The sequence below is a fragment of the Pseudonocardia sp. CA-142604 genome (genome assembly GCF_050948475.1).
In the GTDB taxonomy this organism is placed as follows: Bacteria; Actinomycetota; Actinomycetes; order Mycobacteriales; family Pseudonocardiaceae; genus Pseudonocardia; species Pseudonocardia alaniniphila.
This window is the reverse complement of record NZ_CP192045.1, coordinates 8,745,992-8,801,478: the sequence shown is the minus strand read 5'-3', so window position 1 is coordinate 8,801,478 and position 55,487 is coordinate 8,745,992. Positions and strand designations below refer to the sequence as shown.

Below are 55,487 nucleotides of genomic sequence, written 5' to 3'. Positions count from 1 at the left end.
CGCGACGTCACCGGCACGGTCGAGTCGATCCCGCTCATCGCCAGCTCGATCATGAGCAAGAAGATCGCCGAGGGCACCGGCGGCCTGGTGCTCGACGTCAAGGTCGGGTCCGGGGCGTTCATGAAGACGGAAGCGCGGGCCCGTGAGCTCGCCGCGACGATGGTGCGGATCGGCGAAGCGCACGGGCTGCCGACCACCGCGCTGCTCACCGACATGTCGGTGCCGCTCGGCCGGGCCGTCGGCAACGCGCTCGAGGTCGCCGAGTCGGTGGAGGTGCTGCGTGGAGGTGGCCCGGCCGATGTCGTCGAGCTGACGGTGGCGCTCGCCCGGGAGATGCTGGCCCTGGCCGGGATCACCGACGTGGACCCGGCGCAGGTGCTCGCGTCCGGCGCCGCGTACCCGGTGTGGGAACGGATGATCGCTGCCCAGGGCGGCGACCCGGGCGCGGCTCTGCCGGTGGCGAAGCACGTGGAGGTACACGTCGCCGAGCGCTCGGGTGTGCTGACCCGGCTCGACGCCATGGCCGTCGGGGTGGCGGCTTGGCGGCTGGGCGCCGGCCGTGCTCGCAAGGAGGACGCCGTGCAGGCTGCGGCCGGGGTGCGGCTTCTGGTCGGGCTCGGCGAGGAGGTCGCCTCCGGTCAGCCGCTACTGGAACTGCACACGGACACCCCCGACGCGGTGGCGGGCGCCCGCGCGGCCCTGGAGGGTGGCGTGGAGGTCGCCGACGAGCCGTCCGGCCGCGGCCCGTTGCTGCTGGACACGATCAAGGCCGGCTAGTGCGCCGGGGTGCCTGGTGTCACGCCTGACGGATGGCCTCACGGACCGCCGGCACGACCTCGCGCGCCCACCGCGCGAGCGCGATCTCCGACGGCTCGCCGTCGTCAACGGGGAAGTACACGAATCCCCTCGCGTCGTGTTCCAGCACGGCCGTCGACAGTTCTTCGACCCACTGCCGGACCGAGCCGCCCACCCACCGTCCGGAGTCGTCACGTGTGGCGGCCAGTGGTGAGGCCGTGATGCGGCTGCGCACGTTGTAGATGGTCGCGATCTCCGACGGATCCCGGCCCGCACCAGCCGCCGCCTCGTCGATGATCGGCCTCGACGTGGTGAAGCGTGAGCTCCGCCAGTCGGCCGCGTGGCCGGGGATCCAGCCGTCGGCGACTCTTCCGGTGACCGCGAGCGATTTCGCGCCGACCGATCCCGTCCAGATGGGCGGGGCCGGGGCCTGGGCCGGAACGAGGTCCGAGATCCGGTAGAACTCTCCGTCGAAGGTCACCGGGTCGCCGCCGCCGCAGAGCGCCTTCACCACGATGATCGCCTCTTCCATCGCCCGGACGGCTTGAGCAGGCGACAGCGGGCGAACGCCGAGTTTGGCGATGTCCTGCCACAGCCCGCCCGCACCGATTCCCAGCACGACGCGCCCGCCGGACAGCGCGGACAGTGCGGTGATCGTTCGCGCCAGCATCGGTGCGGGGCGGCTGGGGAGGTTGGTCACATTGACCGCACCGGTGACGGCCGTCGTGCTGCCGAGGACGACACCGAGCGCCGCATAGGCATCCAGCCTGTCGGCGAAGTACGGATGGTCGGAGAGGGTGACGAGATCGAGACCGTCGCGATCCGCCTGCCCTGCGTGGGCGAGCAGCGCATCGACCTCGCCGACCCCGGTCTCGAGACCGAGCCCGAACCACACCCTCGGGGTTCTCATTCTCGTCGTTCCTCCGCTTGTCAGGCCCAACCCACCGCTGCTGCCGCGCCGAGCGGTTCACGGTACATATCGATGTTGAGGCTGCTCGTGATGTCCGTGGTCGTGCCGGCGCCGAGGACGTTTGGGCTGACAACAACGGCCCGGACGCCACGAGGCGTCCGGGCCGTTGCCGGGTTCGGGTGTCTCAGTCGTCCGGGTCGTCGGCAACGGTGTCGCCGATCGCCGCCCCGTTGGGGGACTTCACCGTGATCTTGCGAGCCCGGCGCTGAGCCGGGCGCGGGGGCGGCGGCGGGGACTGGCCGGCGGGACCCCGTCCGAGGATCAGCTCCGCGAACGTGGCCATGGCCTCGTCGAGCTGACCGGCGTTACGCCGCTCGGACTCCTCGTTGGCCTGCTCCACGAGCGTGCGCAGCGAGGTGGAGTCGGGCCGCTGCACCAGCGCCGCGTCGAGCTTCTCGAGCTTCAGGTCGATCTCGCCGCTGAGCGAGCCGAGGCGCCCGGACACACCCTCCTCGAGCGCGTTGAGGCGCTCGCTGACGGCCTCCAGCCGGGTGGACAGCGACTCCAGCCGCTGCGCCAGGCCGTCGAGCGGTTCCGTCGGGTCGACCGCGGGGCGGGATGCCAGGTCCTCGAGCCGCCGGTGCAGCCCGATGCTGGTGTCGCCGAGCAGGTTGCGCATGCCCTCGTCGGACTCGTCCATGGAACGGACGGCCGTCTCGAGCTGCTCGCGGACCGCGCGCTCGATCCCGTCGATCCGCTCCTTGATCGGCGTGCCCACCGAGGACGGCATCGCGTCGAGCCGCATCTCGTGCCGGTCGAGGCGGTTGTCGAGGTCGTCGAGACGCTTGTGGAGGCCGAGGAGCCGGTCGTCGAGCCCGTCCATCCGGCCGGACACGCCCTCCAGCCGCCCGGCCATCCCGTCGAGCCGCCCGTCGAGCTGGGCGATCGGCTTGGCGATCTTGTCGGGCAGCCCCTCGACGGCCCGCATGACGGCGGCGATGGCGGTGTCCTGGGCGTCGAGCTTGGCCACCGTCTCGTCCAGCCGCTCGGCCAGCACGCTGACCTCGGTGCGGTCGGGAAGCTCGGTCAGCCGCTTGCGGACCGTGCCCAGCGCGTCGAGCGCGGCGAGCCGGGCGTGGATCTCGTCGAGCGAGTCGAAGATCTGCTGCTGCTCGCTGTCGCGGATCTCTGCCGCGCGCATGAGCATGCCGCGCATGCGGTCGAACGACAGTGTGGAGTCATTGCTCATGGCGGGCGGGGAGCTTCCTCTTTGCCGGACAACGGGGAGTGCCGTGCGCACTGAGGGTAGCGAGGCGCGTGGATGGCCCCTTCGCGACTCCCCGTTCGGGAGCCTTTACCCCGTTCAGAGTAGTTTGTCACTCTCGTGCGTCACGGTCTGCGCCGGATGGCAGCACTTTCAGGACCGGAGGTACGACGCCCCGTTCACGTCGACGATCGCGCCGATGGCGTACTCGGTGCCCGGCGAGGCCAGGAAGACGATGACGCGGGCGATCTCCTCCGGGGTGGCCGCCCTTCGGAGCGGGCTCTGCGCCCGGACCGCCGCACCGTCCGCTCCGTCGAGGTAGGGCGCCGCCATGTCGGTCTCGACGAACCCCGGTGCGACCGCCGTGACGTAGATGCCGTGCGGTGCGAGCGCCTGAGCCAGCGACTGGCTCAGGCTGTTCAGCCCGGCCTTGCTCGCCCCGTACGCCGGGTGCTCCGGTTCCCCGCGGAAGGCCCCGCGCGAGGTGACGTTCACGATCCGGCCGCGGCCTGCCGCGATCATGTGCGGCACCACGCGGTGCACGAGGTTCGCCGGCCCGATCAGGTTGGTGTCGATCGTCCGCCGCCACGCTTCCTGCCATTCCGCGTAGTCCGTGGTCGGGACGGGGTGACGCTCGTAGACGCCGGCGTTGTTCACGAGGACGCCGATGCCCCCGAGGCGCTCGACCACCGTCTGCACGAGGTTCTGCACCTGTCCGGGGTCGGCAACGTCGGCCTGGAGTGCGATGTGTGCACCGGGTCCGAGCTCGGAGAGCACCTTCTCGGCCGCCTGGCGGTCCTTCCGGTACTGGACGACGACGGTGGCGCCCGCCGCGGCGAACTCACGCGCCGCCGCCCGGCCGATTCCGCGTGAACCGCCCGTGACCAGCACGACGTCACCCTCGAAGATCATTGGCTCAGCATGTCAGCCAGGGGTGGCAGGTGGCCGTCGGGGATCAGGGGTGGAGATCGGCGATCAGGGGTGGATCCCTGCCCCGACGGGTGACGTGAGAGGTGCCCCCCGGGTGCCCTCACCCACGGCGGCCAGGGGTGTTCTAGCGTGATGTGGTGCCCGTCTCGCTGAACGTCGACACCGTCCGGGACGCACCGAAGGTGCTGCTCCACGACCATCTCGACGGCGGGCTGCGGCCCGCCACCGTCCTCGAGCTCGCCGATGCGGCCGGCTATCAGGGCCTCCCGAGCACCGACGCGCAGGAGCTGGGCGAGTGGTTCCTCGCCGCCTCCCACTCGGGCTCGCTGGAGCTGTACCTGGAGACGTTCGGCCACACCGTCGGGGTGATGCAGAGCGCTGATGCCCTGGTACGCGTCGCCGCGGAGTGCGCAGAGGACCTGGCCACCGACGGCGTGGTCTACGCCGAGGTGCGGTTCGCCCCGGAGTTGCACGTGGAGCAGGGCCTCGAACTCGACGCCGTGGTGGAAGCCGTGCTCGAAGGCTTCCGGGTCGGCTCGGCCCGGGCGGCGGAGCGGGGCAGGCGGATCCGCGTCGGCTGCCTGCTCACCGCGATGCGCCACGCCGCCCGCTCGCGCGAGATCGCGGAGCTGTCGGTGCGCTACCGGAACCTCGGCGTGGTGGGCTTCGACATCGCCGGCGCCGAGGCCGGTTTCCCGCCCACCCGCCACCTGGACGCGTTCGAGTACCTGCGTCAGCAGAACGCGCACTTCACGATCCACGCCGGCGAGGCCTTCGGGCTGCCCTCGATCTGGGAGGCGCTGCAGTGGTGCGGCACCGACCGGCTCGGCCACGGCGTACGGATCGTCGACGACATCACACTCGGCGCCGACGGCACGCCACGGCTGGGCCTGCTCGCCGCGTACGTGCGGGACAAGCGCATCCCGCTCGAGATGTGCCCGACGTCCAACGTGCACACCGGCGCGGCCAAGTCGCTCGCCGACCACCCGATCGGGCTGCTCACCGAGCTGCGCTTCCGCGTCACGGTCAACACCGACAACCGGCTCATGTCCGACGTGTCGATGACCAGCGAGATGACCGCCCTCGCCGACACCTTCGGGTACGGCTGGGCCGACCTGCAGTGGTTCACGGTCAACGCGATGAAGTCGTCGTTCCTGGGCTTCGACGAGCGGCTCGCCATGATCAACGAGGTGATCAAGCCCGGGTACGCGGCTCTGCTGGCCTGACGGCCCCAGGTCAGTGCACCGTGAGCCGGCGCGTGAGGTTCTCGACCAGCTCCCGGAACCGGGCCGCCTCGGCGTCGAACGGCGGGCTGGGTGCGAGCCGGGTGGGGTCGGGTTTGATCACGAACGAGACGAGCCAGCCGAGGGCCTGCGATTCGGCGAGCGCCTCGCGGGCGTCGTCCTTGCCCGCCCACTCGTCGACGTCCAGCAGCAGCTCGACGGCCAGCTCCAGCTGCGAGGGGTCGACGGAGAGCGTGCCCTCGGCGATGTCGTCGGCGAGGCCGGTGAGGGTGTAGGCGTTCAGCTCGTCGACCTCCACCTCCAGCTCACCCACAGCGGCCCGCTCGACCACCTCCGACCACGTCGACGCGGCGACGAGGTCGTGGCCGTCGGCGCCGTCCTCGCCGACCCACCGGGCGAGCGCACGCTCCGAGGTGAAGACGTCGATCTTGCCGTTCGAGCCCAGGAAGACCGCGGCGTCGTCGAGGTAGCAGCGCAAGGTGACGAACTCGCCGTCGCGGGTGGTGATGCGGACGGGGTCGATGCCGACCTCCTCCCAGAAGCCGGCGGGCTCGTCCTCGTCGGCCTGCTCGCCGTCCTCGTCGAGAGTGGTGGCGCCGGCCTCGTCGGCGTCCTCGGCGACGACGATCTCCTTCTCCGCCGCGGCCAGGGCCGCGGAGTCGACCTCCGGGGTGGCCACCAGGTCGTCGAGGGTGTCGATGACGTCGTCCCAGCGGTCGGCGATCGTCTCGACCATCTGCGACCACAGCCGTGCGCCCTCGCGACCTGCGAACGGGAGGGTGCCCTGGCGCAGCAGGCCGAACGCGGGCGCGGAGTCGAGCACCTCGGTGACGACGTCCAGCTCGCAGACGTCGGCGATCGAGCGCACCATCTCGGTGATCTCGGCCAGCTCGGCGACCGTCCACGTGTCGGGGTCCTCGGCTGCCAGCTCCGGCACGCCGACGATGTCGAAGCGCCGTGTCTCCTCCGGCGTCAGCTCGGCGACCGTCAGGTCCGGGACCACCGACCAGGCCGGGTGGTCCAATAGGTCGTGCTCACCGGCCGTGCGCACGAACGCGGCGAGCTTGGCGACCTCCGGGAACGCGAAGAGCGCATCGTCGTCGCCGAGGAACGCCTCCCACTCCTCGCCGTCCTCGCGCCACCGCGGGGCCCAGAGCGTGACGAGGTCTCCCTCCGTGAGGGAGAGCTGGATCGGGACGATGTCGCTGGCCACGACGGAAGCCTAGGACGTTCGCAGGTCAGCGCCCGACCGGGTGCCAGACAGTCTTGATCTCGGTGAAGGCGCGCAGCCGCGCGATCCCGGCCGGTCGCATCGGATCGGCCTCCGTGGCGGGCCGGGGAAGCACCCGTTTGACGGTCTCGGCCGCGGCACGTTCCAGGTCGGCGCTCAGCTCCTCCGGCGCACCGGCAAGGTCGAGCGCCTGTACCTCGGCGTGGCCGGCGAGCCACGGTCCCAGCTCGGCGGCACGTCCCGTGAGCAGGTTGGCGACGCCGCCCGGCACGTCGGAGGTGGCGAGCACCTCGGCGAGCTCGATCGCGGGCAACGGCCTGCGCTCGGACGCGACGACGACGGCGGTGCATCCGGTGGCGAGCACCGGGGCGAGCACGTCGACGAGGCCGAGCAGGGCCGACGACTGCGGTGCGAGCACGCCGACGACGCCGGTGGGCTCGGGGGTGGACCAGTTCAGCAACGGGCCTGCCACCGGGTTGACCGAGCCGAGCACGGTCGCGATCTTGTCGGTCCACCCGGCGTACCAGACCCAGCGGTCGATCGCGGCGTCCACCAGCGTCGATGCTTGCTCACGCGGCACGCCCTCGGCCGCGACGACGTGGTCGGCGAACCGGTCACGGCGGCCCTGCATCATCTCGGCGACGCGGTAGAGCACCTGACCGCGGTTGTACGCGGTGGCGCCCGACCAGCCGCCGAACGCGGAGCGGGCGGCGCTCACGGCGTCGCGGACGTCTTTGCGCGAGGCGAGCGCGGCGTGCGCGAGGAGCGTGCCCGTGGCGTCGTGCACGGGGTAGCTGCGACCGGACTCCGACCGCGGAAACGCCCCGCCGACGTACAGCTTGTAGGTCTTGGCGACGCCGACGCGACCGTCGACGGGCGCGGACTGGGTCATGCTGCCGAGCCTAGGGGTCGGCAGCCGAATCCGGACCCGGCGACAGGGACCCACGAGCCGCCGACGCCTGGGCGCGAATGAGCGTCCGGAGGTTGCTGTCTACCGCAACCGGCTTTCGATTTTTTCGAATAGCTGTAGGCTGGGTGTCGGCGGAAGGGGAAGCGCCATGACACAGAAACTTCACGACCGGACCGTCTTGCCACCCGAGGAGACCGGCCCGCTGACCAAGATGGTTGCGGCGTTCCGCGACCAGGGCCAGGCCGCCCTCGTCGGACCGGACGGCGTCCCATGGGATCTACCCGTGGAGGCGTATCGAGTGTTGAGGGAGGTGCTGGAGGCGATGGCGAACGGCTTGGCGATCACCGTCATGCCGCGGCACACCATGCTTACCACCCAGGAAGCCGCCGACATGCTCGGGATCTCGCGGCCGACGCTGGTCAAGCTGTTGGCAGATGGCGAACTTCCCTATGAGCAGCGTGGACGGCACCGGCGGCTGCTACTGACCGATCTGCTGGAGTACCAGCAGCGCGCCCGCAACGAGCGCAACCGGCAGCTCGACGCACTGGTCAACGAGGCCGGAGAGCACAACCTGTACCGCGACACCACGACACCGCGACCGACCCGATAGGACAACAACCCGGTGGCGTTCCCGGCCTTCCTCGACACGTGCGTGCTCTTCCCGCAGTACCTGAACGACACTCTGCTCACGCAAGCCGCTGCGGGGACGTTCCGCCCTCTGTGGTCGAGAGACGTGCTCGCCGAGTTGGGCCGGGCGCTCGACCGTGAGACCGAGATGACGCCCCAGCAGATCGAGCACCGCCTCGACCGCATGCGCCGGGCGTTTCCCGATGCCGAGGTTGATGGGTACGAGCACCTCGTCGACGGCATGACCAACGATGAGAAGGACCGCCACGTCCTTGCCGCTGCGGTGCGCGGCAACGTGGAAGTGCTGGTCACCGCCAACGTCAAGGATTTTCCGGAGTCGGCGCTCAAGCCGTTCGACATCAGCGCGGTTACTCCGGACGACTTCCTGCTGGACCAACTCGACCTCTACCCGGCTGTTGTACTGGATTGTCTGCACAAGCAGGTCAACCGGTACGCCAACGTCAACGGGCCGTTGGAGGTACTCGAGTTGCTTCGTCCGCTGGAGAAGGCGGGCGCGCCACGGTTCGCTGACGAGGTACGGCGACACCTGCTCTAGCTGAGTCGGTGGGCCTGGTGATCAGATCCAGCGGCTTTCGGAGCGGCTGGCCGGGCACCGCGCGGGATGAGGCCTGCCTCGTGGGCCAGGATGGCTGCCTCGACCCGGTTGCGGACCCCCAGCTGCCGGAAGATCCCGCTCACGTAGACCTTGACGGTGCCTTCGACCACGTGAATGTGTTCGGCGATCTCGCCGTTGGACATCCCGGAGCCGAGGAGCCCGAGCACCTCTCGTTCGCGGTTGGTCAGCCCGTCGAGTTGCTGGGCGGCGCCGAGGCGTGACCCGGTGGCCGCGAGGTGGTCGATCACCCGCCGGGCGACGGAGGGCGAGAGGTAGGCCGCGCCGGAGGCGACGGCGCGCACGCCCGCGATGATCTCGGTGGGGTCGCCCGTCTTGAGCACGAAGCCTCCCGCGCCCTCCCCGAGCGCCCGGGAGATGTAGGCGTCCTCGGCGAAGGTGGTCAGCACCAGCACCGCGGTGCCGACGGACAGCCTGCGGATCTCCGCCGCGGCCTCGAGCCCGTTGAGCCGGGGCATCCGGATGTCCAGCACGGCGAGGTCCGGACGGTGCGCCAGCACCAGGTCGACCGCCTCGCGCCCGTCCTGTGCCTCGGCGACGACCTCGACCTCCGGCGCGGCGGCGAGCACGGCCCGCACCCCGACGCGCACGACGGCCTCGTCGTCGGCGAGCACGACGCGGATCGCGCCACGGTCCTGGCCGGTCACCGTTCGCCCCCGACGAGCTCGTCGCCGCTCACGAGCCGCGCGCCCCGGACGAGCAGGTCCTTGCTCACGAGGTGCCCGTCCCGGAAGCAGAGCCGGTACAAGTCGCTCCCGCGTTCGTCGAACGGGTTGGGGTGGGTGCTGTAGTGGCTACAGGCCGAGCCGGCTGGTGGCGGCGGCACGCCGTCGGGCAGGTCGACCCGCGTCTCGGCGGGCAGCAGCGGCGTGACGGAGGACTGGTCCTGCCCGACCGTGAGCCGCGCATAGTCGGCGGGGTCGAGCACCGAGGTGACCGCGTCGACGACCATGTAGGCCACTACGCAGGCGACGACCCCGGCCGACACCGCGGCGGTGACCAGGACCGTCCGGCGTCCGCTGCGCCGCACCTGCAACTCGGCCTGCCTACGGTGCAGGTGCGTGGTCGTGGCCGGTCCCGCGGGTGCCGAGGGCCGATGCGGGACGTGCGCCGTGACCTCGTATCCGCCGTCGGTGCTGCGGCCGGCATCGAACCGGCCTCCGACGAGCCGCACCCGTTCGGCGAGCCCGAGCAGGCCGTGCCCGCCGATGACCCCGGGTTCGGGCGGCTCGGCCGCCGCCGCGTTGGCCACCCGCACGACGCTGCCCTCGTCGGTCTCCTCGATCCGGACGGTCACCGGGGCGCCGGGGGCGTGCTTGATGGCGTTGGTGAGGGCTTCGGCGACCACGCGGTGGATCGTCCGTGCGATGAGGGGGTCGTGGTCGCGAGGGGGGTCCGCGACGAGCTCGACGTCGAGCCCGGATGCCCGGGTCCGGGCCACGAGCTCGGCCATCGACTCGGCGGAACTGTCGATCCCGCTCTGGTCCGCGCGCAGCACGCGTACCGCGTCGGCCAGCCGTTCGGCTGCCGTGGTCACGGCCGCGCGGGCACCCCCGGCCGCCGATCGATGCCGCTGGTCGAGCCCGGCGTCCACCTCGAGGGCACCGATGCGCAGCGCGGCGTGCGCAAGTTCGTGGCCGATCAGGTCGTGCATCTCACCGGCCAGCCGGGCCCGTTCGCGGGTCCTGGCCCTGTCCTCGGCCAGCTCGAGCTCGCGTTCCACGCGTTCCGCGTGCTCCCAGCCGGCGCGGACCATCCGGGTGTACTGGCGGCGGTACCGACCGATCGTCCAGGGCACGACGGCGAGCACCGCCACCGCAGCGACCGTGCCGAGAGCGGTGTCGCCCCCGCCGCCGAGGGCCGCCGCAGCCACCGCACCGGTGGCGGTGCCCGCCAGCAGGACCACCGCACCCGCCGTGCCCGTGGATGCGTTCCGGCCTGCCACGAAGCTGACCGCGAGCAGGCCTCCCGCGAACGCGAGCACTCCGAGCGTGCTGTCCAGCGGGGCCCGCGACAGGAACGTGATCTGCCACGCCGCCACCACCAGCACGAGTGCCACGACCGGACGACGCTCCACGACGGCCGCGGCGACTCCGAGAACGGCCAGCCCGGCGAGGGACTCTCCGATCGAGAGCCGGCCGGTCCACGGTCCGACCGTGGCCGCGAGCACCGGCACTGCCGTGATCGTCCAGAGGGCGAGTGCGCGCACGCCCATCAGTTTCGCGGATGCCGTCTCAGGCTCGCGGGCGGTGAAGACGAACCGTCGGCGCATCGCCCGGCTCCGTTGCCGGACGACCGACCAGCCATGCCGCACGGGGTCGCGTCCGTGCCTCGGCAACCACCGGCGCCAGCAGACGTGCCGGCACCGGAAGGACGAGGGCCACCATCGCGCCCAGGACCAGGCCGGCGATCACATCGTGCGGATAGTGCACGCCCACGACAACACGTGAGGCAGCGGCGAACAATGCCACCCCGACGGCGAAGAATCCGAGGCGCGCACCCGTCCAGGCAAGAGCTACGGCCGCCGCTCCTGCGACTGTTGCGTGATTGCTGGGAAAGGACCAGTCGCCGTACTCGGGGCACACCGCAATCGTGGCCAGCTCGCCGAGCGTTCGGCACGGACGCTCCTCCTGCCACAGCTCCTTCGCCGTCTCGCTGAGCAGGTACGCCGCCACTGTTGCCACCGGGACCAGCAGAGCCCGCGCCACCAGCAGCGGCGGGCCGGTCCGCACGCGCCACCATGCCGCCACGAACATCGCGGCGAGCAGGACGGCAACCGCATCGGTGGCGATATCGACCAGTACGCGAACGGCGTCCGGGCTCTCCGCTGCCGATTCGACGATCCACCGATACCAATCCGCGCTTACATCGGGCACATCCGGAATTCCGGTGCCATCCGGAATCGGCTCCACGAGCGCATTCATCACGAAGAGAACGCTATTCATCGGCGCCGGGCGATCGCCTTCGTCGAAAGCGCTGTGCTGCCCCTGTCCTTCGTCAGGGTCGCGCACCTGACGATCGACAGGGTCAGGCGGGCAGGTCGAGACGGACGAGCTGCCCGCGGGAGGTGACGCCGAGCTTCGGGAACGCCTTGTACAGGTGGTAGCCCACGGTGCGCGGGCTGAGGAAGAGCTGGGCGCCGATGTCCCGGTTGCTGAGCCCGACCGCGGCGAGCCGGACGACCTGCAGTTCCTGAGGGGTGAGCTCGGCGAGCAGGTCGGGGCCGGGCTGCGCGTCGGTCCGGCTCTCGCCGGTGGCCCGCAGCTCGGCCCGCGCGCGCTCGGCCCAGGGACGGGCGCCGAGCTCCTCGAACGTCTCCAGCGCCGATCGCAGCGGCGACCGGGCCTGTGTCCGGCGCCGTTCCCGGCGCAGCGACTCCCCCTGGAGCAGTTCGGTGCGGGCGCGCTCGAAGGGGCGTGTCCCGTCGAGCCGGTGGTGCGCCACGGCCTCGGCGAAGAGTCGTTCTGCCCGGTCACCGCCGTCGACGAGCGCCCGGCAGCGCAGCGCGACCGCCCGTGCCCAGGCCTGCCCGACGTGGCCCGCCCAGCGCTCGAAGCGCGCGGCCGCGTCGCGGGCGAGCTCCGTGCGACCCGCGCGTGTCGCCGCCTCCACCAGGTCGGGCAGGGATTGAGAGCGGCTCGGGTGCGTCATGAGCTCGGCCAGCCGGTCGGCGGCGCTCTCGACGCGGCCGAGTCCCAGGTCCAGGAGGCTGCGCGCCGCCGCGGCGGCCTCGGGGAAGTCCAGCGGCATCCGGCGTCCGTCGAATTCGGCGAGGACGGCAGCCAGGCGCACCTCGTCGCCCTCGACGGCCGCCAGATGTGCCACCACCGCCGCGAGTTCGCCGAGTGCCTGCCCGTGTCCCGTGTCCCGGGCGAGCTGCAGCCCCTCGGCCGCAGCGACCGCGGCGTCGTGGCGCCTGCCCAGGTGCCACCGTCCGGCGGCCAGTACGGCCAGCACCCTCGGCAGCACACCGTGCGCCCCATGGGTGCGGGAGTCGCGCTCGGCGCAGGCGGCGAGCGCGTGGGCCGTGATGTGGTCGCCGAGGGCGAGGTGCCAGGAGGCGAGGGTGGCACCGACGCGCGGTGATCCCGAGCCGTGGCAGATCGCCATCTCGCGCAGGCCCGCGATCGCTCTCGGCAGCGCGGCGTCGCCTGCGCCGGGGAGTTGGGCGAGTGCCACCGCAGACAGCGCCCGGACGTACCGCGCGTCGCCGAGCCCCTCGGCAGCGACCACCACCCGCTCGATCATGCCGCGCTCACGCGCCGACCACCCGGCCTCCACCGCCCACATGAACATCTCGCCTGCCAACTCGGGGGCGACGGCTGCGATCGGCATCGCCGCCTCCATCAGCAGCCGGTGCGTCTCCTCCGGCCGGTTGACCTCGTCGGCGAGGCGGGCGTGGATGAGTGCGAGCCGCGCATGCTGCACCTGATCGGCCACGGGCCGTGCGGCGTCGACCGCCAGGGAGGACGCCCATCCACGGTGCCCGGCGTCCGCCGCTGCCTCGGCCGCGGCGGTGAGCCGGCGTGTACGCCGTGCGGGGTCGGGGCTGAGCGAGCCCGCCCGTTCGTACGCGGCGGCCGCTGCCTCGTTGCTGCCCCGGTTCGTGGCTGCGCGTGCGCTCTCCTCGAGCGCGACGGCGACGTCCTCGTCAGGGCCGATGCTGGCGGCGGCGCGGTGCCAGTTGCGCCGGTCGACGTCGGGCCGCCCGTCGAGGACGTCGGCGAGCGCTCGGTGGGCCTCCTGTTTGCGCACGACGGTGGCGCTGCCGTAGGCGGCCGTGCGGATCAGCGGATGCTGAAAGCCGAGGCACCCCTCGGAGAACATGAGCAGCCTCGCGCGCTCCGCCGCCTCCAGGTCGGCCACGGAACAGCCGAGCCGTTGCGCGGCCGCGAGCACCACGCCCGTGTCGCAGGTGTTGTCCGCCGCCGCCACGAGCACCACGGTGCGGACCCGCTCCGGCAACGCCTCGATCCGGGCGGCGAACTCGCGCTCCACCGGGCTGTGTGTCGGTGCCGACCCACCGCGCCCGGCCTCCGGCGGACCGAGCGGGTACACCGGCGCCCGCCCCGCGCGGTGCGCCGCAGGCAGCTCCTGCAGGGCGAGCGGGTTGCCTGCCGCCTCGCGCAGCAGCTGTTCCCGGATGTGGCGAGGGAGGTCACCCGCCCCGGAGGCCAGGACGTGACGCGCGGTCGACTCGTCCAGCCGGGGGAGAACGAGCTCCGCCAGCCCAGGGGCCGGAAACGCGGGGGCGTGCCCGGTGCGCGCCGCGAAGAGCATCACGACGGCCTCCGCGTCGAGCCGGCGCGCGACGAACAGCAGCACCTCGGCCGAGGCACGGTCGAACCAGTGCGCGTCGTCGAGCAGGCACAGCACCGGCCGCTGCGCCGCCAGCTCGCCGAGCAGCGTCAGCACGGCGAGTCCGACCAGGAACCGGTCGGGGGCACGTTCCGCGCTCGCCAGCCCGAGTGCGGCGCGCAACGCGCGTGCCTGCGCATCGGGCAGCTCGTCGACGCCCGCCATGTTGTCCTTCACCAGCAGGTGCAGGGCGGCGAACGGCAGTTCCGTCTCGGTCTCGACGCCGGTCCTGGTCAGCACCAGCATGTCCGGCGCGGCCGTGGCGGCGTGCCAGAGCAGGGTCGACTTCCCGATCCCCGCCTCCCCACGGACGACCAGCGCACCACTGCGGCCCGCACGGGCGGTGTCGAGCAGGCGCTGCACGTTCGCGGTCTCGGCGGCGCGGCCGGGGAGAGCGGGGCGGACCGGCGCCCCGGCCGTGTTCATCGGGCTCCCTCCGGCGCGGGCCTGGCGGCCGCCGGGACCAGCAGCACCAGGAGGCCGAGGCCCACCGCCGCGGTCACCACCACGACCCCGGTGCGGAAGCCCGGTGCGCCGCCCCCGGCCATGGTCCAGGCCAGCGCAGTCACCGCGGGGGCCACCGTCATCGCGATCGTCCGCACCGTCATCCCGACGCCACCGGCCACCCCTTCCGACCCGGCGGGGGTACCGACGAGCAGCGCGGTGTTGATCGCCGGGTTGAACAGCCCGGATCCCACACCCAGCAGGACCAGCCGCCAGGCCAGGTCGGCCAGCCCGGAGCCGGCGTCCAGGGTGAGCATGGAGAGCATCGCGAGCACGGTCACCGCGCTCCCGACGATCGCCACGGCCCTCGTCCCGTAGCGATCGGACAGCAGGCCCGCGAGAGGGGAGACCGGCGCCATCGCGCCGACCACGAACAGCAGCGCCACACCGGTGACGTCGGGACCGTCGCCCAGCACGTCGGCCACGAAGTACGGGAGCAGGAACGCGATCAGCCCGCCGGTGAAGGTGGTCGTGAACAGCGCGAGAAGCGTGCCGGCGAACAAGCGCCCGCGCACGAGCGCGATCACCGGCCGCGACGCCGTCAGCCGTGTCCACCACACTCCGAGCGCGACCGCCGCCACCCCGAGGGCAGCGGCGACGAGCGGCTGCCCGTCCACCTGGTCGAGCGCCAGCAGCAAGGCCGCCACCGCGCCCCCGAGCAGCAGCGCCTCGCGAACGAGTGCCACGCCCGGGCGGGGCAGGCCGCGGGCCGGGGTGCGCGGGATGCTGCGCAGGCCGATCCACAGCACGACGAGGACCAGCGGGATCTTCATCAGGAAGACCTCGCGCCAGGTGAACACCTCGGCCACCAGCCCGCCGAGAGGCATGCCGACCGTGGCCCCGATCGTCATGATCGTGATCACGAACCCGATCGCCTGGCCGCGCTGCTCCGCGCGGACGCTGCCGCTGATGATCGGCATGTAGGCGGCCACCACGAGCGCACCCGCGATCCCCTGCACCAGGCGCCCGACGACGACCAGCCCGAACGTCGGCGCGAGCGCCACCAGCACGCTCGCCAGCCCGAGCCCGATCATGGCCAGCGCGAAGACCGCGCGGACGTCCGCACCGTCGGCCCAGCGGCCGGCGGGAACGGACACGGCTGCCGACGGCAGGGCGTAGGCCAGCAGCACCCACGCCGTCGCCGCGGCCGACACGCCCAGTTCGGCACCCATGCCGGGGAGGGTCACCGCGGGGATCGTCATCTCGGAGGTGACCATCAGCATCGCGAGACCGAGCGCCGCCACCGGAGCCCAGCTCGTGCGTTGCGGTGGGAGTACCGCTCTCGTGGTCATGGGCGTCCCTCCTGCGGTGATCGGGATCCCGACGGTAAGAGTTGAAGCTGACTCGAAGTCAAGGGATCTCACCCGGTCACGTAGGGCCTGGCGGCGCGGGCCTCGCGCAGGGCCAGCGCCCACCACGTGAGCTGGTCGAGCATCGTCTTCGCGGCCGCCGAGCACTCGGCCTCCTCGAGCGGCCGCCCGCCGTCGCCGAACCGGGCCCACGCACCGTGGAAGCTGACGGTGTCGCGCACCGTGGTGGCGTGCACCTCCGCGAACACCGGACGGAGGTGCTCCACGGCCCGCAAACCGCCCGACATCCCGCCGTACGACACGAACGCCACCGGCTTGGCCTGCCACTCCCGCCCATACCAGTCGATGAGTGTCTTCAGTGGAGCCGGATAGCTGTGGTTGTACTCGGGCGTGACCACCACGAACGCGTCGGCGGCAGCGAGCCGTGACGACACGGCGGCGACCTCGGGCGGCGTCGGCGCCCCGAAGGCCTCCAACCGGTCGGGCAGTGCGGCGTCCGCCAGGTCGAGCACGTCCACGTCGAGGTCGGCGTGCTGGCGCGCCTCCCCGACGAACCAGTCGGCCACGGTCGGCCCGAACCGGCCTCCGCGGGTGCTGCCGATGATGACCACCAGCCGGATGCGCGCGTCGGTCACGGTGGGTTCCTTCCCCTCGTCACGGTCCATACGGCGGACGCTATGAGCGGGGAAAGGGGCACCGAATCCGTCACGTGACCGGTGCGAGCGCCTCGACGACCCGTCGGGTTCGGGCTCAGGCCTGGAGGTAGGCCTCCAGGCCGATCCGGCCACCTTCGCGGCCGAAGCCGGACTCGCGGTAGCCGCCGAAGGGGGCGGTGGGGTCGAAGCGGTTGAAGGTGTTGGCCCAGACGACGCCCGCGCGCACCCGCTGTGCCGTCCACAGTGCCTTCGCGCCGTTGCTCGTCCAGATGCCGGCGGACAGGCCGTAGCGCGTGTTGTTCGCCTTCGCGACGGCCTCGTCCGGCGTGCGGAACGTGAGCACCGAGAGGACCGGCCCGAAGATCTCCTCCCGTGCCACGCGCATGGTCTGCTCCACCCCGGAGAAGACGGTGGGCGGGAAGAACAGGCCGCGCTCGGGGAGCGGGCACGAGCTCGTCCAGCGCTGTGCACCCTCGGCGTCGCCCGCGGCCGCGAGGTCGACGATCCGCTCCAGCTGGGCGCGCGAGTTGATGGCGCCGACATCGGTGTTCTTGTCGAGTGGGTCGCCCACTCGCAGCGTCTCGATCCGGGCGCGCAGGAGCGTCTCGAACTCCTCCGCGATCGACTCCTGCACCAGCAGCCGCGAGCCCGCGCAGCAGACGTGTCCCTGGTTGAAGAAGATGCCGTCGACGACGCCGTCGACGGCCTGGTCGAGCGGCGCGTCGTCGTAGACGATGTTGGCGGCCTTGCCGCCGAGCTCCAACGTGAGCCGCCTGCCCGTGCCGGCGAGGCGGCGCTGGATCTCCTTGCCGACCTCGGTGGAGCCGGTGAACGCCACCTTATCCAGCCCGCCGTGCCCCACCAGGGCCTCGCCCACGTCACCGGCGCCCGGCAGCACGTTCAGCACGCCTGCGGGCAGCCCGGCGTCGGCGGCGATCTCCGCGAGGACGAGCGCCGTGAGCGGGGTGGTCTCGGCGGGCTTCAGGACGATCGTGTTGCCGCACGCCAGCGCGGGAGCGACCTTCCAGGCCGCCATGAGCAGCGGGAAGTTCCACGGGATCACGGCACCCACCACGCCGAGCGGCCGCGCGTCGGGACCCATACCCGCGTAGCCGAGCTTGTCGGCCCAACCGGCGTGGTGGAACAGGTGCGCCGACGCGGTGGGCACGTCGACATCGCGCGACTCGCGGACCGGCTTGCCGTTGTCCAGCGTCTCCAGCACGGCGAGCTCGCGGGCGCGCTCGGCCACCACCCGCGCGATCCGGAACAGGTACTTGGCCCGCTCCGCGCCGGGCATCGGGCCCCACACCTGCTCGTACGCGCGACGGGCCGTGGCGACAGCACGGTCGACGTCCTCGGCTGCCGCCGTGCCGACCTCGGCGAGCACCTCCTCCGTGGCCGGGTTGATCGTCTTCAGCGGCTGACCGCCGCCGTCGACGAACTCCCCGCCGATGAACGGCCGGTAGGTCGGTCTGAGGTTCGCGAGCGACGCCGACTCCGGGGCCGGGGCGTAGGTCCACTCCATCACGCGCTCCCGATCCGGTCGGCACTCTCGTAGTGGCCATCGAGCTGGGTGCGACGCTGCCGCAGCAGGTCCCCGAGCAGCGAGGATGCCCCGAACCGGAACAGCTGCGGCGTGAGCCACGCGGGCCCTGCGATCTCGTTGACGGCCACCAGATGGCGGATGGCGTCCTTCGCGGTGCGGATACCGCCGGCAGCCTTGACCCCGCGCAGGCGGCCCGTGGCGCGTTCCCAGTCGCGGACGGCCTGCAGCATCACCTGTACGACGGGCAGTGTGGCTGCCGGGGAGATCTTGCCCGTGGACGTCTTGATGACGTCCGCGCCCGCGAGCAGGGCGAGCCAGGAGGCGCGGCGCACGTCGTCGTAGCCGGCGAGCTCGCCGGTCTCGAGGATCACCTTGAGGTGGGCGCTGCCGCAGGCCTGCTTCACGGCGACGATCTCGTCGTAAACGGCGCCGTAGCGGCCGGTGAGGAACGCTCCGCGGTCGATCACCATGTCGATCTCGGACGCTCCGGCCTCGACCGCGAGCGCGGTGTCGGCGAGCTTGACCGCCCGCGACGACCGTCCTGATGGGAACGCGGTGGCGACGGCGGCGACCGCCACACCCGATCCGCGCAGCGCCTCGACGGCGACGCCTGCCAGGTCGGGGTACACGCAGACGGCGGCGACGGGTGGCACCTGTGGATGGTCGGGATCGGGCCGGCGGGCTTGCGCGCACAGCGAGCGCACCTTGCCCGGGGTGTCGGCGCCCTCCAGCGTGGTGAGGTCGATCATCGAGACGGCCATGTCGAGGGCCTGGAGCTTGGACTCACGCTTGATGCTGCGGGTGGCGAGCATGGCCGACCGGCGTTCGAGCCCGACCTGATCGACACCCGGCAGCCCGTGGAGGAAACGGCGCAACGCCGCCTCGTCCCTGACGACGTCGCCGAACCCGGGCGCGGCATGGCCGTCGTGGCCGTCGATGCGGGCCTTGCCGGCGCCGGCCGCGTCGGGGCGCGGGGCGGGCACGGTCGTTGTCACGGCGCTGAGTGTAGGGGCCGGGCGAGTGCCGTCGAGGGTTTGCGCAGTGGTCGCCAAGGGCCTGATCGATCGCAATTCCGGCCCGCGGAATCGGGGCCGGAATGGAGAACAGGAACTAGTACCGAGCGGCCGACTTCAGGGAGCGCACCGCCCGCTGCGCGTCCAGGCGCAGCGGGCGGCGACGAATACGAAGGGAGCGCGTCGCGAGCCGCGTTGGTGGAGCTCAGGTTGAGCTGTGCAGGCGGACGACGCCGACAGTGACGTCCTCCAGTCCACCGCGGTCGAAATCGCGGCGCAGCTGATCGGCCTTGACGGTTGCCGTCAGCCCGTCGAACGGTCCATGTGCATCAACCTCCCCGGTCTGGGGATCAACAGCGAGGACGACATAGCCGTCGCACTGAGTAAGCTTCTCCGCTGCAGCGACCAGCGTCGCTTCGTCGGATGTCGAGTTCTCCGCCACCGGATCACCTCCTAGTCATTAGTACAGCGTCGGGGAGGCCCTCGGCGTGACACTGTTTGTGCCAGACCACCCATTCGGGTCAGGGTGAATCTTCGAGTTCGATCACTGTCGGTACCGGCAACCGGGTGACGAGGTAGCGGAATCGGTGGTCATACACTCCTGACTACGATCAATGTGTCGATCTTGGCACTCTTAGTCATCACTACTGTCGGTGCCCGGCGGGCCCTTCAGGCCGCCTTCAGCAGGCTCTTGTCGGGCTCCGAAACGGCCTGTTTCGTATGTCAGCTGGGCCGTGGAGTCGCATCACACCACCGTGTCGCGCCCTCCGGAATTGTTGCGGTAAGTGACGTTCCGGGGGTGTTACGACGGCGGCGCGGCCCCGATGAGGTGACGCGAGGTTCGGGCTCCGCGTGGTCCCCCGGCGCCCTCTCCGACGCCACTCTGACGCCTCGCTGACGTCTTCCCGACGTCTCGGCCGAGGGATCGTGGTGTCGTCGCTGCGGCAGTCGTCACCGTCGGCGACCCCTGCCGCGGCTCCGCACGGCCCGGGGACTGTCAAGATCGTGTTCATGCGAACTCTCCGCACCCCCGACGAGCGGTTCGCCGGACTTCCCGGCTTCGACGTCGCTCCCCGCTATGCCGAAGTCCCCGCGCCCGATGACGGAGCGTTGCGAATGGCGTGGGTGGAGGCCGGGCCGGCCGACGGGCCGGTCGTGCTGTTGCTGCACGGCGAGCCGAGCTGGTCGTTCCTGTACCGGACGACGATCCCGGTGCTGGCGGCTGCAGGCTTCCGGGCCGTTGCGCCCGACCTCGTCGGCTTCGGGCGCTCCGACAAGCCTGTCGACATCGCCGACCACAGCTATGCGCGCCACGTCGAGTGGCTGCGGGCGCTCGTGTTCGACGTGCTCGACCTGCGCGGTGTCACGCTCGTCGGGCAGGACTGGGGTGGGCTGCTGGGCCTGCGGCTGGTTGCCGAGCACCTGGACCGGTTCAGCGCCGTGGTGGCCGCCAACACCGGCCTGCCCACCGGCGACCGCGACATGCCCGAGGTGTGGTGGCAGTTCCGCCGGGCCGTGGAGAAGGCGGAGCAGCTCGACATCGCGCGGCTCGTGCAGGCGGGCTGCCGCACCCGGTTCACCCCCGAGGTCCGCGCCGCCTACGACGCCCCGTTCCCCGACGAGAGCTACAAGGCGGGCCCTCGGGCGATGCCGCTGCTCGTGCCGACCCGGCCCGACGACCCGGCGACGGAGGCCAACCGCGCAGCCTGGGCCACGCTCTCGGGGAGCGAGATCCCGTTCCTCTGCGCGTTCAGCGACGGCGACCCGATCACGGCGGCGATGGAGCCGATCCTGCGCCGCGCCATGCCCGGCGCGGCGGGCCGGGAGCACCCGACGATCAGCGGCGCGGGCCACTTCCTGCAGGAGGACGCGGGGCCGGCGCTGGCGGCGGAGGTCGTGCGGTTCGTGGCTGGTGTGCGGTGACCGGCGTCCGTCCCGAGCTGGGGAGTGAGCCGTCGCGCAGCTCCACGGGCGGAGCGGGGTGGGGTTGCCGGGAGCCCGGCGTCGGTGCGCGGCTCGCGCCCGTCGACAGCCGCCTCTCCTGGCTGTCGCCCGGCCCGCTCGTCGCCTCACGCAACGACGTACTGGCGCGCTGGCTCGGCGACCCCAGCGACAGCCAGCGGCGGGAGTGGCTGCGCAGGCTCGACTCCTACGCCGAGGCGGCCGGCGTGTCCCCGCCATCGCGCGACCGGCTCGTCACGCGCTTCGCCGACCGCGACCACATCTCCGTGGCGGTGCTGGGCGACCCGGGCGAGGGGGACGCCTCGCAGTACGTCGTGGTGCCGGTGCTGGAACGGGTGGCAGGGGACACCGACCTCGGGATCATCTGCAGCGACGTCATCTACCCGGCAGGCGGGGTGCGCGCCTATGCCGACCGCTTCTACCGGGCCTACGCCGACTACCAGGGGCCGCTCTACGGCCTGCCCGGCAACCACGACTGGTACGACGGGCTCAGCGGCTTCATGACTGCCTTCTGCGACGCCCCACCCGACGCCGGGGCGCCCTCGCCCGCCGTGCCCGGTCCGTGGTGGAAACGGCTCCTGCGGCAGCTGCTCTGGCGCCGCGCCCCCAAGGCGACAGCCGCCGACGTCGCCGACATGCGCTGGTACCGGGACGCCGAGTCGCAGCAAGCGACCCAGCCCGGCCCGTACTGCGCGATCGACGCAGGCCCGGTGCGGCTGGTGCTCATCGATGTTGGCATCGACGGCCACATCGACAGTGACCAGGCCGCCTGGCTCCGCGAGGTGTCGGCCGGCGACCGCCCCAAGATCCTGCTCACCGGCAAGCCTCTCTACACCTATGCCGCCTTCCAGCCGTGCCCGATCGAGGGCGGCGGGGACGTGAACGACATCGTCATCGACCCGGCGCACAACTACGTGGCGGCGATCGGTGGGGACGACCACAACTACCAGCGCTACCCCGTGCGGCAGCCCGACGGGCGCACGATCCTGTACCTCGTGGCGGGCGGGTCGGGGGCCTACCTCTCGGCCACCCACCAGATCCCGAACGTGGACCGGCTCGCGCCCGCCGTCCACGAGGAGGACTTCCGCTGCTACCCGCTGCGCGGCGACTCGCTCGCCCATTTCAGCCGGCGCTACGACAAGCTGCTCGGCTTCGGGCTCGGCCGGCTGGTGATCGACCCCGACGACGCCACCGCGGTGATGGCCGAGCGGGTGGGTATCACGCCGCCGCGGCCGGGCTCCTCGACCGTGCCCGCCCGGGCCCGCCGGGCCGCCGATCGCATCTTCCCGCTGCCCGCGCGGGGATCGGCGCCCGCGCACAACCTGATGTCGGTGCTCTTCGACTCGAACGCGGTGCCGCAGTTCAAGAGCTTCCTGCGGCTCGACGCCACGAGCGGGGAGATCGTGGTGTCCTGCTGGGCCGCCACCGGCTGCCGCGAGCACGAGATCGACCCGGTGCTGGAGGACCGGATGCGCGCCACACGGCAACCGGACGGCCGGTGGGTCTGGGCAAGCGAGACCCCTGGCCGTCCGGTGCCGTGAGAACCCCCGCGCGTCAGGCCGCTCGCACCGCCTTCCTGCGCAACCCGGCTGCGGTGAGGAGGACACCGACCACGGCGCCTGCCACCGGGACCAGCAGTCCGGATCGCAGGCCGTCGAGCGCGGCCTGCTGTGAGCCGTCCGCGGTGTTGGCGACGATCACCGCCGCCACCACGGCGAGCCCGAGCGCGGCGCCGAACTGGAACGACGTGGTGAGCAGCGCGCTCGCGAGCCCCTGCTCCTCGTCGGCGACGCCGTCGGTGGCCGCGATCGTCAGCGGCCCGTAGGCGAGGGCGAAGCCGACGCCCAGCGCGAGGAGCGCTGGGAGCATCGCGAGGTAGCCCCAGTCGGGCCCGACCGGCAGGAACAGCAGGTAGGCGAGCGCCGAGAACACCAGCCCGCCGACGATCACACGGGCGTTGCCGAAACGGTTCACCAGCACCGGCGTGAGCGTCGGCGCGAGCACGGCGTCGATGCCGGCGACGGCGAGGGCGAGGCCCGTCTCGACCTCGGACCAGCCGCGCAGCTCCTGCAGGTAGAGCACCACCGTGAACTGGAACGCCATGAACGAGCCGATCAGCAGCAGCGCGCCTGCGTTCGCCCGCAGCAGGGGAGCGGAGCGCAGGATCCCGAGCCGGATGAGCGGGGCCGCCGACCGTCGCTCGACCAGCACGAACGCCACGAAGAGCGCGACGGTGGCGGCGAGCGTGCCGACCGTCGTCCAGAACCCGACCTCCGGCGCCCGCACCACCGTCACGACGAGCAGCATCATGGCGCCGGTCAGCGTCACCGTGCCGGCGATGTCGAAACCGCCGGTTATCGGCGCCGGTCGCGGCTCCCGCGGGATGAGCAACACGGCTGCCACCAGGATCACGGCGGCCATCAGCACGGGGGCGAAGAACACCCACCGCCAGTCGACGGAGGTGAGCAAGCCGCCGGCCACCATGCCGAGCGAGAACCCGCCCGCCCCCGCGCCTGCGTAGACGAGGACGGCGCGGTTGCGGGCGCGGCCCGGGGCGAACGTGGTGGTGATGATGGAGAGCCCCGCCGGCGCCATGAACGCCGCGGCCACCCCCGTGACGAACCGGGCGAGGACGAGGAGCCAGACGTCGGTGGCAAGGCCTCCGAGGCCGGAGAAGACCACGAACACCACGAGCCAGGTGAGGAACATCCGCCGCCTGCCCAGCAGGTCTGCCGCCCGGCCACCCAGCAGCACGAAGCCGCCGTAACCGAGCACGTACGCGGTCACCACCCACTGCAGCGAACCCGTGGACATGCCGAGATCAGCGCGGATCGACGGCAGGGCCACGCCCATCATCGAGACGTCGATGCCCTCGAGGAAGATCGCGCCGCACAGCACGAGCAAGAGCCCCCAGGCGCGGCCACTCATGCGCGCGGCGAGCGCGGGTGACGCAGAAACGGACACCGCTTTCGTCTCCTTCAGTCTGTTTGCGCAGGGAAAAGCTGGTTCCTTCTTGTAACCGACCCCATCGTGAGTCACCATCGCGAACCGTGGAAGAAGGCACTTCGAAGTCACCGAGGCACTGCTGCGACACACAGCCGCTCCCGGACGACGACCCACGCTGGGACGTCCACCAGTGGGACACCCGCGAGGACTGCGAGGTCCGCCAGATCCTCGACCGGGTGGCCGACAAGTGGTCCTTGCTGGTCATCGCCCTGCTCGAGCAGCGATCGATGCGGTTCACGGAGCTGCGACGTGCGATCGACGGCGTCAGCCAGCGCATGCTCACCGTCACCCTGCGCCAGCTCGAGCGCGACGGACTGGTGCTCCGCACGGTGCACCCGGTCGTCCCGCCGCGGGTGGACTACGAGCTCACACCCCTCGGCGCCACCCTGCACGAGACGATCCGGGCCCTGGTCACCTGGACCGAGGCCCACCAGAGCGAGATCGCCGCCGCCCGGGCGGCCTACGACGCGAGGGCGCAGGAACGGGCCGGGGCGATGGGATCTGCGTGAGGGCGCGCGACGCTAGCCTTTGCGCATGGACGTGCAGGTGGTCGACCACCCATTGGCCAAGACCCGGCTCTCCGAGCTGCGCGACGCGCGCACGGACAACGCCACCTTCCGGGCTGCGCTGCGCGACCTGACCCTCATGCTGATCTACGAGGCCACCCGCGATGCTCCGCTGGCGTCGGCTCCGTTGCACACGCCCGTCGCCCGCACCGTCGGCTACCGGCTGGCGAACCCGCCGCTGCTGGTGCCCGTGCTGCGCGCCGGGCTCGGCATGGCCGACGCGGCGCTGGGACTGATGCCGGAGGCGCAGATGGGGTTCGTCGGGCTCGCCCGCGACGAGGAGACCCACCGGCCCGTCCCGTACATGGAGTCGTTGCCGGAGACGCTGGAAGGTCGCCCGGTGTTCGTGCTCGACCCGATGCTCGCCACGGGCGGGTCGATGGCACACACGATCCGGCTCCTCACCGGGCGCGGCGCCACGGACGTCACCTCGATCTGTGTGCTGGCCGCTCCCGAGGGCATCGAGCTCCTGCGGAGTAGCGGGCTCCCGGTGCGGGTGATCACCGCGAGCATCGACGAGCGGCTGAACGACTCCGCGTTCATCGTCCCGGGCCTGGGCGACGCGGGGGACCGCCAGTTCGGCGCCGTCTGACGCCTCCGCGCCGTCACCACTACCGGTGAATCCCCGCCCAGAGCGAGACGCCGGGAGCGCTCGAAGCGAAGTAGCCGGTGACGGCGGGCCGAGGGTGGTCACATCCGGGCGAGAGGCACACCGAGACGACCGAACGAGCGCTTTCCCGCGGTGCTCGTGGGCGGTCGAAGCACATGGTCTGGCCCGGCCCCGGCCCGCCGTCTCCCCGTGACACAGCCGGCACCTCGGTCCAACAGGTCCGGACGGATGTGCCGCTCGTCAGTTTGGTTGGGCCGGGGCCCAGCCTGCCGTGACGCACCGCAGCACGTCCTCGAAGCGGGTCTCCGAGCCCGGCGGGAGCAGGCCCCGCAACTGCAGCGACACCCACCCGTGCACGGTGGCCCAGAGCGTGAGCGATGCGGTGGACGGGTCGATGTCGGGCCGCAGCGTGTCGTCCTTGATGGCCCGCTCCACGAACTCACGCAACGGGGCGAGTGCGGCGTCGCTCGCAAGACCGGGAGCGTCCCGGTCGAACACCACCTCGAAGAGGTGGGGCTGCTCGAGCGCTCCACGGCGGTAGGCCAGCGCCAGCCGGACCAGGTCGTCGAGGCTGTCGCCGCCCGGCGTCACGGCGAGGTGCGCGCGGAACTGCCGCAACGCCTCGTCGAACAAAGCCGTCAACAGGCCGGCCTTCCCGCCGAACAGCGAGTAGACGGCGGTGGTGGACGTGCCGCACTCGGCGGCGAGAGAACGAAGACGGAGCGCGGGCACGCCATCGGCGCAGACCCGCTCCAGCGCGCAGTCGAGAAGGCGGTTCCGCAGCGCCTCGTCGTGGACCTTGGGCCGGGCCATCGGCGCAGGCTAGTACGAACCGCTCGGACGGCGTCAGGCGTCCAGTAGCCGGCGGACTTCGGCGCGCAGGGCGTCGAGCCGGACCTGCGCCGCCGACGTCGCTGCGTCCAGTCCCGGACCACCCGCCGCCGGCTCGACGACCTCCAGGTACGCCTTCAGCTTCGGCTCCGTGCCGGAGGGACGGACCACCAGGCGCTCGCCGGGGCGCCGGAGGACGAGGACGTCGGGTGCGGGCTGCTCGGCCGTCCACCCGGCGGGTGGGGAAGATCGCAGCCGCTCGATCATGGCGTCGCGGGCCGCCGGGTCCAGGCGCACCGACAGCCCTTCCGTGCGGTGCACCCCGTGGGCGACGGCCAGCTCGTCGAGCCGGTCGGCGAGACCCTGTCCAGCGGCCTTCAGCCCCGCCGCCAGGTCGCAGGCGAGCACGGCGGCCGCGATGCCGTCCTTGTCGCGCACGGCGTCCGGGTCGACGCAGTAGCCGAGGGCCTCCTCGTAGCCGTAGACGAGCCCGGGGCCGCCGCGGACGATCCACTTGAAGCCGGTGAGCGTCTCGGCGTAGCGCGCACCGTGCGCAGCGGCGACGGACCGGAGCATCGAGGACGAGACGACGGTGGTGGCCACCAGCGGATCGCGGTAGGGAACCCCGCGGGCGGCGCCGGAACGCAGCAGGTGGTCGCCGAGCAGCACGCCGGTCTCGTCACCGGTGAGCATCCGCCACCCGGCCCCGGCGGGCACCGCGAGCGCGCACCGGTCGGCGTCGGGGTCGAGCGCGATCGCCAGATCCGCGTCCACCTCGGCTGCCAGCGCGAGCACGGCGTCCAGTGCCCCCGGCTCCTCCGGGTTGGGGAAGGCGACGGTCGGGAAGTCCGGGTCCGGCGCGGCCTGCGCGGCCACGACGTGCACGTCCGTGAACCCCGCCCGGTGCAGCGCGTGCACTGCCGTGGCCCCGCCGACCCCGTGCAGCGGGGTGAGCGCCACCCGCAGCTGCCGGGCGGTGCCGCGCGGAAGCCGTCCGACGCGGTCGAGGTAGGCCTCGGTGACGTCCACGGTGGACACGGCGCCGGCAGCGCCGGTCGGCACGGAGACAGCCGCCGGTGAGGCCGCGATCGCCGCCTCGATCTCGGTGTCCGCCGGTGGCGCGATCTGGGCCCCGTCGGCCAGGTAGACCTTGTAGCCGTTGTCCGCGGGCGGGTTGTGCGACGCGGTGATCTGCACCCCGGCCACGCCGCCGAGCTCGCGGACCGCGAAGGCCAGCAGCGGTGTGGGCAGCGGCCCGGGCAGGGCGAGCACCGGGAAGCCGGCACCCGCCAGCACTGCGGCGGCGGCGTCCGCGAAGGCCTCTGATCCGTGCCGCGCGTCGCGGCCGACCACCACTGGCCCGCGCTCTCCCCTGCCGGCCAGCCAGGCGGCGAGCCCGGCGGTGGCCCGCCGGACCACGGCGACGTTCATCCCCGCAGGCCCGGCCCGCACCGGTCCGCGCAGCCCTGCGGTGCCGAAGCGCAGCATCCCGGACATCCGGTCGCCGAGGTCCTCCACCGCCCCGGGGGTGCCGACCATCGCGGCGGCGAGCACCCGCTGCAGCTCCGTGCGGGTCTGCGGGTCGGGGTCGTCGGCGATCCAGCGGGTGGCGGCGTCGCGCAGGCCGGGCCGCAGTGTCACGAGCGGGCGATCAGGTCGCGCAACAGCTTGCCCATCCGGCCGGCTGACGCCACACCCGCGGCGAGCACCTCGTGGTGGTCGAGCGGCTCGCCGGTCATCCCGGCGGCCAGGTTGGTGACCAGCGACAGCCCGAACACCTCGACGCCCTCGGCGCGAGCCGCGATCGCCTCCAGCACCGTGGACATCCCGACGAGGTCGGCACCCAGCCCGCGGAGCATCCGGATCTCCGCGGGGGTCTCGAAGTGCGGTCCGGGCAGGCCTGCGTAGACGCCCTCGGCCAGCGAGGGGTCGATCTCCCTGGCAAGCGCGCGCAGCCGCGGGGAGTACAGGTCGGTGAGGTCGGTGAAGCGCGGGCCGACCAGGGACGAGCGTGCGGTCAGGTTGAGGTGGTCGGAGATCAGCACGGGGTCGCCCACCCGCATGCCCTCCCGGATCCCACCCGCGGCGTTGGTGAGCAGCACTGCGCGGCAGCCCGCGGCCGCTGCCGTGCGCACGCCGTGCGCCACTGCCTCGACGCCGTGGCCCTCGTAGAGATGGGTGCGGCCGAGCAGTACGAGCGCGCGGCGCTCGCCGACAGGCACCGAGCGGATCGTGCCGCCGTGACCAGCGACGACAGGGGGAACGAATCCGGGTAGATCGGCCATCGCGATCTCGTGGGCAGGCTCGCCGATCAGGTCGGCGGCGGGCCGCCAGCCCGAGCCGAGCACGACGGCGACGTCGTGGGCCTCCACCCCGGTGGCTGCGGTGATGGCGGCGGCCGCGGCGGCGGCGGGTGGCGCGGAGACCTCGACGCTCATGGACGCGAGCCTATCGATCCGGGACGTCCGCCGCGGTCAGGTGCTGCTGAGCGTGAAACCGTCGGCGATCCGCTCGAAAAGGTTGGCCGACGTGTTGCCGGCCGCGACGCGGGGGACCGTCAGCGTGACGGTCCACACGCCTTTGGCAGCGGGCACGATACGTCGCCACGACGTGCGTTCGGCGGACTCGTAGCGCAGTTGCACGGCCTCGGGTGAGGCGGTCGTGGGAACCATGACCAGTGCACCCAGCACCGTGCCCGCCACGGCCTGCGCCTTCTCCTTGGACTCGGCCTGCTGCACCGCGAGCCCTTCGGTGCCGTCCGTGCTGATGAAGTTGACCGTCGGCAAACCCTCGAGCGGCTCGTTCCGGTACTCGGTCCAGTCCTTCGGCACCGGGAGCGTGAAGCCGAGACCGTCGTTGTGCTGACGCAGCGAGGTGCCGGCCGATGTGACGTTCACCGTGGTGAGTGGGGACTGCCCGGCCAGGAGCCGGGTGATCGTCCAGCCGCCGAATGCGCCGGCCAGGACGACCGCGGCTCCTGCCACCACCATTCCCGCCGCGGCCCATCCGGTCAGCGGCTCGGTGGCTGCCGCGTGCCGTCGCGGAGTCGAACCGGCGATCGGCCGTGGCGCGGTGGGTGGCCTGCTCCGCATCTGCGGCAGCGGGCCGGGCGCGGCGGCGAGCGGGGCGGGGTCGGCGAGCGGACGCCCACCGGTCGGCGCGGGTGGCAGGGGTGCAGGGCGGGGGGCGCTGTTCGCCGCCCTCGCCGCACTCGGCACGAGGATCCCGGCGCCGATCGTCGGAGCGTCCGGCGAACCGGGGTAGAGGGGGTCGTCGGGGTCGTCGATGAGCGGGCGCAGCCGGTGGCGGACCTCCTCGAGCGGCATCCGCCCGTCGGGGTCCTTCACCATCAGCGCCATGATCACGTCAGCCACAGGGCTCGACGACCGCGGCCGCGGCACCTCGCCGTCGACCACCTCGGTGATCGTGGACACCGGGTCGCCGTTGACGTCGTAGGGCGGACGGCCCTCGATCGCGGCGAAGAGCGTGGCGCCGAGTCCCCACAGGTCCGCCGCCGGTGTGACCGGCTGGCCTGCCGCGACCTCGGGCGCGATGTATGCGGGAGAACCGAGGACGAGCCCGACGCTGGTCATCGGAGCGTCGGCGACGTTGCGGGCGATGCCGAAGTCGGTGAGCTTGACGCGGCCGTCGTCGGCCACGAGGACGTTGCCGGGCTTGACGTCCCGGTGCGTGATCCCGCTACGGTGCGCTGCCCGCAGCCCACCGGCTGTGGCGAAGCCGACCACGGCGCTCTGCTGCAGCGTGAGGGTGCCCTGCTCGCTGATCATCGTGGCGAGGTTGCGCGACGGTACGAGCTCCAGGACCACCACCGGAGCCCCGTCGACCTCGACGACGTCGAACACGGTGATGATGTTCGGGTGCGACAGGCCGCCGAGGGCCCGCGCCTCGCGCATGATGCGCTCCCGGGCCTCCGCCGCCTCGTGATCGGGCACCCCGGGAGGGACTTTCAGCTCCTTGACGGCCACCCGGCGCTGCAACACCTCGTCGTAGCCCGCCCACACCGTGCCCATTGCGCCGCTGCCGAGAAGATCGGCGAGCCGGTAACGGCCACCGATCCGGCGCACGTGCTGGTCCCCCGGGCTGTCCTGCGACACCCATACATTCTCCCTGGACGCACGTGGCGGCCGCTGCCGCCCCCCGCGTGTACACCGCCGTCCGCCGATCGCGTCCAGCACAACCGGTGTGGGTGGCGCGAGAGCCCTGTGGGGGAATCGCCGCCACACCGTGTTTCGGTGAGGCTCGCCACGACCAGCGACGAGCGGCGCCTACCCCCGTTTGTCTCAATGCCACGCGACCGTTCGTCACTGCCTGCGTGCCCGCCCGCAGCAGATCCGCAACACCTCGGCGCGTATTTCAGGCATACATGCGATTCCGGTTGGTACACCGCCGTCCGGGTGAGCACCATGGCCAGATGCACTGCAGAGCAGCCTCGATGCGCGCGTCACTGACGACGCGCGCTGCGACCGGTCGCCGGAGGACCACCGCGCGCGGTGGTGTGCGGTGACCTTGCTGGAGGCACACACCGACCTCGTGCCACCGGCGGAGCTGGCCGTGACTGACCTAGGCGCGGGCAGCGGCCCGGCATGGCTGGAGTCCTGGCTCAAAGCCCACCGCACTGACGTCGTCGCCTGGCGACGTGCCCTGCACTCCGTCCCGGAGCTCGGACGCGCCGAGCACCGCACCACCGAGTTGGTGGCGCGGCGGCTCATGGCGGCCGGGCTCGAACCCCGCACCCTCCCCGGTGGCACCGGCCTCGTCTGTGACATCGGCTTCGGCGACCGTTGCGTCGCGCTGCGCGCCGACCTGGACGCGCTGCCCCTCCAGGAAGACACCGGCCTGCCCTTCGCCTCCACCGTCGACGGCGTGATGCACGCCTGTGGGCACGACGCCCACACGGCCATGCTGCTCGGGGCGGGCCTCGCGCTCGCCTCCGCGCCGTCGTTGCCCGGCCGCGTCCGGCTCCTCTTCCAGCCCGCCGAGGAGGTCCAGCCCGGCGGCGCGATCGACATGGTGGCCGACGGCGTCATGGACGGCGTCGAGCGCATCTTCGCGCTGCACTGCGACCCGCGCCTGGAGGTCGGCAAGGTCGGCACGAGGGTCGGGCCGATCACGTCGGCCTGCGACGTCCTGGAGATCCGGCTCACCTCGCCGGGTGGCCACACCTCACGACCGCATCTGACCGCCGACCTGATCGAGGCGCTCGGCGTCATCATCACGCAGCTGCCGCTGCTCCTCACCCGGCAGGTCGACCCGCGCTCGGGCACCGTTCTGGTCTGGGGGGCCGTGCAGGCCGGTGAAGCGGCCAACGCGATCCCGCAGCAGGGTGTCCTTCGGGGCACCCTTCGCACTGCCGACCACAACACGTGGGGTGAGCTGGAGGCCAAGGTCCGCGCCCTGGTCACGGCGCTGCTCGCGCCCACCGGCGCAGGCTATGTGCTCGAGCACATCCGCGGTGTGCCGCCGGTGGTCAACGAAGCGGTGAGCGCAGGCATGCTGGCCTCCTCGGCGGTCACGGTGGGCGGTGTCGACGCCTCCACCAGCACCGAGCAGAGCAGCGGTGGCGAGGACTTCGCCTGGTATCTGGAACACGCCCCCGGCGCCATGGCGCGGCTCGGGGTGTGGCCGGGCCACGGTCCGATGCGCGACATCCACCAGCCCACGTTCGACCTCGACGAGCGCGCCCTGCCCTTCGGGGTCCGAGTGCTCATCCAGTCCGCCCTGACCGCCCTCACCTCCTGACGCCCCGCGGGCGACTCGCGGCCACCCCGCGAGTCGCCCGTTTCGGGTGCGCGAAGTCGCGCAGGCGGCCGCCCGAAACGCCTGCTCAGCGGGCTCGGAATGCGCGAACGGCCTCAGACGGACTTGCCGCTGGGGCGGTTGCGCAACGCCGTCACATAGTCGGCGGGCGCTCCGGCCTGCTCGGCGGCGTCGGCGATCACTCCGAGGTAGCGGGCGCTCGGCATGCCGCCCTCGTAGGCGTCGAGCACGTAGATCCACGCGAGAACGTCGCCGTCCAACGTGTGCACGCGCAGCCGGAGCTTCTTGTGCAGCCCCAGCTCGCCGCCCTCCCATCGGTCCAGCTGCGCCGCGTCGAGGTCCGAGACGTCGTAGAGCACGACGAAGACCTGCGAGTCCTGGTCCTCGACCACAGTGGAGAGCGCGCCCTCCCACCCGTAGTCCTCGCCGCCGAAGGTCAACCGCCAGCCGAGAAGCCACCCGGTACCCGCCATCGGCGAGTGCGGGGCACGCTCCTTCATCTGGGCGGGATCCATGTTCGACCCGTAGGCGGCGTACAGGGGCACCGGCACAGAGTAGAGCGCCACAGCCCGCGTACGGTGCTGGGGGAACCGGACATCAGGAGGAGGCACGCCGCGGTGACGCGCATCGTGATCATGGGCGGGGGCCCAGCCGGGTACGAGGCCGCGTTGGTGGCAGCCCAGCACGGCAGCGACGTCATCGTCGTCGAACGTGACGGCATGGGTGGGGCGTGCGTGCTCGACGACTGCGTCCCGTCCAAGACGTTGATCTCGTCGGCAGGCATCCGCGTCGACCTGCATGGTGCCCCTGACCTGGGCATTGTCGCCGACCCGAAGACCATCGGCGTCGACCTGCCCACAGTGAACGCCCGCGTCAGGCGCCTCGCGCTGGCCCAGTCGGCGGACGTTCGGGCGCGCGTGGAGCGCGAAGGCGTGCGGATCATCCGCGGCACGGCCGTGTTCACCGACGAGCCCTCCGTGCGGGCGCCCCACATCATCGAGGCCCGGGGAGCCGACGGGAACACGGAAGTGCTCCCTGCCGACGTCGTGCTGATCGCCACAGGCGCCACACCGCGGGTGCTCCCCGACGCCGTCCCCGACGGCGAGCGCATCCTCACCTGGCGTCAGCTGTACGACCTCGGGTCGCTGCCCGAGCACCTGGTCGTCATCGGATCCGGTGTGACGGGTGCGGAGTTCGTCTCCGCGTACGTGGAGATGGGCACCCGGGTCACACTCGTGTCCAGCCGCGACCGCGTGCTCCCCGGCGAGGACGCCGACGCCGCAGCCGTGCTGCAGGACGTGTTCGCCGAGCGGGGGGTCGAAATCCTCTCGCAGGCACGCGCCGACTCCGTGAAACGTGACGGAGACGGCGTCATCGTGACGCTGGCCGACGGTCGCACGGTCACCGGCTCGCACGCCCTCATGACCGTCGGCTCGGTGCCCAACACCACGGACATCGGGCTGGAGAAGATCGGCGTCGAGACCGGCCGGGGCGGGTTCATCCCCGTGGACCGCGTCTCGCGCACGTCCGTGCCGGGCGTCTACGCGGCGGGCGACTGCACCGGCCTGCTGATGCTCGCGTCGGTGGCTGCGATGCAGGGCCGCATCGCGATGTGGCACGCCCTCGGCGAGGGTGTGGCGCCGATCAAGCTGAAGACGGTGGCGGCGGCCGTGTTCACGCGTCCGGAGATCGCGACCGTCGGGATCAGCCAGCGCGCGATCGACGCGGGTGAGGTGCCGGCGCGCACGATCATGATGCCGCTCTCCACCAACCCGCGGGCGAAGATGCAGGGACTGCGCCGCGGGTTCGTGAAGCTGTTCTGCCGTCCCGCCACCGGGGTGGTGGTGGGTGGTGTCGTCGTGGCGCCGGTCGCGAGCGAGCTGATCCTGCCGATCGCGATGGCTGTGCAGAACAACCTGACGGTCGCGGACCTCGCCCACACGTTCTCGGTCTACCCGTCGCTGTCGGGCTCGATCACCGAGGCGGGCCGGCAGCTGATGCGCCACGGCGACCTGGACTGAGCCGCCGTCACCCCGCGGCGGTCGCCGGTCTGCGTCGAAGGCCGGCCAGCAGGCGGAGCCGGATGGCCCGCAGCAGGGTGCTGGGCCGGCCCAGCGAGCTCGGATGCGCGAGCATCGTGGTGACCAGGCTCATCCGCCGGTTCATCTCGGGGTCTGTCGCCGACATCGCGAGGACCATGTCGCCGAGCTTGGAGATGAGCTTGTACCCACGCGGGTAGGGGCCGTCCACATGGGGCAGCGCGAGGTCGGCGATGGTCGAGACCTGCCAGGCCGCGTCGACGACCACCCGCACCTTCTCGAAGTACTCCCGCGCGGGCTCGTCGAGCCGCGGCTCCCCGCGCAGGTAGGCCGAGAGGCACGACGCGTGGAGCGCCGCAGAGGTCATGCCCTGCCCGTAGACGGGGTTGAACGAGGCCACCGCGTCGCCGATCGCCACGAGCCGCGCGGGGAAGCGGGTCAGCTCGTGGAACTCCCGGCGCCTGCTGTCGGCCTGGTGATAGGTGATGACGTCGCCGAGCATCTCGGCCTGCTCGGCGATGTCCCCGAAGACGGACGGGAAATCCCGCCGGCAACGGGCGGCGAAGTCGGCGGGATCGCGGCTCGGGCGGTCGTCCGCGTAGCCCGAGATCAACATGATCCAGCGGTCGTCCTCGACGGAGTTGATCCCGGCGATACGGGCGACCCGGTCCTCGGCGGGGCGGGTCTGTGACACGACGACGCTGATGTCGCTGATCCGTTCGTCACGGCGGAACATCGCCGTGGCGTAGTTCAGCTTGATCGGCATCCGCCGCATCGGAGGCCGGTCCCAGCCGTTCTCCTCCAGCCAGTCGCTGAGGCGGCTCGACCGGCCCATCGCGTCGACGACCAGGTCCGCCGTCTGCGTAACCGGGGCGGCGTCGGCGCTCTCGTCCGTCGGCAGGTACCGCACGCCCGTGGCCCTGTCACCGGTGAAGATCACGCCCTCGGCGCGCCCGTGGACGATCCGGATGTTGTCGATGGCCGTGACCCGGCGCCGGACCATGGCTTCGAGGAACGGCCGGGTCGTCACCAGCGCGACGCCCGAACCCTCGATCCGCGGTGGAGGTGGCATCAGTGCGTCGTTGATGTACATCCGGGTGCCGGACTCTTGCGGCACCACGGCACCGGCGGCGATCACCTCCTCGGCGAAGCCGGGGAACCAGCGTTCGAGCTGGACCTGGCCCGCCGGCAGGAGCGCGTGCACCTGGCTGCCCTGTGGCACTCCTGGCCGGGGCTCGTACCCGGTGTCGCTCGCGTCGCGCTCGATGACGACGACCTCGTCGGCATGGTCGCTGAGCACGCGCGCGGCCAGGAGCCCCGCCATGCTGGCACCGAGCACGACCGCGCGACCCATGATCGGTCTCGGGTCGGTCGGCCGCCGGGACGTGCTGAGCTCCGCGAAGACGCGGGATGCGGACGGCACAGAAGACTCCTGCAGCTCCCCGCCGAGGGTGAGGAGTCCGGCGCGGGGGAAGAGATGGTCGGGAAGAGACCATGGTCATCTTCTGGTCCACCCGCGTCAAGATCACACCGCGGTGTTCGTCCCCGGTGCGCCTGCGGCCTGTGGTCCCAGGCCGAGCGGACGGGCGAGGCTGGCGAGGTTGACCGACCAGCCGACCCCGAAGACCTGTGGCACGAGCAGCGCGGGGTTGTCCGGGTCCCACAGGGAGGCCTGCATCCGAGCCATGGTGGGCGGGCGCAGGTCGTAGGGCACGCCGACGAGGTTCCCGTGCCAGGTCCGCTCGCCTGCGGGTTTGCGCAGCTCGGTGAGCACTGCCGCGCCCAGGAGCGTCGCGCCCGCCGCGGCCAGGAACTGATCCAACCCGATGGCCATGCAAGGACGTTACGCCGGATACCCCGGGGACGGGCTCCGGGCGATCCCGGATGTCGGCGCTCTGCCAGGAGCGCACGCTCGAGGCATGACCACTCCGTCTGTCACCTCCCGTGTGCCGGTCGGCGCCGTCCTGCTCGCCGGTTTCGGCGCACAGCTCGTGGACGATGCCGCGTTCCTCGTCCTTCCGCCGGTCGCGGTGCTCGCGCCGCTGAGCGGACTGATCGCGATCGTCCTCACGGCCGTGGGGGCCCGGATCGTCACGCGCGACCGCACCGGCGCGGCGGTGGCCCGCACGGGTCTCGCCGTCGGCGCGGCGTCGGCGGCGATCGGGCTGCTCGTCGGCGGTTTCGGCCTGGTGGCGATCCTGCTGGCCGGCATCACGGTGGTGGCCGGCGTCGCGGGCGCCGTGGTGGGCCGTGGCCTGACGCCGAAGGACCTCAGCTGATCGCACCAGCGACAGCCGAGCGCTGACCGCGGGCTCGTGTCAGGGGGCCAGGAGCTCTGACATCCGGTGGGCCAGGCGGCGGGCGTCGGTGGGGGCGATCGTTGTCCACTCGACGCCGTCCTCGCCCGAGCAGCGGGTGAGGAGGTAGCGCCCGCGCGGCGCGTCGAGGACCGCGAGGACTCCGCCCGAGCGGCGCAGCACGCCCCAGCGGTCGGCGACCAGCGCGACGATCTGCGCCCCGGCCGTGATGCCGCTGAGCATGCGGGCGAGGAGACCGGCCTCGGTGGGCGGGACGTCCGCGTCGAGGAGCGCTGCCCGTAGCCCGGTGCCGGACGTGGGGGCCGTGGCCGAGGCGAGCAGGGCGGACGGGACCGTGCTCGCCCGGCCGGGCCCTGGTGCGGCGTGGGGGAGCGCGCGGAGCAGTGCTGCCGGGAGCGAGCCGTGGGCTTCGAGGGTGACGGTGGCGTCCTGCCGCACAGCCAGCACGCACATGCCCGGCGCACCCGCGGACACGGCCCTGACGCGGCGCTCCCAACGGCCGCGCAGCTCCAACTGGCCGGTCGGACGGGCGAGCAGGCGCAGCAGCCGCGCAAGCTCCGGATCGGGGCCCGTGGGCCCGGCGAGCCCGCGGCGGCGCAGCGCCTGCCACCCCGCTTCCTGGAGGTCGCGCCGCTCGGCGTGCGTGCGGCCCGGCGACGCGAGGCGCAGCACGACGGGTGTGGGGCCCAGCCCGAGCCGCTCCCACAGCACGTCGAACTCGACGGCGGTGAGCACGTGCCGCGGGGTGTCTGGCTGGACGGCCGGCTCGGCCACGGTGTCCTCCCCGGTGCGAGATGTTCTGCGCGGGACGTCGTGGCGACCGTAGGCCGGGGTGGGCATTCGCCAGGCCGGTTCCCGGGATCTGCTGTGCGATCGCGAACGACCCGGAACGCCGACGGCCGGTGCGGCTGCAGTCCGCACCGGCCGTCGCTGGTGGCGATCTCGTGTCAGCTCGTCTTCGCCAGCACCGTTTCCGGCATCCGGCACCCGGCGAGCGGGCAGCGTGTGGAGCAGTCGATGCGGGCGTGGAGATCCGCATCGGTGACGGTCCTGGCGAAGGGCCAGTGGCCGGCGAAGCGCTGCAGATACCAGTACAGGAACAGATAGTCCGGATCTGCGGTGTCGGCGACGAACACCGGCCGTCCAGGAAGATCGTCGATCCACTGGGCGAAGGCGGTCATCGCGAGGGCGGGTGGGCGGCTCGCCCGGCGGGTGGAGAGCCAGTCCTCCGCCTGTCGCCTCCAGGTCTGGAGGGCGACCGGGTGCAGGGTGGCACCGGGCAGTTCACGCACGTTGGTGGTGAACACCGTGGTCGGGATCCCGTCGAGCGTGTGCGCGACGGAGATGAGGGTGAGTAGGGAATGGGGGCCGGGAATCGGCCCGTCGGTGTGGATGTGGCTGGTCACGAACATCTCGGGGGGCATACGGATCCTGGTCGCCGGTCGGGATGGGGGCGTGTTCGCGGCGCGGCCTGAGCCAGCGTGGCGAACGGATCCGCGGCGCGGCACTTCCGCGTGGCGGAGTCACCGGGCCCCGTGGTGGTCACGGGTTTGCGTCACTGCTTTCCGCTATGCACTTGTCCAGCACGGTGCGGGGTCGCTGTGGAATCGCCTGGCTCGACGACGGTAAAACGCTCTGTCGTTGATCGTCAACTGTCCGTCGCCGACCGCGCCGTGATGAGGACGTCCTGGCGTCGCCCGTCGGAAACCCATGCGGAGTGCTGCCTCGCCGTGGGCCGGAAGCCGCATTTGATCGCCACGCGCGACGACGCCGTGTTGCCCTCCGCCACGGCGTAGGTGACCTGCCGCAGCCCCAGCCCGGCGAATGCGAACCGCAGCACGGCCGACAGCGCGGTGGTGATCATGCCGCGGCCGCGCGCTGCCGGGAGCGCCCAGCAGGTCGCCTCGGCCGTGCCCGCAGCCAGGTCGAGGGCTGCCAGCTCGATCTCGCCGAGCATCTCCCCGGTGGTCGGCTCGCAGACGGCCCACGTGTAGCCCTCGTCGCGCCTCCAGCGCTGGGCGCACAGACGCACGTAGTCGCCTGCGGCCTCCTGGGTGGCCGGCGGCCGTTCGCGCCAGCGGCGGATCTCCGGATCGCGGCAGGACGCCAGCACGGCAGGCCGGTCGTCGACGCGGTCGTCGGCCCGCAGGGCGCGCAGGTACCAGGAGCCGGCGTTGATCTCGACAGGGTCCATGCGGGGAGCGGTCAGTCCTTGATCTCGCAGATGACGGTGCCCTGGGACACCGAGCTGCCGGCTTCGGCGGCGAGGCCGGTGACGGTGCCGTCCTTGTGCGCGAGCACGGGGTTCTCCATCTTCATCGCCTCCAGCACGACGACGAGGTCGCCTGCCGAGACGGTGTCGCCGTCGGACACCGCGACCTTGATGATCGTGCCCTGCATGGGCGCCGTCACCGCGTCGCCGGACGCCTTCGAGCCACCCCGGCCGCCGCCGCGCTTGCGGGGCGCCGCCGCTTTGGTCGCGGCGCCTCCGCCTCCGCCGATGGCGAGATCGCCGGGCAGCGAGACCTCCAGCCGCCGCCCGCCGACCTCGACGACGACGGTCTGCCGCGGCCCCGAGTCCTCCTCGGTGTCCTCACCGCCCTCGAAGGGCGCGACGGTGTTGTCCCACTCCGTCTCGATCCACCGGGTGTGGACGGTGAAGCCCTCCTCCTCGGTGGCGGCGAACGCCGGGTCGTCCACGACGAGCCGGTGGAAGGGCAGCACGGTCGCCATGCCCTCGACCTGGAACTCGGCGAGCGCGCGGCGCGACCGCTCCAGCGCCTGGGCGCGGTCCGAGCCCGTGACGATGAGCTTGGCCAGCAACGAGTCGAACTGACCGCCGATCACCGATCCCGACTCGACCCCGGCGTCCACCCGCACCCCGGGCCCCGCGGGCAGGGAGATCGACGTCACGGTGCCCGGTGCGGGCAGGAAGTTGCGACCGGCGTCCTCACCGTTGATCCGGAACTCGATGGAGTGCCCGCGCGGCTCCGGATCCTCGAGCAGGTTGAGCACCTCACCCTCGGCGATTCGGAACTGCTCCCGCACGAGGTCGAGCCCGCTCGTCTCCTCCGAGACGGGGTGCTCGACCTGGAGCCGCGTGTTGACCTCGAGGAACGAGATCAACCCGTCCTGCCCGACGAGGAACTCCACGGTGCCGGCACCGTGGTAGCCGGCTTCCTTGCAGATGGCCTTGGCGGCCTCGTGGATCGTGCTGCGCTGCTCGTCGCTGAGGAAAGGGGCGGGCGCCTCCTCCACGAGCTTCTGGAACCGGCGCTGCAACGAGCAGTCGCGCGTGCCGACCACGATCACGTTGCCATGGGTGTCGGCCAGCACCTGGGCCTCGACGTGGCGCGGCTTGTCCAGGTAGCGCTCGACGAAGCACTCGCCGCGGCCGAACGCCGCAACGGCCTCGCGGACCGCCGACTCGTAGAGCTCGGCGATGTCCTTCTTCTCCCGCGCCACTTTCATGCCGCGGCCGCCACCACCGAACGCCGCCTTGATCGCGACGGGGAGGCCGTGCTCGTCCGCGAAGGCCTCGACCTCCTCAGCGCCGCTCACCGGCTCGTCGGTGCCGGGCACGAGCGGTGCACCCGCCCGCGTGGCGATGTGGCGGGCGGTGACCTTGTCGCCGAGGTCGCGGATGGCCTGCGGTGTGGGGCCGATCCACGTCAGCTCCGCGTCGATGACGGCCTGCGCGAAGTCGGCGTTCTCGCTGAGGAAGCCGTAACCCGGGTGGACGGCGTCGGCGCCGGAGCGCTTCGCGACGTCGAGCAGCTTGTCGAAAACGAGGTAGGACTCGGTGGCGGTGGTGCCGCCGAGGGCGAACGCCTCGTCGGCCAGCCGCACGAACGGGGCGTCACGGTCGGGGTCGGCGTAGACGGCAACGCTCGCAAGTCCGGCGTCCCGGCAGGCCCTGATGACGCGAACGGCGATCTCCCCACGGTTCGCGACGAGAACCTTGCTCAAGCGCGCCACGGTCTGCCTCCTCGTGGTGGTGCTGTACCGGGTGCCCCGGCCCAGTTGTTACTGAGGAGTTTAGAGGTGGCGAGCCGCTGATCCATGCGGCCGCTCCCGGCAATAGCGAGAGATCGCCCTCAACGCCGGGCGAGCAGCTTCGCGACGGACCGGCGGAAGCGGACGCCGCGGCGAGGCCGGGGGTCGCCCTGCCCGTCGTAGCGGAAGGCGAACTCACGTTCGGCCAGCTCGGCGGCGGCTCCGGCACTCAGCTCACCACGCCGTTGCAGGGCCCGTGCCACGTCCCAGCCGTCACGCAGCGCTCCGACCGGCTCGTGGCCTGCGCGGTGGGCGGCGAAGGCGCGCGGCCAGTCCCCACCGCAGGATGCCGCCAGCAGCGGCCATGCCTTCGCGGCCTCGCCTGCGCGTTTGCGCACCAGGGCTCGCCGGGTGGCGTCGAGGCGGGTGGCGTCGAAGCCGGGTGGGACTGTCCCGCCGGCCACGAGCGCGGCCACCAGCTCGGCCTGTCGGGCGGCGAGGCCGGACCGCTCGTCCGCACCACCTGACGCGGGCGTCACCGCACTACCGCCAGGTGGCCCGCCGCCACCGCGATCGCGTCGAGCTCGGCTTCCAGCTCGGCGGCGGGCGGGTAGCGGCCGTCGCGTTCGAGCATGACCGGCGGGGCCGCGGCCGTCCGTTCGACGAGCAGTTCGACCAGGCCCAACACGGCTGAGGGCACCGGGTGGGTGTGGGTGTCGTGGTAGAGGCCGGGGTCGTCGGGGTGCTCCGCGCCACCGCCCACGTGGACGTAGGCGACGCGGTCCAGCGGGAACCGGTCCAGCACGGCTTCCGGATCCTGCCCGCGGTTGACGGCGTTGGCGTACACGTTGGCCACATCGAGCAGGAGCAACGCGCCGGTGCGCTCCAGCAGGTCGGTGAGGAAGTCGGGCTCGGTGTACTCGTTGTCGGGCCAGTCGAACAGCGCCGCGATCGGCTCGAGCGCGAGCGGGACGTCGAGCTCGGCCTGCGTGCGCCGGATGTTGCCGGCGAGCACGTCCAGCGCCTCGCGGGTGCGCGGCACCGGAAGCAAGTGGCCGACCTCACGGCCTCCCGCCCGGACGAACGCGATGTGCTCGCTCACCAGCGGGGCCTGCACGGCAGCGGCGCACGCCGCGAGGTGCGCCACCCGGCGGGCCTCGACGGGCTCGGTGCTCCCGAGCGAGAGCCGGACGCCGTGCGGCACGACCGGGATCCCTCGCTCCCGCAGCTCCGCCACCCCCCGGGGCGTAGCTGCGGGAGCGATGGACTCGGCGATGACCTCGCAGAACGCCGGTGCGATGCGGCCTGCCACCCAGCCGGCGATCTCCGGCCGCCAGCCGATGCCGACCCCCGCGGGCAGCGGCGCGGCCGTCTCAGCCACCGCAGCCTCCGCCTCCGCCGCAGCCCCCGCCGCCACCTCCGCTGTCGCCACCGCCGCCACCGCAGCTGCTGACCCCGGCGCCTCCGTCACCACCCGATCCGCCCGAGCTGCCCGCAGCGACTCGCTGGGCGGCGAGCTCGTCGGCGAATGCGGGATCGGACGCCCACAGCGCGCCCATCCCGAAGATCCCGACGCCCAGCGCGGCGCCGACAGGTCCGTGGACCGACCAGTCGGGCTTCACCTCGGGTGCGAGCAGGTGGTGTTCGATGCGCAACGTCTCGAGCATCCGGTCGCCGCGGCGAGTGCGCCGCGGGGCCCGTGCCAACTGCACGACGGCGACGAGCGCGACGGCGATGAGCGCCGCGACGAGGAACCCCACGGGCTTGGCCTCGGCCACCCCGGCGAGCACACGCACCAGGCCGAGGACGGCGACGGCGAGCATCCACACCCCGACGCGCCGGATGCGAAGCCGCTGCTCCTCCGACAGCAGCAGGCCGGCGCCGACCAGCCGCATCTCGATCTCGGACAGGGCGGTCATCACGGGGCGGTGGAACGGCAACCGGCTGCGACGCACCTTGCCCCGAGCGGTGAAGTGGATGGCGCGCTCGAGCCCGTCGGCACCGGGATCGAGCCGGCCGGCGGACTGGACAGCGCCACGTGAGGACGTGATCGTGCCGCGCAGGTGCATCGAGCTGAGCGCCGAGAACACCGCGAGCTCGGTGCCACCGTTCAGGTACGCGGTGTCGTGTGGGTGTGTCGTGATATCAGCGGCCGGACCGGTGGCCCGTGGGTCGGCCAGCATCCGGCGCGTCTGGGTGCCGGCGATCCACACCGCCAGTGCGAGCACGAGATAGGCCAGCAGGAACGTCGGACCGCTGATGCCCCAGGTCTCCGCTGTCGCTTCGAGGGTCATCGCACACCTCCTGAGCCGTCCTTATGAGACGCCTCACAGTGTTGTCACCCTCACGTGGCGCAGGAAACCTTCTTGACCAGGACTTGAGGTTGCCTAGTCAGGCTGCGGCGGTGGCCATCCGCACCTGGTTCTTGATCCTGCTGAGCATCGCCGCCATCCCGCGCAGCCGTAACGGGCTGACGGCCTGGGCGAGCCCGAGCTGCGTGTAGAAGTCGTCGGGCACCGCCAGCACGTCGGCAGCCGGTTCGCCGTCCAGCCCGGTGTGCATGATCGAGGCGAACCCGCGGGTGGTGGGCGCCTCGGGCGGGGCCGAGAAGAACAGGTGCACCGTGCGGTCGCCGCCCGGCTCGACCTCCACCGCCAGGAACAGCGGCGACTGGCACTCGTGCACCTGCTCCATCGAGCCCGCCGCGTTGGCGTAGCGCTCAGGAAGCTCCGGCAGCTCCTGGGACAGCTCCAGGAGCAGCTGCAGCCGGTCCTTCGGCCCGACTTCGGAGAAGTCCTCGACCAGCTCGGCGAGCTGTGGCGGGAGAGTCATACCGAGCCGCGCTCCGATCCCTGGACGATCGGTACGCGCACGGTGTTGCCCCACTCCGTCCAGCTGCCGTCGTAGTTGCGGACGTGACCGAAGCCCAGCAGGTGCGTGAGGACGAACCAGGTGTGGCTGGAGCGCTCGCCGATGCGGCAGTAGGCGATGACGTCGTCGTCGGCGGAGAGCCCCTGCTCCTGCTGGTAGATGGCCTCCAGGTCGCTGCGCGTCTTGAAGGTGGCGTCCTCGGCGGCGGCGCGGGCCCACGGCACGCTCGCCGCCCCCGGGATGTGGCCGCCGCGCACGGCGCCTTCCTGCGGGTAGTCGGGCATGTGCAGCAGCTCGCCGGAGTACTCGCCCGGTGAACGGACGTCGACGAGCGGCCCTCCCAGGTGGGCGAGGACGTCGTCCTTGAACGCGCGGATCGTGGCGTCGTCGCGCTCGATCACCGGGTAGTCGACCTGGGCCGGCTTCGCGGCCTCGGTGGTCATCTCGCGGCCCTCGGCGACCCACTTGGCCCGCCCGCCGTCGAGGATGCGCACGTCGGGGTGGCCGAACAGCGAGAACACCCAGAGCGCGTAGGTGGCCCACCAGTTGTTCCGGTCGCCGTAGAACACGACGGTGGTGTCGCGCGTGATGCCACGTTCGCCGCAGAGCTCGGCGAAGCGCGCACCGTCCACGTAGTCGCGCGTGACGGGGTCGTTGAGCTCCGTGTGCCAGTCGACCTTGACCGCGCCGGGGATGTGCCCTGTGTCGTAGAGGAGGACGTCCTCGTCGGACTCGACGACGACGAGGCCCTCACTCCCGAGGTTCTGCGCGAGCCACTCGGTGGTGACCAGCCGCTCGGGGTGGGCGTACTCGGCGAGCTTGGGGTCGGTGTCGTTGGGCAGCGCCATACGTTCAGGCTAGTCCCGCTCGGGCCGGTGCTGTAACGGTGTTCACACGTCAAGTGCGTCGCGGAGCCCGAGGCCCGCTCCCGTCGCGTACACGGACTCGAACGACGGCCGCCCGAGCGTGGTGACCAGCTGTTCCCGGAGAGCTGTCTGCTCGATCGCGTCGTCCGGATCCAGGATCTGTCCGGCTGCGCGAAGCGCGTTGTCGAGCGCAGCGAGAAGCAGGGTGGCCCGCAGATGGTCGCCGTCGGTGGCGGCCATCACGGCTGTGTCGAGTGCGACGTACGGGAGCATGTCGTCGATGTCCTGTTCCACCGTCCGCCGCAGAGCCGTGGTGAACAGCTCCCGGGCGCGCTCGACGTCGCCCGCGTGGAGCTCGATGTATGCCAGGTTGTGGAGTTCCACCACCACCATGCGCCATTCGCCGAAAGTCTCGTTGAGCGAGATGCTCTCCTGGTAGAGCCTGCGGGCGAATGCGAGATTGCCCGAAATACGCGCGCAGCCGGCCAGAATGTGGGTCGGACCGAGCTCGAGTCGCTTTTCGCCCGTCTCACGCGCGAGCGCCCGGGCCAGCCGCCCCAGCCGCTCGGCCTCGGGCACGTCGCCGTCGCGCACGGCCACCCTGGCCAGCATGCAGATCGCTTGCACCTCGGTGGCCACGTCGGAGGACTCGCGAGCACGCGCGAGCTCGCGCCGGCTCAGCTGCTCCACGAGATCTGTCTCACCCCGCCGAAAAGCGGCAAGGGTGTCCTCGTAATAGCCCACTCTGCAACGTTATTCCTGAGCCCCGGCAGTTGTGGAGCCCTTGTGTCGTCGGCGTCAGGCCCGTGCCGGCACTACGGTTCCGAAACGCTTGTCCATAGGTCCGTTACCCCTACCCCTACCGCCCTTAGTAGGCGGCGTGTCAGGGGGAGGCTGATTCCTATGACGTTCGACGGGTCGCCGTCGATGCCCTCGACGAACCAGCCGCCCAGCCCGTCGAGCGTGAAGGCCCCGGCTACCGCGAGTGGTTCGCGAGTGGCCAGGTAGGCGTCGAGTTCGGCGTCGGTCGGCTCGGCGAACCGGACGACCGTGACGGCGTGTCCTTCGGCGACGCGGTCGATCTCCCCGTCGGCCATCCGCAGCACGGTGTGGCCGGTGACCAGCTCCCCGGAGCGGCCCGCCATGGCCCGCCAGCGCCGCCTGGCCGTCTCGACGTCGGCGGGCTTGCCGACCAGTTCGGAGTTGACGTGCAGCATCGAGTCGCAGCCGATGACGACGGCGTCCGGGTGTGCGGCGGCGATCCGGCGGGCGACGGTGGTGGCCTTCGCGCCCGCGAGCGCGGTGACCTTCTCGCCCGGTGACGCGTGCGGCACGGTGGTGAGCAGCGCCTCCTCGTCGACGTCTGCCACCTCGACGATCGGGTTCAGCCCTGCGGCCCGCAGGACCGACAGCCGGGCGGGGGAGGCGGAAGCCAGTACGACACGCACGACGTCCGACCCTATGCGTTCACTCCGCGACGATCTCGTGGCGGTAGGGCGTGCCCGCATCCCCCGGCCCGGTGCCTGCGTCAGTGGCTCCCGTGCCCGCCGCTCGAGCCCCCGTGGTGGCCGCCGCCCCAGCCGCTGTGGTGCCCTCCGTGCCAGCCGCCGTCGTAGCCGGGGAGGACCCCGCTGTGGTCGGAACCGCCGAGGAAATCCGGGTTGTAGTAGGAGCTTCGTCGGCCCGCGGAGCGGCCGCGAGCGCTGTAGCGGCCGCGCATCGTCGCCACCCGGAGCAGCACCATGAGTACCAGCACGGTCAGGCCGATTCCGACGATCGGATCCACGTCGATTCCCCCTCCTCGGCCGCGGACCCCCTGTCCGGACGGGCGTGCCCGCCGCCTGCGACCGATAACCCCAGTTTGCGACCGCTGATCGAGAGGAGGCCAAGGAACGTGAGCGAGTCGTGGATCGGTCACCGGGCCCGGTTCCGGCCGTCGGGGAAGGATGCGGGCGAACCCGCGATCGGGTCAGCAGCTCCCGCCGCCCCCGTCACCGCCGCCCGAGTCGCCACCACCCCAGCCGCAGTCGCTGCCACCGTCGGCGCCCGGCACGACGATGCCTGAGATGTCACCGCTCGACTTGCGGCGCCCGCTCCGAGCTGCGAATTCCGGTCGGCGCGGGGCGGCCTTCGGCCCGGGCGGGCCGCCTGCGTGGGAACCCAGCACGATGCCGAGCGCGACCAGCGCCACGATCCCGATCACCACGACGACGACCATCGGCTCGTTCATCACGTCACCCCCTGTCGTCGGCCGAACATCGGCCGTCCGGGCGAGTGTGTGCGTGATCACGGAGTCCCGGCCAGCTTCTTGAGCAGGAATTAAGGCTGCGGCTGCGCAGAAGATCGGTAGAAGTCCTGATGTCTGTTCGCGCGAAACCCCCGACGCTCTACGGGTGACCACGCGACCGCTGCGCCATCGCCGACCCGGCCTGCTGACCACAACATCCACGCTCGCCCTGGCCGTCGTGGCCACCACAGTCGTCGTGACGGTTCCCGGGAACGCCGATCCCGGCGGGCCGACCGTGCGGGACGACACCGCGGGCCTGGACTACGCCCTGCCTGTGGGCTGGGCGGCCCTGCCGGCCGAGGAGCGCCTGTTCGGCATCTCGTCCGGCGGCATGCTCGACGGGACCCAGCCGGGCACCGTGCTGATGATCGGCGTGGTCCCGCCGTCGTCCGACGCCACGGAGCCGCCGCTGACCACCGCGACGCGCCGGCTGGCGGGCGACCTCGGCGAGTTCTTCCTGCCGGTACCCGGCAGGCGGGAGTACTACATCGACGAGGAGACCACGGTGGACGGCCGCGTGGCGTGGGTCGCCGGCTACCGCGTGCTGCCGGCCGGTTCCGCGGAGGTCGGCGCCGACGTGCAGGTCACCATGATCGAGGACGGCACGCGGCGGCTGTTCGTGCTCGTCGTCATCGGCCCGCCGGACGCGGACCGGCTGGCAGCTGCGAACGAGTCGGTCTCCTCGATCCGCTTCCGGTGAGCCGGCGGCTCAGCGTGGCCAGGTGGAGGTCTTCCAGGCGCCTGGTCCGGGGTGCAGTGGAACGCGCAGCCGGGCCTCGGGCGCCGACCAGCGATCGCGAACCGTGGCCGGGGTCGTCGTCACCGCCGGGGCGGCGGCCGCTGCGAGCACCACGGTGAGGGCGGCCACCTCCTCGTCGGTCGGCTCGCCCCGCACGATCCGGAACGCAGCCCGGCGCTCCTCGGGTGTCGGCTCGCCGGCCTCCGTCGCCGAGGGAGTCACAGCGGGATGTTCCCGTGCTTGCGGGCCGGCACGGCTTCCCGCTTGGTGGCCAGCAGGCGCAGCGCGCGCCCGACGTAGCCGCGGGTGTGCGACGGGGGGATGACGCCGTCGATGTAGCCGCGGTCGGCCGCGATGTAGGGGTTGGCGAGGGTGTCCTCGTACTCCTGCTGCAGTTCGGCCCGGCGTGCCGCGAGCTCGTCGCCCTCGAGGCCGGACAGCTCCTTGCGGTACAGGATGCTCACCGCGCCCGCTGCGCCGGTGACGGCGATCTGCGCGGTGGGCCAGGCCACGTTGACGTCGGCGCCCAGGTGCTTCGACCCCATCACGTCGTACGCGCCGCCGTAGGCCTTGCGGGTGATCACCGTGACCTTGGGGACGGTTGCCTCGGCGTAGGCGTAGATCAGCTTCGCGCCGCGGCGGATGATCCCGTTCCACTCCTGCTCGGTGCCGGGCAGGAAGCCGGGCACGTCCACGAACGTGAGAACCGGGATGTTGAACGCGTCGCAGGTGCGGACGAACCGGGCCGCCTTCTCGGAGGCGTCGATGTCGAGGCAGCCCGCGAACTGCGTGGGCTGGTTGGCGACGACGCCCACCGACTTGCCCTCGACCCGGCCGAAGCCCACCACGATGTTGGGCGCGAACAGCTCGTGTACCTCGAGGAACTCGCCCTCGTCGAGCACCCGGTTGATCACCTCGTGGATGTCGTACGGGGTGTTCGGCGAGTCCGGGACGATGCTGTCGAGCTCGAGGTCGGTGTCGGTGAGCCCGTCGGCGAGCGCACCGGCCGTGGGCTCGGGGGCCGGGTAGGCAGGCGCCTCGGAGAGGTTGTTCGACGGCAGGAAGGAGAGCAGCTCCTTCACGTAGGAGATCGCGTCGGCCTCGTCGTCGGCGAGGTAGTGCGCCACGCCGGACTTCGTGTTGTGGGTGCGGCCGCCGCCGAGCTCCTCGAAGTCGACCTGCTCGCCGGTGACCGTCTTGATGATGTCCGGCCCGGTGATGAACATGTGGCTGGTGCCGTCGACCATCACAGTGAAGTCGGTGATCGCCGGCGAGTACACCGCGCCGCCCGCGCAGGGGCCCATCACCAGCGAGATCTGCGGCACCACGCCGGAGGAGCGCACGTTGCGCACGAAGATCTCGCCGTAGAGCCCGAGCGCGACCACGCCCTCCTGGATGCGCGCGCCGCCGCCGTCGTTGATCCCGATGACGGGGCAGCCGATCTTGGTGGCGAGGTCCATCACCTTGACGATCTTCTCGCCGTACACCTCGCCGAGCGCCCCGCCGAAGACCGTGGCGTCCTGGCTGAACACGGCGACGGGACGACCGTCGATCGTGCCGGTGCCGGTCACCACGCCGTCGCCGAACGGGCGCTTCTCCTGCATCCCGAAGTTGGTGGAGCGGTGGCGCGTCAGGGCGTCGAGCTCGACGAAGGAGCCCGGGTCGAGCAGCTGGTCGATCCGTTCCCGTGCCGTCTGGCGGCCCTTCGCGTGCTGGCGCTCCACGGCGGCCTCGCTGCCCGCGTGCACCGCACCGTCGATGCGCTGGTAGAGGTCGGCGAGCTTGCCGGCCGTGGTGTGGATGTCGGGCTCGTCGGCTGCGGCGCCGGACGCGTCCGCGATCGGCTCCATGGCTGCACTCATCGTCGTCCCTTGCTCATGGCCGCGCAGCTTAATGCGGCCGTAACCGGGATGGCCGGGGCGAAGATGTCGTCTTCGCTACTTCGCGACCGTTCGAGCGGGCATCCGCCGCCCCGCGGGGTCCGTCCGCCGCCAGGTTCGCGTTGCAGGCCACGCCGGGGGCGCACCGCCGGTAGCGTCCGACGCCATGGAACGGACCGCTCAGCCGCTGGACGCGGATGTGCTGCGCACGTCGCTCGTCGGGCTCTGGGCTCAGGTCGACGTGGTCGAGCGCACCGGCTCCACCAACGCCGACCTGCTGGCCGCCGCCGCGGCCGGTGCTCCGGACCGCTCGGTGCTCGTCGCGGAGCACCAGGAGGCCGGCCGCGGCCGGCTTGCCCGCACATGGGTGGCGCCGCCCGGTTCCGGCATCACCGTCAGCATCCTGCTGCGGCCCGCGGGTGTGCCGCCGTCCCGGTTCAGCTGGCTGCCACTGCTCGCAGGGCTCGCCGCCCTCGACGCCGTCCGCGAGCTCACCACCGCCCCCGCCGGCCTCAAGTGGCCCAACGACCTGCTGCTCGGCGCGGAGCCCCGCAAGGTGGCCGGCATCCTGGCGGAGGTGGGCGACCACGGTCGTCCAGCGGTGGTCGTCGGCATCGGGATGAACGTCGTCGCCTCGCCCCCGGACCAGCCCGGCGCCACCTCGCTGGCCGCCGAGGGCGGCCCCGCCGATCGCACGGCCGTGCTCGTGGCGTTGCTCACTCACCTCTCCCGCCGTGAGGCCGAATGGCGTGAGGCCCGTGGCGATCCGGACGCCACCCGGCTGCGTGCCGACTACCGCGCCGGCTGCGCGAGCCTCGGGTCCGAGGTGCGGGTTGAGCTGCCCGGCGGGGCGGTGCTCACCGGGATCGCCGAGGACGTCGACCGCGACGGACGGCTGCTGCTCCTCGACGGGGCGGGCCACCGGCGGGCCGTCGCGGCAGGCGATGTCGTGCATCTGCGAAAGGCCGACTGAGCAGTACCGTGTGTTCGTGGCTTACCCGGACGAGCTGCTCGTCGAGGGCGAGCGGGTCGTGATGCACAAGCACCCGCACTGGAAGATGCTCGTCGTTCCCGTTCTCGTGCTGCTGTTGGTGGTGGCGATCGGGTCGTACCTCGCCGCACTGGCAGGCAGCCAGACGTGGGGCCACTGGGCCTGGCTGGCGCTCGCCGTGGTGGCGCTCGGGCTCGTCATCCGGTTCACGGTGGTGCCCGTTGTGCGCTGGCGCACCACGCACTTCGTGGTGACCACCCGCCGGGTGTTGGTTCGCGAGGGCGTGTTCACCCGCCGCGGGATCGACATCCCGTTGAAACGGATCAACAGCGTGCAGTTCCGGCACACGATCTTCGAGCGGATCGTCGGCTCCGGCACGCTGATCATCGAGTCGGCGTCCGACGAGCCGCTGGAGTTCGACGACGTTCCGGGCGTCGAGAAGGTGCACATGCTGCTGTACGACGAGCTGTCCGACATCTCTCCGGCCTAGCCCTCCTGGCCCCGCGGATTGCACGGATCGGCAAGACCTCTGCAGGAATCGGCACTTCCGCGTTCCGCCGGCCGCACAGACTGGCGGCAAGGAGCGAGGAGGGGGCGCGATGCGCGAGGAGATCGAGTTCGATGCCGAAGGCGTGACGCTGCGGGGGTGGTTCTACCCGCCGGAGAACGGTTCGGTGTCCGCGCCCTGCGTGGTGATGGCCCACGGGTGGGGCGGCACCACACAGCATTTCATCGACGATTTCGCGGACGTCTTCGCCGGGGCGGGGCTGGCGGTGCTGCTCTACGACCATCGCGGGTGGGGCCGCTCCGGCGTGGCGCCGGGGAAGCCCCGGAACGAGGCGGACCCGTGGGAGCAGATCCGCGACTACCAGCACGCGATCAGCCATGCGCAGAACCGGCCGGAGGTGAACGGCGCGCCCATCGGGGTGTGGGGATCGAGCTTCTCGGCCGGGCACGCCTTCGTGGTGGCCGCGATCGATCGTCGGGTGAAGGCGGTGGTCGGCCAGATGCCGTTCATCAGCGGCTCCCGCCAGTTCCAGGCGCTGGTCGGATTCACCATGGCAGCAGCCCAGGAGGCGTTCGCGGCGGACCGCCTGGCGCGGGCCCGAGGGGAGGCGCCCGCCGTGATCCCGCTGGTGGCGGAGGACCCCTCGGTGCAGGCGGGTCTCCCGGTCCCGTCGGCCTACGAGTACTTCTACGGTCCCGGCGGCGCGCTGGAACGCGATCCGGAGTGGACGAACGAGATCACCCTGCGCAGCGTCGAGCACCTGTCCGGCTACGAGCCGGGGTGGTACCTCCCGCGGATCTCCCCGACCCCGGTCCTGATGGTGGTCGCCCCGCACGACGGCCTCACCCTCGGCGAGTGGGCTTTCGAGGCCTACGAGACGGCGCTGCAACCCAAGAAGCTCGTGACCGTGCCCGGCGACCACTTCGCCGCCTACCGCGGCGCGGGCGCGGAGATCGCGAGCGGGGCCGCCCGCGACTGGTTCGTCGAGCATCTCCTGCCGTCCTGAACCAGCCGCTGCTCCGGCTGGAGAGGTGGCTCCGACCTGGAAGAACGGCTCCTCGACCGGACCAATCGGACGACTGTGCCGTTCGAGCGGCGTGTCGTTGACCTCACCGACCGGGCACGGGGAAGCTTGCGCGGATGAACGGTGGACGGACCCGTGCACTTCCGATGGTGATCCGTGATCCCGCGCTTCCCGACGAGGTCACGATCTACGAGGTCGGTGCGCGTGACGGGCTGCAGAACGAGGCGGCGGTGGTGCCCGTCGAGGTGAAGGCCGAGTTCCTGCAGCGGCTGGCCCGCGCGGGCCTCAAGGTGGTGGAGGCCACCAGCTTCGTGCACCCGCGCTGGGTGCCGCAGCTCGCCGACGCCGCCGACCTCCTGCGCACGATGGTGCGCGTCGACGGCGTCGACTACCCGGTGCTCGTGCCCAACGAGCGAGGGCTCGACCGCGCACTGGCGGCCGGGGTGCGCCACATCGCGATCTTCGCCAGCGCCACCGAGACGTTCGCGAAGCGCAACCTCAACCGCACGCTCGACGAGCAGTTCGCGATGTTCGCCCCGGTCGTCGAGCGGGCGCGGATGGAAGGGCTGCGGGTACGCGGCTACGTGTCGATGTGCTTCGGCGACCCATGGGAAGGTGCGGTCGCTCCGGCGCAGGTGGCCGCGGTGGGACGCAGGCTCGTCGAGATGGGCTGCCACCAGCTGTCGCTGGGCGACACGATCGGCACGGGCACCCCTGCGCACGTCGATGCCGTGCTCGACGCGTGCGCGGCAGACGGGGTGCGGATCCGGCAGATCGCGGTGCACTTCCACGACACCTACGGTCAGGCGCTGGCCAACACGCTGACCGCGCTGCGCCGTGGCGTCACCACCGTGGACGCGAGCGCCGGTGGCCTCGGCGGATGCCCCTACGCCGAGTCGGCAACCGGCAACCTGGCCACCGAGGACCTCGTCTGGATGCTCGACGGGATGGGCATCCGGCACGGGGTGGACCTCGACGCGCTCGTCGCCACGAGCACCTGGATGGCGGCGCAGCTCGGCCGTCCGTCGCCGTCGAACGTGGTGCGGGCGCTGGCGCACACCTGACCCTGCAGGGGGTGCCAACGGTGACAGCTATGCCTACGGTCGGTACGACGGTCCGACGATTGGAGTGCTCCGTGACCCGACTGCGTTTCGGCATCTTCCTGGCGCCGTTCCATCTCGCGGGCGAGAACCCGACCAGCGCGCTACAACGTGACCTGCGGCTCGTCGAGCACCTCGACCACCTCGGCTACGACGAGGCATGGATCGGCGAGCACCACTCCGCCGGTTCGGAGATCATCGCGTCACCGGAGATCTTCATCGCCGCCGCTGCCGAGCGCACCACACACATCAAGCTCGGCACCGGCGTGACGTCGCTGAGCTATCACAACCCGCTGTGGGTGGCCGAGCGCATGGTGCTGCTCGACCACCTGACCCGCGGCCGCACGATGCTCGGCGTCGGCCCGGGCTCGCTGCCCACCGACTCCGCGATGATCGGCCTGAACCCCACCGAGACGCGCGAGTTGCTCGAGGAGAACCTCGACATCGTCATGCGGCTGCTGCGCGGCGACGAACCGGTGAACGCGACCACCCGCACGCACACGCTGGTCGACGCCCGCCTGCAGCTGCGCCCGTACTCCGACCCGCTGTTCGACGTCGCGGTGGCCGCGGTGGCCTCGCCCACCGGGCCTCGGTTGGCAGGCCGGCACGGCATCGGGCTGCTCTCCATCGGCGCCACGCTGACCAAGGAGGGCTTCGACGCCCTGGCCCACCACTGGAACGTGATGGAGGAGCGGGCCGCCACGTTCGGCACGGAGGTCGACCGGAGCAAGTGGCGCCTGGTCGGGGTCATGCACGTCGCGGAGACCCGTGAGCAGGCCTACAAGGACGTCGAGCACGGCATCGAGAAGTGGTTCGAGTACTTCCAGAAGGTGGCGGCCTTCCCGCAGATGGCGGTGCAGGGCAACCGCGTCCGGGAGATGATCGACTTCATCAACGAGGCCGGGATCGGCGCTATCGGCACACCGGACGACGCAGCGGCCCAGGTGCAGAAGCTCGTGGACCAGTCGGGTGGTTTCGGGGCGATGCTGATGATGGCCCACGAGTGGGCCAACCCGGAGGCGACCCGTCGGTCCTACGAGCTCATCGCCCAGCACGTGATGCCGAGGTTCCAGGGCCAGGCCCAGCCCACACTGGACGCTCGGCGCCGCGCGGGCGAGGTGCGCGAAGGCCTTTCGGAACAGCAGAACATCGCCGTCGCGCACATGACGGAGAAGTACCAGAAGGAGCTCGCCGGCCGCGGATGACGCACGCGGCGATCGGTCAGGGCTCGCCCTGGACGGCGTCGACGGTGTCACGCGCGGCGAACATCCCGGTCAGCGTGCTGGTGTAGACCAGCTCGTCGCCGCGATGCAGGAGCGCCCGCAGCCGCACCAGGCCCACGCCGGGGCGGCTGCGGGAGCGCCGTGCGCCCAGCACCTCCACCGACGCGCGGAGCTCGTCGCCCGCGAAGACCGGCGCAGGCCACCGGATCTCCTCGCCGCCGGGTGACCCGACGGACGCGGCCCGGACGAGCAGACCGTCGACGTAGGCGCGCATCCAGATCGACGCGGTGAACCAGCCGGACGCCGCGAGGCCCCCGAAGATCGACGCGGCCCCCGCCGCCTCGTCGACGTGGAAGGGCTGCGGGTCGAACCGACGGGCGAACGCCAGCATCTCGTCCCGATCCACGACCGTCGTGCCCAGGTCGAAGGTCCGGCCCGGCGTGAAGTCCTCATAGGCCAGTTCCGTCACGGGGCGAGCTTCTCTCGTCCGATGATCGCCAGAGCGGCGTCGTGCACAGCACCGTTCGACGTGATCCCGTCCCCGCCGGAGGGTGTGGCGACCCCGCCGAGGTCGGTGAGTGCCCCGCCCGCCTCGACGAGGATCGGCATCAGCGCGGCCAGGTCCCATGTGTTCGCGAGGACGTCCACGGCTACGTCGATCACGCCCTCGGCGACCAGGCAGTGCTGCCAGAAGTCACCGAATGCGCGGCTCTCCCAGCACGCGTCGACGAGGCGCAGGTAGTGCTCGCGGCGTCCCAGCTCGTCGAACGTCCGGATGTCCGTTGTGGAGACGTACGCGTCGCCCAGGTCCGTCACACCGGAGACGGCGATGCGCCGCGGCTGCCCGCCCGGTGCGTCCGTGGTCCACGCGCCCTCTCCGCGGGCCGCCCACCACCGCCTGCCCAGCGCGGGAGCGCTGGCGACTCCGACGACCGGCTCACCGTCCACGGCGAGTGCGATCAGGCTGGCCCACACGGGCATACCGCGGGAGAAGTTCTTCGTGCCGTCGATCGGATCCAGCACCCAGCCGCGGCCGGACGGCGGCACGTCACCGCCGCGTTCCTCCCCGAGCACCGCGTCGCCGGGCCGTTCCGTGGAGATGGTTCGACGGATCGCGTCCTCGGCGGCGGTGTCGGCGTCGGTGACCGGTGTGCGGTCGGGCTTGCGCGTCACGCGCAGGTCCGCGGCGCGGAACCGGTCGAGGGTGATCGCGTCGGCGGTGTCGGCGAGGTGCAGGGCGAGCTCGAGATCGCTGTCCACGGACGAGAGCCTGCCTCACGCGCTCCTGACACCGTCGATCTGCTCCCGAAGCTTTAGCACTACCGGGCTAGTCGGCCCAAGAACATTTATGCCATTTTCGACGAAATGGGGGTTTTCGGGGCCGTGGCGCCATCGGTACCTGTGACATTGTCAGACCGTGCGTCAGTTTGCAGCCTAGACTGTATGTCGTGACCACCGTCCTGTTGGCCGAGGACGACGCCGCCATTGCCGAACCCTTGTCACGCGCGCTGCAGCGCGAGGGGTACGACGTGGACGTCGCCGTCGACGGCGTTGCCGCGCTCGACCGAGTGCGGCTCGGGCAGGTCGACCTGCTCGTCCTCGATCTGGGTTTACCCGGAATGGACGGGCTGGAGGTGTGCCGCCGCGTGCGGTTGGACGCACCTGACCTGCCTGTTCTCATGCTCACCGCGCGCACCGACGAAGTCGACTTCGTCGTCGGTCTCGATGCCGGCGCCGACGACTACGTCGGCAAACCGTTTCGGCTCGCCGAGCTGCTCGCCAGGGTGCGGGCGCTACTGAGGCGGCTCACTCCGGAGTCGGTGGAGGTGGGCGGCGTACGCATGGAGCTGTCCGGCCGCCGGGTGCTGGTCGACGGCGCCGAGGTGGGGCTCGCGAACAAGGAGTTCGAACTGCTGCGAGTGCTGTTGCTGCGTGCCGGCCAGGTCGTCACCCGCGAGGA

57 protein-coding genes (2 of these 57 running past the window's edge) are annotated in these 55,487 nt (G+C 71.9%); 18 read left to right on the top strand and 39 right to left on the bottom strand.

What is annotated here, in order from left to right; translation table 11 throughout:
- A protein-coding gene (locus ACQPZQ_RS39955) for a thymidine phosphorylase (RefSeq protein ID WP_433289696.1) crosses the window boundary here: on the top strand, positions 1 to 777 show its 3' portion. Its footprint begins 522 nt before the window's first position; 777 of the gene's 1,299 nt are visible here — the last part of the coding sequence; the start codon falls outside the window, past its left edge; its stop codon occupies positions 775 to 777.
- A 19-nt stretch (positions 778 to 796) separates the two neighbouring features.
- Here ACQPZQ_RS39955 and ACQPZQ_RS39950 read toward each other — a convergent pair whose 3' ends face one another.
- From ACQPZQ_RS39950 to ACQPZQ_RS39940, 3 genes are all read right to left on the bottom strand, one after another.
- On the bottom strand, positions 797 to 1,705 hold the full coding sequence (locus ACQPZQ_RS39950; protein ID WP_433289695.1) for an LLM class flavin-dependent oxidoreductase: 909 nt from the start codon (positions 1,703 to 1,705) through the stop codon (positions 797 to 799).
- A 184-nt stretch (positions 1,706 to 1,889) separates the two neighbouring features.
- Positions 1,890 to 2,954, bottom strand: coding sequence for a PA containing protein (locus ACQPZQ_RS39945; RefSeq protein ID WP_433289694.1), 1,065 nt, complete (start codon positions 2,952 to 2,954; stop codon positions 1,890 to 1,892).
- A 168-nt stretch (positions 2,955 to 3,122) separates the two neighbouring features.
- Complete coding sequence (locus tag ACQPZQ_RS39940) at positions 3,123 to 3,881, bottom strand: SDR family NAD(P)-dependent oxidoreductase (RefSeq protein ID WP_433289693.1); 759 nt, start codon at positions 3,879 to 3,881, stop codon at positions 3,123 to 3,125.
- A 152-nt stretch (positions 3,882 to 4,033) separates the two neighbouring features.
- Between ACQPZQ_RS39940 and ACQPZQ_RS39935 the strand changes: the two genes are divergently transcribed.
- Positions 4,034 to 5,125: an adenosine deaminase gene (locus ACQPZQ_RS39935; protein ID WP_433289692.1), complete on the top strand. Its 1,092-nt coding sequence runs from the start codon at positions 4,034 to 4,036 to the stop codon at positions 5,123 to 5,125.
- Between the two features lie 10 nt (positions 5,126 to 5,135).
- Here ACQPZQ_RS39935 and ACQPZQ_RS39930 read toward each other — a convergent pair whose 3' ends face one another.
- A complete protein-coding gene (locus ACQPZQ_RS39930) occupies positions 5,136 to 6,356 on the bottom strand; it encodes a primosomal protein (RefSeq protein ID WP_433289691.1) in 1,221 nt (406 codons plus the stop codon).
- 25 nt (positions 6,357 to 6,381) lie between these two features.
- Positions 6,382 to 7,266: an aldehyde dehydrogenase family protein gene (locus tag ACQPZQ_RS39925; RefSeq protein WP_433289690.1), complete on the bottom strand. Its 885-nt coding sequence runs from the start codon at positions 7,264 to 7,266 to the stop codon at positions 6,382 to 6,384.
- Between the two features lie 166 nt (positions 7,267 to 7,432).
- On the opposite strand from ACQPZQ_RS39925, the gene ACQPZQ_RS39920 reads away from it, so the two are divergent.
- Both ACQPZQ_RS39920 and ACQPZQ_RS39915 read left to right on the top strand, forming a co-directional pair.
- Entirely contained in the window at positions 7,433 to 7,894 is a 462-nt protein-coding gene (locus ACQPZQ_RS39920) for a helix-turn-helix domain-containing protein (protein ID WP_433289689.1), read from the top strand.
- Between the two features lie 12 nt (positions 7,895 to 7,906).
- The gene (locus ACQPZQ_RS39915; RefSeq protein ID WP_433289688.1) at positions 7,907 to 8,467 is read left to right on the top strand and encodes a PIN domain-containing protein; all 561 of its coding nucleotides are present in this window, start codon (positions 7,907 to 7,909) and stop codon (positions 8,465 to 8,467) included.
- On the opposite strand, the gene ACQPZQ_RS39910 is transcribed toward ACQPZQ_RS39915, so the two are convergent.
- The 9 genes from ACQPZQ_RS39910 to ACQPZQ_RS39870 form a co-directional block, all read right to left on the bottom strand.
- Positions 8,464 to 9,192, bottom strand: coding sequence for a response regulator (locus tag ACQPZQ_RS39910; RefSeq protein ID WP_433289687.1), 729 nt, complete (start codon positions 9,190 to 9,192; stop codon positions 8,464 to 8,466). The genes ACQPZQ_RS39915 and ACQPZQ_RS39910 overlap by 4 nt on opposite strands.
- Complete coding sequence (locus tag ACQPZQ_RS39905) at positions 9,189 to 10,817, bottom strand: sensor histidine kinase (protein WP_433289686.1); 1,629 nt, start codon at positions 10,815 to 10,817, stop codon at positions 9,189 to 9,191. Before ACQPZQ_RS39905 ends, ACQPZQ_RS39910 begins: the two co-directional genes overlap by 4 nt.
- A complete protein-coding gene (locus ACQPZQ_RS39900) occupies positions 10,780 to 11,469 on the bottom strand; it encodes a phosphatase PAP2 family protein (protein WP_433299607.1) in 690 nt (229 codons plus the stop codon). The genes ACQPZQ_RS39905 and ACQPZQ_RS39900 overlap by 38 nt, the downstream gene beginning before the upstream one ends.
- Before the next feature lie 103 nt (positions 11,470 to 11,572).
- Positions 11,573 to 14,329, bottom strand: a complete 2,757-nt coding sequence (locus ACQPZQ_RS39895; protein ID WP_433289685.1) for an AAA family ATPase — start codon at positions 14,327 to 14,329, stop codon at positions 11,573 to 11,575.
- Entirely contained in the window at positions 14,326 to 15,699 is a 1,374-nt protein-coding gene (locus ACQPZQ_RS39890; protein ID WP_433289684.1) for an MFS transporter, read from the bottom strand. The genes ACQPZQ_RS39895 and ACQPZQ_RS39890 overlap by 4 nt, the downstream gene beginning before the upstream one ends.
- A gap of 68 nt (positions 15,700 to 15,767) precedes the next feature.
- A complete protein-coding gene (locus ACQPZQ_RS39885) occupies positions 15,768 to 16,382 on the bottom strand; it encodes an NADPH-dependent FMN reductase (protein WP_433289683.1) in 615 nt (204 codons plus the stop codon).
- Positions 16,383 to 16,467: 85 nt separating this feature from the next.
- Positions 16,468 to 17,901, bottom strand: coding sequence for an aldehyde dehydrogenase family protein (locus tag ACQPZQ_RS39880; protein WP_433289682.1), 1,434 nt, complete (start codon positions 17,899 to 17,901; stop codon positions 16,468 to 16,470).
- Positions 17,898 to 18,857 (bottom strand): deoxyribose-phosphate aldolase, encoded by a 960-nt coding sequence (deoC, locus tag ACQPZQ_RS39875; RefSeq protein WP_433299605.1) that lies wholly within the window; start codon positions 18,855 to 18,857, stop codon positions 17,898 to 17,900. Before deoC ends, ACQPZQ_RS39880 begins: the two co-directional genes overlap by 4 nt.
- Positions 18,858 to 19,137: 280 nt before the next feature.
- A complete protein-coding gene (locus ACQPZQ_RS39870) occupies positions 19,138 to 19,374 on the bottom strand; it encodes a hypothetical protein (RefSeq protein ID WP_241039737.1) in 237 nt (78 codons plus the stop codon).
- Positions 19,375 to 19,943: 569 nt separating this feature from the next.
- Here ACQPZQ_RS39870 and ACQPZQ_RS39865 point away from each other — a divergent pair.
- Together ACQPZQ_RS39865 and ACQPZQ_RS39860 are read left to right on the top strand one after the other, a co-directional pair.
- A complete protein-coding gene (locus tag ACQPZQ_RS39865; RefSeq protein WP_433289681.1) occupies positions 19,944 to 20,855 on the top strand; it encodes a haloalkane dehalogenase in 912 nt (303 codons plus the stop codon).
- Positions 20,852 to 22,435 (top strand): metallophosphoesterase family protein, encoded by a 1,584-nt coding sequence (locus tag ACQPZQ_RS39860; RefSeq protein WP_433289680.1) that lies wholly within the window; start codon positions 20,852 to 20,854, stop codon positions 22,433 to 22,435. The genes ACQPZQ_RS39865 and ACQPZQ_RS39860 overlap by 4 nt, the downstream gene beginning before the upstream one ends.
- A gap of 13 nt (positions 22,436 to 22,448) precedes the next feature.
- Here ACQPZQ_RS39860 and ACQPZQ_RS39855 read toward each other — a convergent pair whose 3' ends face one another.
- Positions 22,449 to 23,858, bottom strand: a complete 1,410-nt coding sequence (locus ACQPZQ_RS39855) for an MFS transporter (RefSeq protein ID WP_433289679.1) — start codon at positions 23,856 to 23,858, stop codon at positions 22,449 to 22,451.
- A gap of 86 nt (positions 23,859 to 23,944) precedes the next feature.
- On the opposite strand from ACQPZQ_RS39855, the gene ACQPZQ_RS39850 reads away from it, so the two are divergent.
- Together ACQPZQ_RS39850 and upp are read left to right on the top strand one after the other, a co-directional pair.
- Positions 23,945 to 24,409, top strand: a complete 465-nt coding sequence (locus ACQPZQ_RS39850; RefSeq protein WP_433289678.1) for a winged helix-turn-helix transcriptional regulator — start codon at positions 23,945 to 23,947, stop codon at positions 24,407 to 24,409.
- Between the two features lie 25 nt (positions 24,410 to 24,434).
- The gene (gene upp / locus ACQPZQ_RS39845; RefSeq protein ID WP_433289677.1) at positions 24,435 to 25,058 is read left to right on the top strand and encodes a uracil phosphoribosyltransferase; all 624 of its coding nucleotides are present in this window, start codon (positions 24,435 to 24,437) and stop codon (positions 25,056 to 25,058) included.
- A gap of 258 nt (positions 25,059 to 25,316) precedes the next feature.
- On the opposite strand, the gene ACQPZQ_RS39840 is transcribed toward upp, so the two are convergent.
- From ACQPZQ_RS39840 to ACQPZQ_RS39825, 4 genes are read right to left on the bottom strand one after another with little or no spacing between them, the layout of a single operon-like run.
- Positions 25,317 to 25,889: a TetR/AcrR family transcriptional regulator gene (locus ACQPZQ_RS39840; protein ID WP_433289676.1), complete on the bottom strand. Its 573-nt coding sequence runs from the start codon at positions 25,887 to 25,889 to the stop codon at positions 25,317 to 25,319.
- A 33-nt stretch (positions 25,890 to 25,922) separates the two neighbouring features.
- Positions 25,923 to 27,548, bottom strand: a complete 1,626-nt coding sequence (locus ACQPZQ_RS39835) for a phospho-sugar mutase (protein WP_433289675.1) — start codon at positions 27,546 to 27,548, stop codon at positions 25,923 to 25,925.
- The gene (locus ACQPZQ_RS39830) at positions 27,545 to 28,345 is read right to left on the bottom strand and encodes a purine-nucleoside phosphorylase (RefSeq protein ID WP_433289674.1); all 801 of its coding nucleotides are present in this window, start codon (positions 28,343 to 28,345) and stop codon (positions 27,545 to 27,547) included. The genes ACQPZQ_RS39835 and ACQPZQ_RS39830 overlap by 4 nt, the downstream gene beginning before the upstream one ends.
- A 36-nt stretch (positions 28,346 to 28,381) precedes the next feature.
- On the bottom strand, positions 28,382 to 30,022 hold the full coding sequence (locus tag ACQPZQ_RS39825) for a serine/threonine-protein kinase (RefSeq protein WP_433289673.1): 1,641 nt from the start codon (positions 30,020 to 30,022) through the stop codon (positions 28,382 to 28,384).
- Positions 30,023 to 30,428: 406 nt separating this feature from the next.
- Between ACQPZQ_RS39825 and ACQPZQ_RS39820 the strand changes: the two genes are divergently transcribed.
- Positions 30,429 to 31,667, top strand: coding sequence for an amidohydrolase (locus ACQPZQ_RS39820; RefSeq protein ID WP_433289672.1), 1,239 nt, complete (start codon positions 30,429 to 30,431; stop codon positions 31,665 to 31,667).
- Between the two features lie 113 nt (positions 31,668 to 31,780).
- Here ACQPZQ_RS39820 and ACQPZQ_RS39815 read toward each other — a convergent pair whose 3' ends face one another.
- Entirely contained in the window at positions 31,781 to 32,230 is a 450-nt protein-coding gene (locus ACQPZQ_RS39815) for a gamma-glutamylcyclotransferase (RefSeq protein ID WP_433289671.1), read from the bottom strand.
- A 72-nt stretch (positions 32,231 to 32,302) separates the two neighbouring features.
- Here ACQPZQ_RS39815 and ACQPZQ_RS39810 point away from each other — a divergent pair, with 72 nt between their 5' ends.
- Positions 32,303 to 33,706, top strand: coding sequence for an NAD(P)H-quinone dehydrogenase (locus ACQPZQ_RS39810; RefSeq protein ID WP_433289670.1), 1,404 nt, complete (start codon positions 32,303 to 32,305; stop codon positions 33,704 to 33,706).
- Between the two features lie 7 nt (positions 33,707 to 33,713).
- Here the strand turns inward: ACQPZQ_RS39810 and ACQPZQ_RS39805 are convergent, their stop codons facing one another.
- Positions 33,714 to 35,147, bottom strand: a complete 1,434-nt coding sequence (locus ACQPZQ_RS39805; protein WP_433289669.1) for an FAD-dependent oxidoreductase — start codon at positions 35,145 to 35,147, stop codon at positions 33,714 to 33,716.
- Positions 35,148 to 35,249: 102 nt separating this feature from the next.
- Complete coding sequence (locus tag ACQPZQ_RS39800; RefSeq protein WP_433289668.1) at positions 35,250 to 35,558, bottom strand: DUF5808 domain-containing protein; 309 nt, start codon at positions 35,556 to 35,558, stop codon at positions 35,250 to 35,252.
- Between the two features lie 85 nt (positions 35,559 to 35,643).
- Between ACQPZQ_RS39800 and ACQPZQ_RS39795 the strand changes: the two genes are divergently transcribed.
- Positions 35,644 to 36,003 carry a hypothetical protein gene (locus ACQPZQ_RS39795; protein ID WP_241039724.1) on the top strand — a complete coding sequence of 120 codons (360 nt, stop codon included), beginning with the start codon at positions 35,644 to 35,646 and terminating at the stop codon, positions 36,001 to 36,003.
- A 39-nt stretch (positions 36,004 to 36,042) separates the two neighbouring features.
- Here ACQPZQ_RS39795 and ACQPZQ_RS39790 read toward each other — a convergent pair whose 3' ends face one another.
- From ACQPZQ_RS39790 to ACQPZQ_RS39730, 13 genes are all read right to left on the bottom strand, one after another.
- Positions 36,043 to 36,816, bottom strand: coding sequence for an ESX secretion-associated protein EspG (locus ACQPZQ_RS39790; protein WP_433289667.1), 774 nt, complete (start codon positions 36,814 to 36,816; stop codon positions 36,043 to 36,045).
- Between the two features lie 173 nt (positions 36,817 to 36,989).
- On the bottom strand, positions 36,990 to 37,466 hold the full coding sequence (locus ACQPZQ_RS39785) for a hypothetical protein (protein WP_433289666.1): 477 nt from the start codon (positions 37,464 to 37,466) through the stop codon (positions 36,990 to 36,992).
- Between the two features lie 224 nt (positions 37,467 to 37,690).
- Positions 37,691 to 38,236, bottom strand: coding sequence for a GNAT family N-acetyltransferase (locus tag ACQPZQ_RS39780; RefSeq protein WP_433289664.1), 546 nt, complete (start codon positions 38,234 to 38,236; stop codon positions 37,691 to 37,693).
- An 11-nt stretch (positions 38,237 to 38,247) separates the two neighbouring features.
- Positions 38,248 to 40,011: an acetyl/propionyl/methylcrotonyl-CoA carboxylase subunit alpha gene (locus ACQPZQ_RS39775; protein ID WP_433299603.1), complete on the bottom strand. Its 1,764-nt coding sequence runs from the start codon at positions 40,009 to 40,011 to the stop codon at positions 38,248 to 38,250.
- Positions 40,012 to 40,139: 128 nt separating this feature from the next.
- Complete coding sequence (locus ACQPZQ_RS39770; RefSeq protein WP_433289663.1) at positions 40,140 to 40,577, bottom strand: hypothetical protein; 438 nt, start codon at positions 40,575 to 40,577, stop codon at positions 40,140 to 40,142.
- Positions 40,574 to 41,419, bottom strand: coding sequence for a DUF692 domain-containing protein (locus tag ACQPZQ_RS39765; protein ID WP_433289662.1), 846 nt, complete (start codon positions 41,417 to 41,419; stop codon positions 40,574 to 40,576). Before ACQPZQ_RS39765 ends, ACQPZQ_RS39770 begins: the two co-directional genes overlap by 4 nt.
- Positions 41,412 to 42,332, bottom strand: coding sequence for a TIGR04222 domain-containing membrane protein (locus ACQPZQ_RS39760; protein ID WP_433289661.1), 921 nt, complete (start codon positions 42,330 to 42,332; stop codon positions 41,412 to 41,414). Before ACQPZQ_RS39760 ends, ACQPZQ_RS39765 begins: the two co-directional genes overlap by 8 nt.
- Positions 42,333 to 42,429: 97 nt before the next feature.
- Entirely contained in the window at positions 42,430 to 42,870 is a 441-nt protein-coding gene (locus ACQPZQ_RS39755; RefSeq protein ID WP_433289660.1) for a SufE family protein, read from the bottom strand.
- Positions 42,867 to 43,757, bottom strand: a complete 891-nt coding sequence (locus ACQPZQ_RS39750; protein ID WP_433289659.1) for a sulfurtransferase — start codon at positions 43,755 to 43,757, stop codon at positions 42,867 to 42,869. The genes ACQPZQ_RS39755 and ACQPZQ_RS39750 overlap by 4 nt, the downstream gene beginning before the upstream one ends.
- Positions 43,758 to 43,799: 42 nt before the next feature.
- The gene (locus ACQPZQ_RS39745) at positions 43,800 to 44,519 is read right to left on the bottom strand and encodes a hypothetical protein (protein WP_433289658.1); all 720 of its coding nucleotides are present in this window, start codon (positions 44,517 to 44,519) and stop codon (positions 43,800 to 43,802) included.
- Positions 44,520 to 44,590: 71 nt separating this feature from the next.
- The gene (locus tag ACQPZQ_RS39740; protein ID WP_433289657.1) at positions 44,591 to 45,223 is read right to left on the bottom strand and encodes a Maf family protein; all 633 of its coding nucleotides are present in this window, start codon (positions 45,221 to 45,223) and stop codon (positions 44,591 to 44,593) included.
- An 80-nt stretch (positions 45,224 to 45,303) separates the two neighbouring features.
- On the bottom strand, positions 45,304 to 45,561 hold the full coding sequence (locus ACQPZQ_RS39735; RefSeq protein ID WP_433289656.1) for a hypothetical protein: 258 nt from the start codon (positions 45,559 to 45,561) through the stop codon (positions 45,304 to 45,306).
- Positions 45,562 to 45,744: 183 nt separating this feature from the next.
- Positions 45,745 to 46,005, bottom strand: coding sequence for a hypothetical protein (locus tag ACQPZQ_RS39730; protein WP_433289655.1), 261 nt, complete (start codon positions 46,003 to 46,005; stop codon positions 45,745 to 45,747).
- Positions 46,006 to 46,168: 163 nt separating this feature from the next.
- Between ACQPZQ_RS39730 and ACQPZQ_RS39725 the strand changes: the two genes are divergently transcribed.
- The gene (locus tag ACQPZQ_RS39725) at positions 46,169 to 46,762 is read left to right on the top strand and encodes a hypothetical protein (protein WP_433289654.1); all 594 of its coding nucleotides are present in this window, start codon (positions 46,169 to 46,171) and stop codon (positions 46,760 to 46,762) included.
- 9 nt (positions 46,763 to 46,771) lie between these two features.
- Here the strand turns inward: ACQPZQ_RS39725 and ACQPZQ_RS39720 are convergent, their stop codons facing one another.
- Positions 46,772 to 47,023 (bottom strand): acyl-CoA carboxylase subunit epsilon, encoded by a 252-nt coding sequence (locus ACQPZQ_RS39720; RefSeq protein ID WP_433289653.1) that lies wholly within the window; start codon positions 47,021 to 47,023, stop codon positions 46,772 to 46,774.
- Positions 47,020 to 48,663, bottom strand: coding sequence for an acyl-CoA carboxylase subunit beta (locus ACQPZQ_RS39715; RefSeq protein ID WP_433289652.1), 1,644 nt, complete (start codon positions 48,661 to 48,663; stop codon positions 47,020 to 47,022). The genes ACQPZQ_RS39720 and ACQPZQ_RS39715 overlap by 4 nt, the downstream gene beginning before the upstream one ends.
- A gap of 184 nt (positions 48,664 to 48,847) precedes the next feature.
- Between ACQPZQ_RS39715 and ACQPZQ_RS39710 the strand changes: the two genes are divergently transcribed.
- From ACQPZQ_RS39710 to ACQPZQ_RS39690, 5 genes are all read left to right on the top strand, one after another.
- Positions 48,848 to 49,654: a biotin--[acetyl-CoA-carboxylase] ligase gene (locus tag ACQPZQ_RS39710; RefSeq protein WP_433289651.1), complete on the top strand. Its 807-nt coding sequence runs from the start codon at positions 48,848 to 48,850 to the stop codon at positions 49,652 to 49,654.
- A gap of 16 nt (positions 49,655 to 49,670) precedes the next feature.
- Positions 49,671 to 50,162 (top strand): PH domain-containing protein, encoded by a 492-nt coding sequence (locus ACQPZQ_RS39705; protein WP_241039706.1) that lies wholly within the window; start codon positions 49,671 to 49,673, stop codon positions 50,160 to 50,162.
- Positions 50,163 to 50,271: 109 nt separating this feature from the next.
- Positions 50,272 to 51,186 carry an alpha/beta hydrolase gene (locus ACQPZQ_RS39700; RefSeq protein ID WP_433289650.1) on the top strand — a complete coding sequence of 305 codons (915 nt, stop codon included), beginning with the start codon at positions 50,272 to 50,274 and terminating at the stop codon, positions 51,184 to 51,186.
- Between the two features lie 134 nt (positions 51,187 to 51,320).
- The gene (locus ACQPZQ_RS39695; RefSeq protein ID WP_433289649.1) at positions 51,321 to 52,268 is read left to right on the top strand and encodes a hydroxymethylglutaryl-CoA lyase; all 948 of its coding nucleotides are present in this window, start codon (positions 51,321 to 51,323) and stop codon (positions 52,266 to 52,268) included.
- A 71-nt stretch (positions 52,269 to 52,339) separates the two neighbouring features.
- Complete coding sequence (locus ACQPZQ_RS39690) at positions 52,340 to 53,509, top strand: LLM class flavin-dependent oxidoreductase (RefSeq protein ID WP_433289648.1); 1,170 nt, start codon at positions 52,340 to 52,342, stop codon at positions 53,507 to 53,509.
- Between the two features lie 16 nt (positions 53,510 to 53,525).
- Here the strand turns inward: ACQPZQ_RS39690 and ACQPZQ_RS39685 are convergent, their stop codons facing one another.
- Positions 53,526 to 53,996, bottom strand: coding sequence for a MaoC family dehydratase (locus tag ACQPZQ_RS39685; protein ID WP_433289647.1), 471 nt, complete (start codon positions 53,994 to 53,996; stop codon positions 53,526 to 53,528).
- Entirely contained in the window at positions 53,993 to 54,787 is a 795-nt protein-coding gene (hisN, locus tag ACQPZQ_RS39680) for a histidinol-phosphatase (protein ID WP_433289645.1), read from the bottom strand. Before hisN ends, ACQPZQ_RS39685 begins: the two co-directional genes overlap by 4 nt.
- 188 nt (positions 54,788 to 54,975) lie before the next feature.
- Between hisN and ACQPZQ_RS39675 the strand changes: the two genes are divergently transcribed.
- A protein-coding gene (locus ACQPZQ_RS39675; RefSeq protein ID WP_241039700.1) for a response regulator transcription factor crosses the window boundary here: on the top strand, positions 54,976 to 55,487 show its 5' portion. 145 nt of this gene lie beyond the right edge of the window; only the first 512 of its 657 coding nucleotides appear in the window; the start codon lies at positions 54,976 to 54,978; its stop codon lies off the right edge, out of view.

What these genes read in the sequence shown, in the direction of transcription:
- ACQPZQ_RS39715 (WP_433289652.1), bottom strand. Translation starts at nt 48,663, where the DNA reads ATGAGTGCAGCCATGGAGCCGATCGCGGACGCGTCCGGCGCCGCAGCC.
- ACQPZQ_RS39950 (WP_433289695.1), bottom strand. Translation starts at nt 1,705, where the DNA reads ATGAGAACCCCGAGGGTGTGGTTCGGGCTCGGTCTCGAGACCGGGGTC.
- ACQPZQ_RS39800 (WP_433289668.1), bottom strand. Translation starts at nt 35,558, where the DNA reads ATGGCCATCGGGTTGGATCAGTTCCTGGCCGCGGCGGGCGCGACGCTC.
- ACQPZQ_RS39945 (WP_433289694.1), bottom strand. Translation starts at nt 2,954, where the DNA reads ATGAGCAATGACTCCACACTGTCGTTCGACCGCATGCGCGGCATGCTC.
- ACQPZQ_RS39700 (WP_433289650.1), top strand. Translation starts at nt 50,272, where the DNA reads ATGCGCGAGGAGATCGAGTTCGATGCCGAAGGCGTGACGCTGCGGGGG.
- ACQPZQ_RS39905 (WP_433289686.1), bottom strand. Translation starts at nt 10,817, where the DNA reads ATGCGCCGACGGTTCGTCTTCACCGCCCGCGAGCCTGAGACGGCATCC.
- ACQPZQ_RS39895 (WP_433289685.1), bottom strand. Translation starts at nt 14,329, where the DNA reads ATGAACACGGCCGGGGCGCCGGTCCGCCCCGCTCTCCCCGGCCGCGCC.
- upp (WP_433289677.1), top strand. Translation starts at nt 24,435, where the DNA reads ATGGACGTGCAGGTGGTCGACCACCCATTGGCCAAGACCCGGCTCTCC.
- ACQPZQ_RS39925 (WP_433289690.1), bottom strand. Translation starts at nt 7,266, where the DNA reads ATGACCCAGTCCGCGCCCGTCGACGGTCGCGTCGGCGTCGCCAAGACC.
- ACQPZQ_RS39865 (WP_433289681.1), top strand. Translation starts at nt 19,944, where the DNA reads ATGCGAACTCTCCGCACCCCCGACGAGCGGTTCGCCGGACTTCCCGGC.
- ACQPZQ_RS39840 (WP_433289676.1), bottom strand. Translation starts at nt 25,889, where the DNA reads ATGGCCCGGCCCAAGGTCCACGACGAGGCGCTGCGGAACCGCCTTCTC.
- ACQPZQ_RS39940 (WP_433289693.1), bottom strand. Translation starts at nt 3,881, where the DNA reads ATGATCTTCGAGGGTGACGTCGTGCTGGTCACGGGCGGTTCACGCGGA.
- ACQPZQ_RS39830 (WP_433289674.1), bottom strand. Translation starts at nt 28,345, where the DNA reads ATGAGCGTCGAGGTCTCCGCGCCACCCGCCGCCGCCGCGGCCGCCGCC.
- ACQPZQ_RS39795 (WP_241039724.1), top strand. Translation starts at nt 35,644, where the DNA reads ATGACCACTCCGTCTGTCACCTCCCGTGTGCCGGTCGGCGCCGTCCTG.
- ACQPZQ_RS39900 (WP_433299607.1), bottom strand. Translation starts at nt 11,469, where the DNA reads ATGAATGCGCTCGTGGAGCCGATTCCGGATGGCACCGGAATTCCGGAT.
- ACQPZQ_RS39760 (WP_433289661.1), bottom strand. Translation starts at nt 42,332, where the DNA reads ATGACCCTCGAAGCGACAGCGGAGACCTGGGGCATCAGCGGTCCGACG.
- ACQPZQ_RS39730 (WP_433289655.1), bottom strand. Translation starts at nt 46,005, where the DNA reads ATGAACGAGCCGATGGTCGTCGTCGTGGTGATCGGGATCGTGGCGCTG.
- ACQPZQ_RS39890 (WP_433289684.1), bottom strand. Translation starts at nt 15,699, where the DNA reads ATGACCACGAGAGCGGTACTCCCACCGCAACGCACGAGCTGGGCTCCG.
- ACQPZQ_RS39885 (WP_433289683.1), bottom strand. Translation starts at nt 16,382, where the DNA reads ATGGACCGTGACGAGGGGAAGGAACCCACCGTGACCGACGCGCGCATC.
- ACQPZQ_RS39755 (WP_433289660.1), bottom strand. Translation starts at nt 42,870, where the DNA reads ATGACTCTCCCGCCACAGCTCGCCGAGCTGGTCGAGGACTTCTCCGAA.
- ACQPZQ_RS39920 (WP_433289689.1), top strand. Translation starts at nt 7,433, where the DNA reads ATGACACAGAAACTTCACGACCGGACCGTCTTGCCACCCGAGGAGACC.
- ACQPZQ_RS39785 (WP_433289666.1), bottom strand. Translation starts at nt 37,466, where the DNA reads ATGCCCCCCGAGATGTTCGTGACCAGCCACATCCACACCGACGGGCCG.
- ACQPZQ_RS39780 (WP_433289664.1), bottom strand. Translation starts at nt 38,236, where the DNA reads ATGGACCCTGTCGAGATCAACGCCGGCTCCTGGTACCTGCGCGCCCTG.
- ACQPZQ_RS39710 (WP_433289651.1), top strand. Translation starts at nt 48,848, where the DNA reads ATGGAACGGACCGCTCAGCCGCTGGACGCGGATGTGCTGCGCACGTCG.
- ACQPZQ_RS39750 (WP_433289659.1), bottom strand. Translation starts at nt 43,757, where the DNA reads ATGGCGCTGCCCAACGACACCGACCCCAAGCTCGCCGAGTACGCCCAC.
- ACQPZQ_RS39695 (WP_433289649.1), top strand. Translation starts at nt 51,321, where the DNA reads ATGAACGGTGGACGGACCCGTGCACTTCCGATGGTGATCCGTGATCCC.